This is a genomic window from Luteimonas panaciterrae (assembly GCF_020511115.1).
Classification (GTDB): Bacteria; Pseudomonadota; Gammaproteobacteria; order Xanthomonadales; family Xanthomonadaceae; genus Luteimonas; species Luteimonas panaciterrae.
On sequence record NZ_JAJAVH010000007.1, the window covers coordinates 403,156 to 460,826 of the forward strand.

General features: G+C 64.6%; 49 protein-coding genes and 1 pseudogene (2 of these 50 only partly in view). 22 read left to right on the top strand and 28 right to left on the bottom strand.

The features are described 5' to 3' along the window. A protein-coding gene (locus tag LG367_RS09905; protein WP_425490950.1) for a multidrug efflux RND transporter permease subunit crosses the window boundary here: on the top strand, positions 1-2,197 show its 3' portion. It extends 983 nt beyond the left edge of the window; only the last 2,197 of its 3,180 coding nucleotides appear in the window; its start codon lies off the left edge, out of view; its stop codon occupies positions 2,195-2,197. 121 nt (positions 2,198-2,318) lie between these two features. On the opposite strand, the gene LG367_RS09910 is transcribed toward LG367_RS09905, so the two are convergent. Continuing rightward, complete coding sequence (locus LG367_RS09910; protein ID WP_226469072.1) at positions 2,319-3,782, bottom strand: heavy metal sensor histidine kinase; 1,464 nt, start codon at positions 3,780-3,782, stop codon at positions 2,319-2,321. Beyond that, positions 3,779-4,462: a heavy metal response regulator transcription factor gene (locus LG367_RS09915; protein WP_226469073.1), complete on the bottom strand. Its 684-nt coding sequence runs from the start codon at positions 4,460-4,462 to the stop codon at positions 3,779-3,781. Before LG367_RS09915 ends, LG367_RS09910 begins: the two co-directional genes overlap by 4 nt. 317 nt (positions 4,463-4,779) lie before the next feature. Between LG367_RS09915 and cysK the strand changes: the two genes are divergently transcribed. Then, positions 4,780-5,739 (top strand): cysteine synthase A, encoded by a 960-nt coding sequence (cysK, locus tag LG367_RS09920; RefSeq protein ID WP_319004019.1) that lies wholly within the window; start codon positions 4,780-4,782, stop codon positions 5,737-5,739. 101 nt (positions 5,740-5,840) lie between these two features. Here the strand turns inward: cysK and LG367_RS09925 are convergent, their stop codons facing one another. From LG367_RS09925 to gap, 11 genes are all read right to left on the bottom strand, one after another. Further along, positions 5,841-6,851: a class I fructose-bisphosphate aldolase gene (locus tag LG367_RS09925; RefSeq protein ID WP_226469075.1), complete on the bottom strand. Its 1,011-nt coding sequence runs from the start codon at positions 6,849-6,851 to the stop codon at positions 5,841-5,843. A gap of 106 nt (positions 6,852-6,957) precedes the next feature. Further along, positions 6,958-7,350 (bottom strand): hypothetical protein, encoded by a 393-nt coding sequence (locus LG367_RS09930; protein ID WP_226469076.1) that lies wholly within the window; start codon positions 7,348-7,350, stop codon positions 6,958-6,960. A 193-nt stretch (positions 7,351-7,543) separates the two neighbouring features. Next, entirely contained in the window at positions 7,544-9,010 is a 1,467-nt protein-coding gene (gene pyk, locus LG367_RS09935; protein WP_226469077.1) for a pyruvate kinase, read from the bottom strand. Positions 9,011-9,185: 175 nt separating this feature from the next. Further along, on the bottom strand, positions 9,186-9,401 hold the full coding sequence (locus LG367_RS09940) for a DUF6289 family protein (protein WP_226469078.1): 216 nt from the start codon (positions 9,399-9,401) through the stop codon (positions 9,186-9,188). An 80-nt stretch (positions 9,402-9,481) separates the two neighbouring features. After that, a complete protein-coding gene (locus LG367_RS09945) occupies positions 9,482-9,709 on the bottom strand; it encodes a DUF6289 family protein (protein ID WP_226469079.1) in 228 nt (75 codons plus the stop codon). A 31-nt stretch (positions 9,710-9,740) separates the two neighbouring features. After that, positions 9,741-9,962, bottom strand: a complete 222-nt coding sequence (locus LG367_RS09950) for a DUF6289 family protein (protein ID WP_226469080.1) — start codon at positions 9,960-9,962, stop codon at positions 9,741-9,743. 103 nt (positions 9,963-10,065) lie between these two features. After that, complete coding sequence (locus tag LG367_RS09955) at positions 10,066-10,191, bottom strand: DUF6289 family protein (protein ID WP_226469081.1); 126 nt, start codon at positions 10,189-10,191, stop codon at positions 10,066-10,068. A gap of 322 nt (positions 10,192-10,513) precedes the next feature. Beyond that, entirely contained in the window at positions 10,514-11,698 is a 1,185-nt protein-coding gene (locus LG367_RS09960; protein ID WP_226469082.1) for a phosphoglycerate kinase, read from the bottom strand. Positions 11,699-11,830: 132 nt separating this feature from the next. After that, complete coding sequence (locus tag LG367_RS09965) at positions 11,831-13,189, bottom strand: DUF3999 domain-containing protein (RefSeq protein WP_226469083.1); 1,359 nt, start codon at positions 13,187-13,189, stop codon at positions 11,831-11,833. Next, positions 13,186-15,879 (bottom strand): DUF2339 domain-containing protein, encoded by a 2,694-nt coding sequence (locus tag LG367_RS09970; RefSeq protein ID WP_226469084.1) that lies wholly within the window; start codon positions 15,877-15,879, stop codon positions 13,186-13,188. The genes LG367_RS09965 and LG367_RS09970 overlap by 4 nt, the downstream gene beginning before the upstream one ends. 211 nt (positions 15,880-16,090) lie before the next feature. Further along, positions 16,091-17,089, bottom strand: a complete 999-nt coding sequence (gene gap, locus LG367_RS09975; RefSeq protein ID WP_226469085.1) for a type I glyceraldehyde-3-phosphate dehydrogenase — start codon at positions 17,087-17,089, stop codon at positions 16,091-16,093. Positions 17,090-17,300: 211 nt separating this feature from the next. Between gap and LG367_RS09980 the strand changes: the two genes are divergently transcribed. From LG367_RS09980 to LG367_RS10000, 5 genes are all read left to right on the top strand, one after another. Then, complete coding sequence (locus tag LG367_RS09980; protein WP_226469086.1) at positions 17,301-18,149, top strand: S1/P1 nuclease; 849 nt, start codon at positions 17,301-17,303, stop codon at positions 18,147-18,149. A gap of 115 nt (positions 18,150-18,264) precedes the next feature. Further along, positions 18,265-18,831 carry a molybdopterin-binding protein gene (locus tag LG367_RS09985; protein WP_226469087.1) on the top strand — a complete coding sequence of 189 codons (567 nt, stop codon included), beginning with the start codon at positions 18,265-18,267 and terminating at the stop codon, positions 18,829-18,831. Between the two features lie 40 nt (positions 18,832-18,871). Next, positions 18,872-19,657: a molybdate ABC transporter substrate-binding protein gene (gene modA / locus LG367_RS09990; protein WP_319004015.1), complete on the top strand. Its 786-nt coding sequence runs from the start codon at positions 18,872-18,874 to the stop codon at positions 19,655-19,657. Positions 19,658-19,697: 40 nt separating this feature from the next. Next, positions 19,698-20,390 carry a molybdate ABC transporter permease subunit gene (gene modB / locus LG367_RS09995; protein WP_226469088.1) on the top strand — a complete coding sequence of 231 codons (693 nt, stop codon included), beginning with the start codon at positions 19,698-19,700 and terminating at the stop codon, positions 20,388-20,390. Positions 20,391-20,392: 2 nt separating this feature from the next. Then, positions 20,393-21,049 (top strand): molybdenum ABC transporter ATP-binding protein, encoded by a 657-nt coding sequence (locus LG367_RS10000; protein WP_226469089.1) that lies wholly within the window; start codon positions 20,393-20,395, stop codon positions 21,047-21,049. Between the two features lie 12 nt (positions 21,050-21,061). Here LG367_RS10000 and LG367_RS10005 read toward each other — a convergent pair whose 3' ends face one another. Continuing rightward, positions 21,062-22,759, bottom strand: a complete 1,698-nt coding sequence (locus tag LG367_RS10005) for a TonB family protein (RefSeq protein WP_226469090.1) — start codon at positions 22,757-22,759, stop codon at positions 21,062-21,064. Continuing rightward, positions 22,746-23,114: a BlaI/MecI/CopY family transcriptional regulator gene (locus LG367_RS10010; protein ID WP_226469091.1), complete on the bottom strand. Its 369-nt coding sequence runs from the start codon at positions 23,112-23,114 to the stop codon at positions 22,746-22,748. The genes LG367_RS10005 and LG367_RS10010 overlap by 14 nt, the downstream gene beginning before the upstream one ends. A 110-nt stretch (positions 23,115-23,224) precedes the next feature. Between LG367_RS10010 and LG367_RS10015 the strand changes: the two genes are divergently transcribed. After that, positions 23,225-25,162 carry an acetyl-CoA hydrolase/transferase C-terminal domain-containing protein gene (locus LG367_RS10015; protein ID WP_226469092.1) on the top strand — a complete coding sequence of 646 codons (1,938 nt, stop codon included), beginning with the start codon at positions 23,225-23,227 and terminating at the stop codon, positions 25,160-25,162. Positions 25,163-25,212: 50 nt separating this feature from the next. Here the strand turns inward: LG367_RS10015 and LG367_RS10020 are convergent. The 3 genes and pseudogenes from LG367_RS10020 to LG367_RS10030 form a co-directional block, all read right to left on the bottom strand. After that, positions 25,213-26,799, bottom strand: a pseudogene (locus tag LG367_RS10020) (hypothetical protein). Between the two features lie 139 nt (positions 26,800-26,938). Continuing rightward, on the bottom strand, positions 26,939-29,284 hold the full coding sequence (locus LG367_RS10025; protein ID WP_425490941.1) for a TonB-dependent receptor: 2,346 nt from the start codon (positions 29,282-29,284) through the stop codon (positions 26,939-26,941). Between the two features lie 102 nt (positions 29,285-29,386). After that, complete coding sequence (locus LG367_RS10030) at positions 29,387-29,854, bottom strand: DUF3574 domain-containing protein (RefSeq protein ID WP_226469093.1); 468 nt, start codon at positions 29,852-29,854, stop codon at positions 29,387-29,389. A 251-nt stretch (positions 29,855-30,105) separates the two neighbouring features. Here LG367_RS10030 and LG367_RS10035 point away from each other — a divergent pair, with 251 nt between their 5' ends. Beyond that, the gene (locus LG367_RS10035; protein ID WP_226469094.1) at positions 30,106-32,556 is read left to right on the top strand and encodes a TonB-dependent receptor plug domain-containing protein; all 2,451 of its coding nucleotides are present in this window, start codon (positions 30,106-30,108) and stop codon (positions 32,554-32,556) included. A gap of 47 nt (positions 32,557-32,603) precedes the next feature. On the opposite strand, the gene gloA is transcribed toward LG367_RS10035, so the two are convergent. The 3 genes from gloA to LG367_RS10050 form a co-directional block, all read right to left on the bottom strand. Continuing rightward, entirely contained in the window at positions 32,604-33,137 is a 534-nt protein-coding gene (gloA, locus tag LG367_RS10040) for a lactoylglutathione lyase (RefSeq protein WP_226469095.1), read from the bottom strand. A 108-nt stretch (positions 33,138-33,245) separates the two neighbouring features. Beyond that, complete coding sequence (locus LG367_RS10045) at positions 33,246-33,662, bottom strand: thiol-disulfide oxidoreductase DCC family protein (protein ID WP_226469096.1); 417 nt, start codon at positions 33,660-33,662, stop codon at positions 33,246-33,248. Between the two features lie 6 nt (positions 33,663-33,668). Continuing rightward, positions 33,669-34,292, bottom strand: coding sequence for a DUF4166 domain-containing protein (locus LG367_RS10050; RefSeq protein ID WP_226469097.1), 624 nt, complete (start codon positions 34,290-34,292; stop codon positions 33,669-33,671). Between the two features lie 91 nt (positions 34,293-34,383). Here LG367_RS10050 and otsB point away from each other — a divergent pair, with 91 nt between their 5' ends. Genes otsB through otsA form a run of 3 tightly spaced genes read left to right on the top strand, consistent with a single transcriptional unit; the run spans position 34,384 to position 38,346 of the window. Next, positions 34,384-35,175: a trehalose-phosphatase gene (gene otsB, locus LG367_RS10055; RefSeq protein WP_226469098.1), complete on the top strand. Its 792-nt coding sequence runs from the start codon at positions 34,384-34,386 to the stop codon at positions 35,173-35,175. A gap of 8 nt (positions 35,176-35,183) precedes the next feature. Beyond that, positions 35,184-36,965, top strand: a complete 1,782-nt coding sequence (locus LG367_RS10060; protein ID WP_226469274.1) for a glycoside hydrolase family 15 protein — start codon at positions 35,184-35,186, stop codon at positions 36,963-36,965. Between the two features lie 10 nt (positions 36,966-36,975). Then, entirely contained in the window at positions 36,976-38,346 is a 1,371-nt protein-coding gene (otsA, locus tag LG367_RS10065; RefSeq protein WP_226469099.1) for an alpha,alpha-trehalose-phosphate synthase (UDP-forming), read from the top strand. A gap of 72 nt (positions 38,347-38,418) precedes the next feature. On the opposite strand, the gene pgeF is transcribed toward otsA, so the two are convergent. Together pgeF and rluD are read right to left on the bottom strand one after the other, a co-directional pair. Further along, on the bottom strand, positions 38,419-39,183 hold the full coding sequence (gene pgeF / locus LG367_RS10070; protein WP_226469100.1) for a peptidoglycan editing factor PgeF: 765 nt from the start codon (positions 39,181-39,183) through the stop codon (positions 38,419-38,421). Beyond that, positions 39,180-40,166: a 23S rRNA pseudouridine(1911/1915/1917) synthase RluD gene (gene rluD / locus LG367_RS10075; RefSeq protein ID WP_226469101.1), complete on the bottom strand. Its 987-nt coding sequence runs from the start codon at positions 40,164-40,166 to the stop codon at positions 39,180-39,182. The genes pgeF and rluD overlap by 4 nt, the downstream gene beginning before the upstream one ends. A gap of 96 nt (positions 40,167-40,262) precedes the next feature. Between rluD and LG367_RS10080 the strand changes: the two genes are divergently transcribed. Beyond that, complete coding sequence (locus LG367_RS10080) at positions 40,263-41,150, top strand: outer membrane protein assembly factor BamD (protein ID WP_226469102.1); 888 nt, start codon at positions 40,263-40,265, stop codon at positions 41,148-41,150. Positions 41,151-41,186: 36 nt separating this feature from the next. Here the strand turns inward: LG367_RS10080 and LG367_RS10085 are convergent, their stop codons facing one another. Further along, on the bottom strand, positions 41,187-41,879 hold the full coding sequence (locus tag LG367_RS10085; protein WP_226469103.1) for a TetR/AcrR family transcriptional regulator: 693 nt from the start codon (positions 41,877-41,879) through the stop codon (positions 41,187-41,189). 124 nt (positions 41,880-42,003) lie between these two features. Here LG367_RS10085 and LG367_RS10090 point away from each other — a divergent pair, with 124 nt between their 5' ends. Continuing rightward, positions 42,004-43,302 carry an acetyl-CoA C-acetyltransferase gene (locus tag LG367_RS10090; protein ID WP_226469104.1) on the top strand — a complete coding sequence of 433 codons (1,299 nt, stop codon included), beginning with the start codon at positions 42,004-42,006 and terminating at the stop codon, positions 43,300-43,302. Positions 43,303-43,333: 31 nt separating this feature from the next. Here the strand turns inward: LG367_RS10090 and LG367_RS10095 are convergent, their stop codons facing one another. The 4 genes from LG367_RS10095 to sucC all read right to left on the bottom strand — a co-directional run bounded on the left by LG367_RS10095 (position 43,334) and on the right by sucC (position 48,028). Further along, on the bottom strand, positions 43,334-44,986 hold the full coding sequence (locus tag LG367_RS10095; protein ID WP_226469105.1) for an NAD+ synthase: 1,653 nt from the start codon (positions 44,984-44,986) through the stop codon (positions 43,334-43,336). A gap of 13 nt (positions 44,987-44,999) precedes the next feature. Then, positions 45,000-45,683 carry a hypothetical protein gene (locus LG367_RS10100; protein ID WP_226469106.1) on the bottom strand — a complete coding sequence of 228 codons (684 nt, stop codon included), beginning with the start codon at positions 45,681-45,683 and terminating at the stop codon, positions 45,000-45,002. Between the two features lie 121 nt (positions 45,684-45,804). Continuing rightward, positions 45,805-46,680 carry a succinate--CoA ligase subunit alpha gene (gene sucD / locus LG367_RS10105; RefSeq protein ID WP_226469107.1) on the bottom strand — a complete coding sequence of 292 codons (876 nt, stop codon included), beginning with the start codon at positions 46,678-46,680 and terminating at the stop codon, positions 45,805-45,807. Between the two features lie 178 nt (positions 46,681-46,858). Continuing rightward, positions 46,859-48,028 carry an ADP-forming succinate--CoA ligase subunit beta gene (gene sucC, locus LG367_RS10110; protein ID WP_226469108.1) on the bottom strand — a complete coding sequence of 390 codons (1,170 nt, stop codon included), beginning with the start codon at positions 48,026-48,028 and terminating at the stop codon, positions 46,859-46,861. 268 nt (positions 48,029-48,296) lie between these two features. On the opposite strand from sucC, the gene LG367_RS10115 reads away from it, so the two are divergent. From LG367_RS10115 to LG367_RS10150, 8 genes are all read left to right on the top strand, one after another. After that, complete coding sequence (locus LG367_RS10115) at positions 48,297-49,925, top strand: sensor histidine kinase (RefSeq protein ID WP_226469109.1); 1,629 nt, start codon at positions 48,297-48,299, stop codon at positions 49,923-49,925. 108 nt (positions 49,926-50,033) lie between these two features. Further along, positions 50,034-51,425, top strand: a complete 1,392-nt coding sequence (locus LG367_RS10120; protein ID WP_226469110.1) for a sigma-54-dependent transcriptional regulator — start codon at positions 50,034-50,036, stop codon at positions 51,423-51,425. 350 nt (positions 51,426-51,775) lie between these two features. Further along, positions 51,776-52,267 (top strand): pilin, encoded by a 492-nt coding sequence (locus LG367_RS10125; protein WP_226469111.1) that lies wholly within the window; start codon positions 51,776-51,778, stop codon positions 52,265-52,267. Between the two features lie 178 nt (positions 52,268-52,445). Then, positions 52,446-54,170: a type IV-A pilus assembly ATPase PilB gene (gene pilB / locus LG367_RS10130; RefSeq protein ID WP_226469112.1), complete on the top strand. Its 1,725-nt coding sequence runs from the start codon at positions 52,446-52,448 to the stop codon at positions 54,168-54,170. A 142-nt stretch (positions 54,171-54,312) separates the two neighbouring features. Then, positions 54,313-55,572: a type II secretion system F family protein gene (locus LG367_RS10135; RefSeq protein ID WP_226469113.1), complete on the top strand. Its 1,260-nt coding sequence runs from the start codon at positions 54,313-54,315 to the stop codon at positions 55,570-55,572. A gap of 220 nt (positions 55,573-55,792) precedes the next feature. Continuing rightward, a complete protein-coding gene (locus LG367_RS10140) occupies positions 55,793-56,653 on the top strand; it encodes a prepilin peptidase (protein WP_226469114.1) in 861 nt (286 codons plus the stop codon). Between the two features lie 37 nt (positions 56,654-56,690). Then, complete coding sequence (gene coaE, locus LG367_RS10145) at positions 56,691-57,299, top strand: dephospho-CoA kinase (RefSeq protein WP_226469115.1); 609 nt, start codon at positions 56,691-56,693, stop codon at positions 57,297-57,299. A gap of 130 nt (positions 57,300-57,429) precedes the next feature. Beyond that, on the top strand, positions 57,430-57,671 hold the 5' portion of the coding sequence (locus LG367_RS10150) for an RHS repeat-associated core domain-containing protein (protein ID WP_226469116.1). It continues 4,636 nt past the right edge of the window; only the first 242 of its 4,878 coding nucleotides appear in the window; the start codon lies at positions 57,430-57,432; its stop codon lies off the right edge, out of view.

Sequence of the window (57,671 nt, forward strand, 5' to 3'; positions counted from 1 at the left end):
CGCGACGACCTTCATCGAATTGTCGATCGAGGAAGTGACGAAAACACTGCTGGAAGCGGTCATCCTGGTCGTGATCGTCATGTTCGTCTTCCTGCAAAGCTGGCGGGCGACGCTGGTTCCGGCAATTGCGGTTCCCGTCGTGCTGCTGGGCACGTTCGGCATTCTTTACATCGCCGGCTTCTCCATCAACACGATGACGTTGTTCGGCCTCGTGCTCGCGATCGGCCTGCTGGTCGACGACGCCATCGTCGTCGTCGAGAACGTCGAGCGCCTGATGCACGAAAACCCGGGCATGACGGCCCGCGAGGCGACCATCGAGTCGATGCGGGAGATCAACGTCGCGCTGATCGCGATCGCGCTGGTGTTGTCGGCAGTGTTCCTGCCCATGGCATTGTTCGGCGGTTCCACCGGCGTGATCTATCGCCAGTTCTCGCTCACGATCGTGTCCTCGATGGTGCTGTCGGTGCTGGTCGCGCTGATCCTCAGCCCGGCGTTGACGGCGACGCTGCTGAAATCCAAGCATTCCCAATCCGGGCCTGGCTGGGTCGCGCGTCATTTCCCGCGATTCGCGGCCGCGCCCCACAATGCCGGGCAATGGTTCAACCGCACCTTCGAGAATGCGACCGACCGCTATCTGCGGGCGGTGCAAAGCATTCTCCGGCATAAACTGCTTTATCTGCTGATCTATGCCGGCATCGCGGCACTGCTGATGTTCCTGTTCCAGCGTCTGCCGACCGGCTTCCTGCCTTCCGAGGACCAGGGGCGGGCGAGCATCCAGTTCCGTCTTCCCGGCGGCGCCACCCTGGGACGCACGATGCAGGTGCGCGATCAGGTCGCCGACTATCTCAACGAGAACGAGAAGTCGCGCATCAACGCCGCCTTCCTGGTTGCCGGCGGCGGCGGACCGACGGCATCGCAAAACTCGGGACAAGGCTTCGCCAGCTTCATCGACTGGTCACAACGCACCGCGCCGGAGGACAGTGTCGACGCCTTCATCGCGCGCGTCGGCAAGGCGTTCTCGGGTTTTCGCGATGCGCAAGTCTTCGTGCTGGCGCCGCCACCGATCCGGGGCTTCGGCCAGACCGCGGGTTTCACCATGGAGCTGCAGAACACCAGCGGCATGTCGCGCGAGGAGTTCGCCGCCGCGGGGAATCGCCTGCTCGCCGCCGCGAGTCAGGATCCGCTGCTGAGTTCGGTTCGACCGACGCTACTGGCCGACATGCCGACGCTGAAAGTCACCAGCGATCCGCAGATGCTCTCCACGCTGGGCCTGACGCAGGACAACGTGAACTCGACGCTCTCCACCGCCTGGGGTGGCTCCTACGTCAACGACTTCATCGATCGCGGACGCGTGAAGCGGGTCTACGTGCAGGGCGACTCCCAGTTCCGCGCCAAGCCTGATGACATCTATCAATGGCACGTGCGCGGCGAGAACGGGCAGATGACGCCCTTCTCGGCCTTCGCCAGCACCTCTTGGGCGCAATCGCCAACCGCATTGTTGCGCTTCAATGGCATCTCCGCCGCCGAATTCCAGGGCGTTCCTGCGCCTGGCGTGAGCACCGGCACGGCGATGGCACGGATGGAAGAACTCGCGCGCGAAATCCCCGGTGTAAGCGTGGCCTGGTCGGGTCTGTCGTTCCAGGAACGATTGTCGTCCGGGCAAGCGCCGTTGTTGTACGCACTCTCGCTGCTGCTCGTCTTTCTCTGCCTCGCGGCGTTGTACGAAAGCTGGTCGATCCCGATCGCGGTGCTGCTCGTCGTGCCGCTCGGCCTGATCGGTGCCGTGCTGGCGGTGACGCTGCGTGGCCTGGAGAACGACGTCTACTTCCAGATCGGACTCATCACCACGATGGGCCTGGCGGCCAAGAACGCGATCCTGATCGTGGAGTTCGCCGAACAGGCCGAACGCCGTGGCAAGGAAGTCGTGGAAGCAGCGCTCGAAGCCGCGCGCCTGCGCCTGCGTCCGATCCTGATGACGAGCTTCGCCTTCATCTTCGGCTCGCTACCGCTGGCGCTCTCCACCGGCGGCGGCGCCAACAGCCGCATCGCCATCGGCACGGCGGTGGTCGGCGGCACCTTGACGGCAACGGTCCTCGCGATCTTCTACATTCCGCTCTTCTACATCCTGGTGCGGACGGCCGTGCTGCGGCTGTCCCGCATGCGGCGGCATGGCGACATGGAAGAGCAGGCGGTCTGATCTGATCATCCGATCTGGTCGCCTGCTCCGATGATGTCCTAGCCCGTCATTCCCGCGAAGGCGGGAATGACGAGACCTGCGTTCTCCGAGAACTGCCTGGATACTCCACGATGATGCCGCCCTACCCTTCGACGGTCGGCTTCGTCGTCAACCCACTCGCGGCAACCGCGAAAGCCCGTGAAGCAGCAATCGGCTTGGTCTCTGAATCACAAGCAGCCGTATCGGAAACAGCCGGCAGTGACAGATCGATGGCGATCTCACCTTCCTGATAGCGCGCGCTCACTTTTCCGCCATGCATGGTCACGACCGCCTTGGCGATCGCGAGACCGAGGCCATGACTGCCGCCATCATGCCGGCGGGCCGAATCCAGTCGAAAAAACCGATCGAACCAGCGATCGATCTGCGAAGCGATAGCCGCATTCGCGGGGTTGCGCACGCTGACAGTGGCCACCTCGTCATCCTGGTGGATCAACACGCGAATCGAACCATTGCTGTCGCCATGACGGATCGCGTTGTCGATCAGATTGGCGATCGCACGCCCCAGCAAAGAAGGTTCGACCGCCGCGACGGCGTCACCGTCGACTTCAAGCGTCCGTCCGGTTTCATCGAGGATGCTTTCGAACAGCTCGGCCGCGCGGCGCGCGATCTCGGCGATGGAGGTCACGACAAGGTTGTCGACCATCGCGCCTTGATCGGCCCGCGCCAGGAACAACATGTCGTTGACAATCGAGCGCATGCGTTCCAACTCCTCAAGATTGGAATGCAATACCTCCTGCAGCTCGTCACCCGTGCGCGGGCGCGACAGGACGACCTGGGTCTGGCCGATCATGTTCCCCAGCGGTGTGCGCAATTCGTGCGCCACGTCGGCGTTGAACGAGGACAGGCGCGCATTCGCCACGTGCAGGCGTTCGAGCGCGCCGTTGAAGGCACGCGTCATCTCGCGTAGCTCTTCCGGCAGATCATCGAGCGGCAACAGCGCTTCGGGATCGTTCGGATTGAGGCCAGCCGCGTGATGCGACAGCTTGTCGAGCGGACGCAGGCCGCGCCGCGCGATGGTGCGGCTCAGGACACCGACGATCACGACCGCCAGGAGCGAGATGCCGCCGATTCCCAGACCCAGCATCAGGCTGGTCTGCTCGACCGAGCGATGGTCCAGCGCCACCGTCAATCGCAATGCCGGCCGTTCCTCGCGCGCCGGCACATCCGTTTGCACGGCATGGAACGTGCGATCACCCAATTGCACGTAGAACGAGCCGTCGGCGACACGACGCACGGGCGCGTCCGCGGGGAAGGGCGTGCCGAAGTTGAACTGGGGATCCCCGCTGTCGATGATGAAACGCAGGCTGTCGCCGCGCGGCGTGAAGGATTCCAGCCTCTCTTTCAGAAGCGCCCACTTATGCGACTGATGCGTGCGATCGACCATCGGCAGGATGATCTGCAATCGCGTGAAGAGTTCTTTCGTCTGCTGCCGATTGAGCTCGCTCTTCTGGAACGCGAAGATCGCCGTGCCGGTCGCGAGGAACATCAACGCCGTGGCGAGCGTCTGCGCCCGCATGATCCTCACCACGAGCGATGGCAGTTTCATGTCGGCTGTCCGTTCTGATCTTCGAGCACATACCCCATGCCGCGCAGGGTATGCAGGAGCCGCGACTGGCCGACCTGATCGAGCTTGGCGCGCAAGCGCTTGACGGTGACCTCCACGATATTCGTATCCGTATCGAAATTGATCCCCCAGACCGATTCCATCAGGATGGTCTTGGAGACGATCTGACCGCGTCGACGCGCGAGAACGGCCAGCACGCCGTATTCCTTGGCTGTCAGATTCAATGGCCGGCCGCCGCGCATAGCCCTGCGGCCGATCAAATCGACGTGCAGGTCCGCGATCGTGACGCCGACGGATTGCTCGGCATGATTGCGCCGCGTGACGTTGTGCAAGCGCGCTAGAAGTTCGAGGAACGAAAAAGGTTTGACCAGATAGTCATCGGCACCGGCGCCGAGTCCGCGCAGGCGATCCTCGACGGCATCACGCGCCGTGAGCATGATCACCGGCGTCGCGTGATTCCGCCTGAGCCGCTCGAGCACGACCACGCCATCCAGTCGTGGCAGCATGCCGTCGAGGATGATGGCTTCGTAGCCGCCCGTCTCGGCCAGATGCAGGCCGTCCTCGCCGTTGTGCGCGACTTCGACGCTGTATCCCTGCTCGGACAACCCTTTGCGCAGGTATTCGGCGGTCTTGTGCTCGTCTTCGATTACGAGGATGCGCATGTTCGATCTTCCGCTGCCGAGTCAGGCTCGCGTATTCGTCTCCGTCGATCCGGTTCCAGCATAGCGAACCCCTTGCCACGGCCCTTCAAACCGGCGCACAGTCGCCTCATCAGCGCCGTCCGAGTACCAAACCCTTTCGACAAACGCTTGGTTAACATCAAGCCGTGCATCCGGTCAAAAAATCCGTTCGATTCTAACGGCAGCCGGCGACACGCAGCCGTGTCTTAAGCCATGCCCGGAAACGCGCTAGTGTGGTCAACCCATCAGGCCCGCATGCGTTACGCGGGCTTCCCGACCCTTCTGCTCGGAGCACCGCGATCATGATCCACGACAGCATTCTCGACACCATCGGCCGCACGCCGGTCGTGCGCCTGCACCGCATCGCGCCGGAGCACGTCACGCTGTACGTCAAGGTGGAGGCGTTCAATCCCGGCGGCTCGGTCAAGGACCGCCTGGCGATCGCCATCATTCTCGACGCGGAAGCCAAGGGCTTGCTCAAGCCCGGCGATACCGTGGTCGAGGCCACTTCCGGCAACACGGGCGTCGCCCTGGCGATGGTGTGCGCCGCGCGCGGTTACAAATTCGTCGCGACGATGTCGGAGACGTTCTCCATCGAGCGCCGCAAACTGATGCGCGCCTACGGCGCCAAGGTAATTCTCACACCCGCCGCCGAACGCGGCAGCGGCATGGTGCGCAGGGCCGAGGAATTGGCGAAGAAGCACGGCTGGTTCCTGGCGCGGCAATTCGAGAATCCGGCCAATCCTGCGTATCACCGTCAGACCACGGCGGCGGAGATCCTGCGCGACTTCGCCGGCCGCCGGCTCGATCATTTCGTCACCGGCTGGGGCACTGGCGGCACGCTCACCGGCGTCGGTCAGGTGTTGAAGGTCGCGCGCCCGGAAGTGAAGGTAACCACCTGCGAACCGGCTGCTGCTTCGTTGCTCACCGGCAAGGAATGGCAGCCGCACAAGATCCAGGGCTGGACGCCGGACTTCGTGCCCGCCGTGCTCGATCGCGAGGCCGCGTCGCAAATTCTCCCGATCGACGATGTCCTCGCGCGCGACACCGCGCGTCGATTGGCCGCGGAGGAAGGCATTTTCGTCGGCATCTCCGCGGGCGCCACCACCGCCGCCGCGCTGGAAGTGGCGAAGACAGCGAAGGATGGCGACGTGATCCTGGCGATGCTGCCGGATACCGGCGAACGTTATCTGTCGACGTTCCTGTTCGAAGGCGTCAACGAAGGGTCCGACGATGAGTGGTTGGCGTCGCTAGGCTGAAATCCGCAGCGGCTCATCGCGATACGGCGACATCACCCGACGGTGAAAACAGAAACGCCGGCACAAGGCCGGCGTTTCCGTGACTCGATTTCAGAACACGCTTACGCGGCCTTGCCCCACTTGCCGAGCGCGGCCAGACCGTTGTCCTTGGCGCGGGCGTACACGGTTTGCTGCGCCTTCGCCACGTTGCCCGTCAGGTCCTTCGACCACAGCTGCAACGCGGCCGACTGCATGGCGCGGCCGTAGGAGAACGACAGCGGCCACGGGTTCGGGCCCAGGCGGTTCATGGCATCGAGATGCGCGGTGGCATCCTCGTCGCTCTGGCCGCCGGAGAGGAACACGATGCCCGGCAGAATCGCCGGCACGGTCGACTTCAGGCACATCAGCGTGGCTTCGGCCACTTCCTCGATGCTGGCCTTCTCGTCGCTCTCGCTGCCCGGCAGCACCATCGATGCCTTCAGGATCGTGCCTTCCAGCGCGACGTTGTGCTGGTAGAGCGCGTCGAACAACGAGCGCAGCGTCACTTCGGTGACTTCATAGCAGGTCTCGATGTCGTGGGCGCCGTCCATCAGCACTTCCGGCTCCACCATCGGCACCAGGCCTTGTTCCTGGCACAGCGCGGCGTAGCGCGCGAGCGCGTGCGCGTTGGCCTCGATGCAGGTGCCGGAGGGGATGTCCTCGCCGATGTTGATCACCGCGCGCCACTTGGCGAAGCGCGCGCCGAGCTTGTAGTACTCCTCCAGGCGGGCGCGCAGGCCGTCGAGGCCCTCGGTTACCACCTCGCCCGGGAAACCGGCGAGCGGGAACGGCCCCTTGTCGACCTTGATGCCTGGGATGATGCCGTTCTCGGTCATCACCTTGGTGAACGGCACGCCGGACTTGGTGGCCTGGCGGATGGTTTCGTCATACAGGATCGCGCCGCTGATGTAGTCGCCGAGCTTGGGCGTGGTCAGCAGCAGTTCGCGATAGGCGCGGCGATTCTCTTCGGAATTCTCGATGCCGACGCCGTCGAAGCGCTTCTTGATGGTGTTGTTTGACTCGTCGATCGCGATAATGCCCTTGCCCGGCGCGACCATGGCCAGGGCGGTTTCGGCAAGCTGTTCGATGCTCATGTCTGGGATTCGATGGCGGCGGGAGGAACTGGAAATTATAACGAGGGCGCGTTAAGCCGTCCGCACGGGCCAGTGAATGCAACCGTTTTCAGGTTGGCCGGCATATTCAATCCGGGACTTGCCCCTCGTCCGCACCCTGCCCACGCCGCAGCCCGGCATAGCGCAGTTTGTGCAAAAGCGCGACGAGCCCGCGTCCGCGCAGGGCCAGAATCGCACCCAGCACTAGTTGTAGCACCGCCCTGGCGATCGCGACCTTGAAATCCGGCGGCAGATCCATGCGTCCGTATTCCTGACTGTACCTGTCGTACAGGAAGGCCTGCATTCCCAGGCTTGCGCCATCGAGCAGGCCCGCGAAGAAATACCAGGCACCGATACCGGCAACGACCAGACCGAACCAGGTCGAAGCATCGAGATCGCTTTCGAAAACATGATCCTGAGGACGCGTCAGCGCCAGACGCGCGAATTTATCCGCGAAGAGCCATAGCAACGCCGCCAGCAATGTCCCAGCCACAAGCGGAATATGGATTCATGCCCGCGAGCGTCGCCTGATCCACACCGACGATCAAACTCGGCAGTTGGAACACTAGCTTGATGACGATCCAGAGCGCGAAAAAGCGTTGGTCCTGGTCATGACGACTCCCTGATGGATGCACAGTCGCCTTGCGGTTTCCGGCAAGCAGGGTACACCAGGGTTACAGCTCGCCTAAGCCTTCCGCGCGCCCGTCTTCGCCGATCTGCAGGAGACGCAGCGTGTTGGTCGCGCCATGAGTTTCCATGTGCTCGCCGCTGGTGAACACCACGCGCTCGCCGGAGGAAAGCAGGCCCGCCTCGACCAGCAGGCGAACGCTGCCGCGCGCCGCCTCGCGCGGCGTCTGCCCGCGGCTGTCGTAGTCGAAGGGGAACACATCGCGCATCAGGCTCATGCGCCGGCGCGCGCCCGTGTGGCGCGAGAACGCATAGATCGGCGCGCTGGAGCGGAACCGCGACAGATAACGCACGGTGCCGCCGGATTCGGTCATCGCCACGATCGCGCGCACGCCGATGTGCTCGGTGAGGAACATCGCCGCCATCGCGATGGCCTGGTCGGCGCGCTCGAGATCGCGCGGCGCCTTCTCGAAATCGGTATCGGATTCGAACTGCTTCTCGGCACCGACACAGATGCGCGCCATCGCTTCCACCGCGCGCACCGGGAAATGGCCGGCGGCGGATTCCTGCGACAGCATCACCGCATCGGTGCCGTCGATGACGGCGTTGGCCACGTCCAGCACTTCAGCGCGCGTCGGGACCGGGCTGTCGACCATCGACTGCAACATCTGCGTGGCGGTGATCACCACGCGATTGCGGGCCAGCGATTCGCGGATGATCTTCTTCTGCAGACCCGGCAGCTCCGCATCGCCGATCTCCACGCCAAGATCGCCGCGCGCCACCATCACCACGTCGCTGGCTTCGATGATTTCGGCCAGATTCTCGATTGCTTCGGCGCGTTCGATTTTCGACACCAGGGCGGCATCGCTGCCATGCTCGCGGGCGATGCGACGCGCCTCGTTCATGTCCTCGGCGTTGCGGCAGAAGGAAACGGCGATGAAATCGGCGTCCATCTCCGCGGCGATCGCGATCAGTTCGCGATCACGCTCGGTCAACGCGCCGAGCGAGAGCCCGCCGCCCTGCTTGTTCAGACCCTTGCGATCGGACAGCACGCTATCGTTGATCACGGTCGTGACGATGCGCTCGCCTTCGATGCGTTCCACGCTGAGCTGCACCACGCCATCGTCGAGAAGCAAGGTGTCGCCCGGCTTCACGTCCTGCGGCAATCCGAGATAGCTCACACCGACCTGATGCTCGTCGCCCGGCGGCGCTTCGGTGCTCGCCAACAGATCGAAGCGCTCGCCCGCGCGCAGCGAGACGCGTCCATTGGCGAAGCGCTCCACGCGAATCTTCGGCCCCGGCAGATCGGCGAGCACGCCCACCTCCACTCCTAGCCGTACAGCCGCCTCGCGCACGCGCTGCGCGCGCGCCACCTGCGCCGATGGATCACCATGCGAGAAATTGAGCCGGACCGCGTTCACGCCCGCGCGCAGGATGGCATCGAGGACGCCAGGAGCGTCGGTGGCGGGACCAAGCGTGGCGAGGATGCGGGTGCGGCGGCGGTGATCGGTCATGGCGGGCTCTTCTGTAGACATCGCTACTATAAGGCGGCGCCCTTCCCATTGTCGTCATGCAGTGAAGAAATCCGCATCGATCACGACCATGGCGTATTGATGAAACAGGCATGAAACGTCACAAAAAAACGGCCCGGACATGCCGGGCCGTTTTTTTGTGTCGGATTGACCGAACTTACGCGACGCAGCCGGGAACCCACTTGAAGTTGCCTGTCGCTTCTCCATGGAGAGCATCGTCGCCACAGCCGATCATCTGGTACCCCACCTGGGCACCCGTCTCATCGTAGTAGATCTTCGACCCGGGATAGCAGCAATTGGCATTGGTGGCCGCTCCGGTACTGGCCGAGGCGACCAACAAGACGCCGAACAGAACCATTCTGATGCGTTGCATTGAAGCTCTCTCCCTTTTTCGCGGCGATATGCCGCGTGTTGAAAATATGACAGCCGATGTTAACGACAGCTCCGCACGACTTAATCGCAATAGCCGAAGACTCGTGTGTAGTAAGGCGTCGAGCTTCCCCAGGACTGGTAGAACCCGCCGCAATCGGCGTGATTGCCGCCGACCGGCTCGCCCGTCTTCGACGCATCGGCGTAGTAGGTGGTCGTATACCACTGGCCAGGCGGACCGGCGAGGACGATGCCGGATACCGCGCTGATGCCCAGCACAAGCGCGAACAGCAAGGATTTTCTGTAACGCATACGAATGCCCTCTCGTTTGAATACGGTGCGCTTACAGCAGACAGCCGTAATAAGCCTTGAAGCGACTCGTCTCCTGCCCTGTGAGCTCTTCCTTGTTGGGATCGCTCGGATCACATCCCTTGGTCTTGTAGCCGACGATGTTGCCCGCCTCGTCGTAGTACTCCCAGGTCACCGGGAAAAACGCGCTCGCGGTGCCGATACCGGCCGCGGCCACCAACAAGGCACAGAACAGCGCAGCTTTCGTTCGCTTCATGTAGCTCTCCCTCTTTGTGCGCGGCGGCTCGCCGCGGATTGTCGACATGGATACGCACTTCGCGATGCACGCGGGCTGTCATGGCCACACGCCACGGTATGGATCAAGGCTCACAAGGCAGGTATTCGATCGTGTAGTGATCGGTGCGCTCTCCCCAGACGTAGTAGGAACCCGAGCACGTCCCCACCTGCATTCCCACGACTTCGCCGGCATCGTTGTAAAACGTCATCCGGTAAGGCGCCTTGCCCGCTGAAGCCACGCCCGCCGCACCAGCTATCGCAAGCATGGCGACGAACAACACAAGTGTCCTGATGCGACGCACGATGACTCCCCTTCAAGGCGCGGCGAATCGCCGCCGCCGGACCGTAGCGTCGGAAGGTTTCGGGCGAAGTGAAGCTTGGGTTAAGCGTTCGCGGACGGCGGCAGCCGCCGCAGTCCAATCGCGAACCCCATCACTCTGTGATCGCCATACGGGTGCGTCCGGTTGTCAGCCGGCGTGTCGTCGATCGGTATGCCGTCGACCGATGCCGCGCTTCGCTGCGCCAACGGAATCAGCGAGCGGCGAGCGCCGTCACCGCCGGCAATTCCTTGCCTTCCAGGAATTCCAGGAACGCGCCGCCGCCGGTGGAGATGTAGCTCAGATCATCGGCGATGCCGTACTTGTCGACCGCCGCGAGGGTGTCGCCGCCGCCTGCGATCGAGAACGCCTTCGATGCCGCGATCGCTCGCGCGAGCACCTCGGTACCCTTGCCGAAGGCGTCGAATTCGAACACGCCCACCGGGCCGTTCCACACCACGGTGCCGGCCTTGCCGATGAGCTCGGCGTAGCGGCGCGCGGTGTCGGGGCCGATGTCCAGGATCATATCCTCGGCCGTCACCGCATCGACGGCTTTCACCGTGGCAGGCGCATCGGCGCTGAACGCGGGCGCGACCACGACGTCGCTCGGAATCGGAATATCGGCGCCGCGTGCCTTGGCGTCGGCCATGATCTTCTTGGCGGTGTCGATGAGGTCGGTTTCGACCAGCGACTTGCCGACGCCATATCCTTGCGCCGCGATGAAAGTGTTGGCGATACCGCCGCCGACGATCAGCTGATCCACCTTGCCGACCAGCGAGGACAGCAGTTCCAGCTTGGTCGACACCTTGGAGCCGGCGACGATCGCCAGCAGTGGACGCGCTGGATTGTCGAGCGCCTTCGCCAGCGCATCGAGTTCGGCCATCAGCAGCGGACCGCCGGCGGCCTGCTTGGCCTGCTTGATCACGCCATGCGTGGACGCCTGCGCGCGATGCGCGGTGCCGAACGCATCCATGACGAACACGTCACACAGCGCGGCATAACGCTTGGACAGCGCCTCGTCATCCTTGCCCTCGCCGACGTTCATGCGGCAGTTTTCCAGCAGCACGATCTGCCCCGGCGCGACGTCGACGCCGTCGAGATAATCGCGGATCAGCGGCACTTCGCGGCCGAGCAGCTCGGACAGGCGCGCGGCCACCGGCGCCAGGGAATCCTCTTCGCTCCACACGCCTTCCTTCGGCCGTCCGAGGTGCGACATCACCATGACCGCGGCGCCCTTCTCCAGCGCGAAGCGCAGCGTCGGCAGCGATGCGGTGATGCGCTGGTCGGAAGTCACCTTTCCCGGCTGTCCATCAACATGTTCCACCGGGACGTTCAGATCCTGCCGGATCAGCACGCGCTTGCCTTGGATGTCGAGATCGGTCATGCGGAGGATGGGCATCGCGAGTCCTGGGGGCGGGAATGGAGGGCGCCCATTGTCCGCAGCTCCCCGGCCCGAGGCAAACCCGATTCCGATCGTCGCGCCGCTGAATACCGGAGATGAAGCGCGACCCGCGCCCTCTCCGGCGGATTTTCAGGGCTTTGGATTCCGCAGCAGGCTCAACGCGAAAGCGATCACCGTCGCCGCGGCGGCGATCAGGACGCCCCAGAGCAGCCATGCCTTCCAGTCGCGCTTGGCGGGCGCCGGTTGCAGCGCCTGTATGCCCGCGAGGGCGCTTGCGGGTCCCGGCGTCGCGGCCGCGGGTTCCCAATCCTTGCCGCGCTGCGAGCGCAGTGCGTCCAACAATTGTGGCAGCGGCGCATCGTCACGCTGCGCGCGCGCACTGCCCGCGACGAGCGCGTATGGCGCCGCGCCGCGTGCTAGGAACACGAGACGTTCCGGCCGATATCCGAGCCTGAGTCGCGGCGAAGTTCCTGCGGCGAGCGCGTTGGCGCTGCGCAGCCGCCAGTATCTGTCGCGCGTGATGTCCTGCAGCGGCTGCGGAAGCGAGCGCGAGGAAACGCCACCGGCATCGACGCGATAGCCGACCCACGGCGCCGCGGCGGGCAACCAGGCCGCTTCCGCGGTATCGCGGGATTCCAGCGTCCACTCGTTGCTGTCGTTTCCGGGCAGGATCAGATCGGCGCGCTCGATCGGGAAACGACCGTGAAGCTCGAATTCGAATACGTCCTTGCCGTCGGCCGTCTGCGCGCGCTTTCCATCGAGTTCGCGCCATTGCCATGCCTGCTCGACCACCGATGCGAGCCGTGCGCGCACCGAGACGAGTCGTGGCGCGGCCGTTTTCTGCAAGGGAACGAGCCGCAGGTAACGAAACGCGCCATTCACCTCGACGCTGTCCTGACGCAGTCGATGGCCGGCATTGTTCAGATCGATCAGCGGCACGCGATCGTCCAGTGTTTGCCATTCGCGCAGATCGCCGCTGGCTTCCAGGCGATAACTCAGGTTGACCGGCGTGTCGGAGCGCTCCCATTCCAGCTGCAGGTTCCGGATCGGTTCGCGCAAGCGGCTCGCATCGAGCAACCAGATCGGATTGGACGCTCCGGCATCGCCGGCGGAGGTGCGGGCGCGGATGCTGCGAATGCTGCCGTCGGGATTGCGTTCGGCGATGACACTCAGATCGTCCGATGTGGCGATATCGACGGCACCGGTCTGCAGCGGAAACCACGGCAGTTCGACTTCGTGCGATGCCGGCGTCACCGAAGGCTCCGCATTGAATACCGCCGCCGGCACTGTCGTCCCTTCCGCGTTGACGACATCCAGATCACGCAGCGACGGCAATTGCACGCTTTCGTAGATCTCGGGCGTGAGCGTGACGCGGTACGCGCCGGCATCGGCCTTCGTCAGCACCAGCGGCCATTGCCGCGCGTAATCGTCACGCGCGGCGGCACCTGCCAGCGAGGGAATCAACAGCAGCCAGAGCCAACGTTTCATGCAGCACGCTCCTGTTCCATCTGAGGCGCACGCGGCGGCGCCGGCGCGAAGAAGCCGACCACCGTGCACAACAAGCCGTATGCGATGAACGAACCGATGCCGAGCAAGTTACCCAAGTGCGTGCGGTCGATCAGGATCAGCTTGGCCAGCACCACCGCCATCAGCACCGCGCTGGCCAGCCACAGGCTGCGTCGGCCGCGACGCGATCCGAGAATCCAGCCCAGCACGCCCAGCACGCTCCAGGTCACGGTCAGACAGGTCTGCGCGAGGCTCGTCGAGAGCATGTCCGCATCCCAGGCGATGCCGCCCCAGTGATGCGCGGCGCGCAACACGACCGCCGTGATCCAGACGAAGCCGGCACCGAACAGGAACTGCGTGCGCCATGGCGCCGCCTCTTCGCGCAGCCAGCGCGCGGACAACAACAGGACCGCCAACTGCATCAGCTCGGACGGGTTCAGCAGCGGCACCCAAGGCAGCGGCGCGGCGCTTGCGGGCTGGAACAGCATGAACAACCAACCCAACGCCAGGATGATGAAGTAGACGTACTGCAACGGCGTGCGCTGCGCCGCGAAGCCATCCCCGAGCGGCCATGCCAGCCACTCCCAACGGAACACCGAGACGGCGGCGACCGCCAGCCACGGCAGCACGACGAGCGCCAGCTGCCAGCCTTGGCTGAGAGCGAACCAGGTGGCGAGCCACGAGCACAGCAGCGAGAGCGCCAACGGCCACACCAGCCACCATAGGAACTGCGCCCATCCCGCGAACCCGTCCCGCGCCTCACGCAGGCACAACAGACTGCGGATGCCGAACACCGCGAATGCCAGCCATGCCCAAACGCCGTAACCCTCGAACGGATGGCCGAGCGCGCCGGACATGTCGGCGTGCGCCATCGACTGCATCACGGCCAGCGGCAAGGCCGCGAGGAATCCCGCAAGTGTCGTCAGCAACAACAGCGGCGCCGGACGTCGGCGATGCACCTCGGCCGCGAGCCAACCGGTCACGGCGGCCAGGACGAGGATGGCGTCGAACTGATCCCGCGCATCGACGAAGCGAACGATTTCGACGAGCACATCGCCAAGCCACCACAGCAATCCCCACAGGTAGTACACCGCCGACATCGAAGTTTTGTCCTGCGACCGGTCGGCATTCGACTGACGGCAGGCCCAGGCGCTGGCGAAACCGGCCAGCGCGATCAACAACGCGCTCATGAAACCGGAGTTGATGACGGCGCGATCGATCTCCGAGGCTTGATCCACACCCACCACGAACGCCAGCGCCGCCGCCAACTGCAGGCCCGCGCCCATCAATTGCGGCAGCAGGCGCTTCTGCTTCAGGCCCAACCACAACACGCCAGCGCCTTCCAGCGCGAAGACACTGGCGGTCGCGCGTGCGGACAACGCCAACGGCACCGCCAACGTCGCGAATCCCGCCGCGAGCAAAGCATACGACTGACCCAGCAGCGTGTAGCTTTCGCGCCGGATCAGCAGCCACGCCAGCATTGCGTACAGCGCGGCCAGCCCGAGCGCGCAGAACGCCAGCGGCATGCGTGCGCCTTCCAGCAATCCGGCCTGCAGCAGGAAGGCGATCAGCGGCGTGCCGAACAGCAGGCAGCCGTCGATCAGATCGCGCTTGCCGGCCGGGCGCCGGCGCGCGTAGAGGATCGGGATCAGCAGGTAGAAGGCGAAGAACAGCAGCAGGAAGGGTTCCGTGCTGGCGAACTTCTCAGGGTCGTACTGCAACACGCCCCAGACCGTGCCGATGCCCCAGGTGAACACGAAGCCGAGCAGATTGAGCACGCGCCACGGCCGCCACCAGGCGATCGCCAGAATCGCTGCGTTCAAGATCGCGTAGTAGGAAAACAGCGCAACGTGGTTGCCGCTGCCGGTCGACAGCCAGATGGGCGCCAGGAAACCGGACAGGATGCCGAGCACGGCCAGCACGCGCGCGTTCTGTGCGACCGCGAGCACGCCCAGCCCTCCCACCATCAACACGCTCAATCCGAAGGCGACACCCGCATCCATCAGCGAGTACAGCTTGAAAGCCGCGAAGATCGTCAGCAGCAAGATGCCGATCGCACCGCCTTGCAGCGTCAGCGCGAACGCGCGCCGCCGTTGCCGCTGGCGCCAGCCGAAGACCAGTCCGGCAAGCGCGAAGACAGCGACGCCGGCCAGACGCAGTTCGATCGGCATCTGCAGCCAGCCCTGATCGTTGGCGTATTTGAGCAGGGCCGCCACGCCGGCCAGCAGCACCAGCATGCCGATCTTGACCGGCACGTTGCCGGTCGTGAACCACTGCTGCGCCGCGCGGATCGCCACCTCGAACACATTGGGCGGTGCCGGTTCGCTCCGTGGAGCCGGCCTGGGCAGCGGCGGCGGTACCGGGGGCGGAGGTGCCGCCGGTCCCGGAGCAGGCGCCGGCGTGGCGACTTGCGGTTCGGGGACGGGCGGTACCGGCACTGTCGGCGGACTTTGCGGCGCGACTGGCGCCACTTCCCGAACCGCCGCGGGTTCCGGCTCCTTGCGCGTGGAAGCCGCCTCCGCGGCTACGGCCTGCGCCACTCGCAGCCGGCTCACGTCGTTCTCGAGGCTGGCCACCCGGTGCTTGAGTCCACTGATGGACACCAGCGCGACGATCAGCAATACCGGCACGGCCAGGGCCGCCAGCACCAACAATACGAACAGCGACTCCATCGTTGCCCCTTCGCACCGTCCGGGTGCGTAGCGCACGTTAACCGGCTGCCGTGGCGGCGCCAAGCGCCACGGGACAAGTAGCGGAAAAAGCTACCAAGGGGCTAGAGGCGTCTCGACGCCCCCCCCGAAAACGACGAAGCCCCACGGCGTGGGGCTTCGATCGCGGCGCCTAACAGGCCCGCCCTAGCAGGCCGCTGCTGGCGGGTCGGGGTTACTTCGCGACCACCCGCACCATTTCCAGACACTTGTTGGAATAGCCCCACTCGTTGTCGTACCAGCTCACCAGCTTGACGAAGGTGGGATCCAGGGCGATGCCGGCCTCGGCGTCGAAGATCGATGTGCGCGCGTCGCCGCGGAAATCGGTGGCGACGACCTTGTCCTCGGTGTAGCCGAGGATGCCCTTCAACGCGCCTTCGCTCTGCGCCTTCATTTCCGCGCAGATCTCGGCGTAGGTGGCCGGCTTTTCCAGTTCGGCGGTGAGATCGACCACCGACACATCGGAGGTCGGCACGCGGAACGACATGCCGGTGAGCTTCTTGTTGAGCTCCGGGATCACCACGCCGACCGCCTTGGCCGCACCGGTGCTGGAAGGAATGATGTTCTCGAGGATGCCGCGGCCGCCGCGCCAGTCCTTGTTGGACGGGCCGTCGACGGTCTTCTGCGTGGCGGTGGTCGCATGCACCGTGGTCATCAGGCCGCGCTTGATGCCCCACTTGTCGTTCAACACCTTGGCCAGCGGCGCCAGGCAGTTGGTGGTGCACGAAGCGTTGGAGATGATCGCTTCGCCCTTGTAATTCTTGTCGTTGACGCCGAAGACGAACATCGGCGTGTCGTCCTTCGACGGTGCCGAGAGGATCACCTTCTTGGCGCCGGCATCCAGATGCTTCTGTGCGGTGTCCTTGCTCAGGAACAGACCGGTGGACTCGATCACCACGTCGGCGCCGGCGGCATCCCACTTCAGATTGGCCGGATCGCGCTCCTGGGTGAGACGGATCTTCTTGCCGTTGACGATCAGATCGTTGCCGGACACCGACACCTCGCCCTTGAAGCGGCCGTGCACGGAGTCGTACTGCAGCATGTAGGCGAGATAATCCGGCTCCAGCAGATCGTTGATCGCGACGATCTCGATGTCGGGGAAATTCTGCACCGCCGCGCGCAACACGTTGCGACCGATGCGGCCGAAGCCATTGATGCCTACCTTGATCGTCATCTTGGAACGCTCCTGCAAGGACGTAGTAAGGGGGAAGGACCGCGTGCCAGCGGATGTCTTCAAGGCATCCGCCGCGGCCCCGAACGCCTAGCCATGAAGGCCGGGCCGGGATTTCCGAAGCCAGACATGCAACCCACGAAAGGCACTGCATTCCCGACAACATGAAAGGGTATTTTAGCGGCTTCTCCCCGCGACCCCCAACCACCACGTCATGAAAACGTTCACACGCCTGCTCGTCGCAGCCTGTTTGCTCCTGATCACCCCGCTCGCACTGGCCTGGAGCAACCTCGGCCATCGCATGGTCGGCGACATCGCCGAACGCCACCTCACCCCGGCCGCGCACGCCCAGGTGGCGGAACTGCTGGCCGGCGAACCCGAGCCTACCCTGGCCGGCGTCGCCTCCTGGGCCGACGAACTGCGCAACGACGATCCCGAATACTTCAAGCGCAGCTCACGCTGGCATTACATCAAGATGACGGCCAGCTGCGCTTACGAGCCCGAGCAGAATTGCCCGAACGGCGAGTGCGTAGTGGCGCAGATCGAACGCCAGACCGCCCTGCTCGGCGATCGCAGCCAGCCATTGGCCGCGCGCCGCGATGCGCTGAAGTTCCTGGTGCATTTCGTCGGCGACGTGCATCAGCCGTTCCATTCCGGCTATCGCGACGACAAGGGCGCCAACGATTTCCAGATCAGCCTGACCACCGACATCAAGCCGGAAGCCTATGCGCGCAGCCGTTACGTCGATGGTGTCATGGGCACGAATCTGCATTCCATCTGGGACTACTACGTGCTCACGTCACGCAAGCTGGATGCCAAGACCTATGCCGATCTGCTCGACAGCAGCAGCCCCTGGCCGACGCCCGCAAAACCCATCCTGGCCACGGACGCACCCGCATGGGCCGGCGAATCCTGCCGCCTGATCGATGCACGGCATCTGTACCCGGATGGGCACAAGATGGATATCGGTTATCTCGATGCGCAGCGTCCGCTCGCCGAACAGCGCATCCGTCAGGCGGCATACCGGCTGGCCGCGCTTCTGAACGAAACATTGACGAATTGAACGACGTGTCGAGCGCACATCGAGCGGCTCGCGGACACCGTCAGCCGCTTGCTGACGTTGTCATCGGCGCCGCGTTGTTGCAGGCTGGCCTGACCTTCTTCACCCGGAACAGGCCGTGATCCGTCTCGTCCCGCCATTGCTGATCCTCGGATTGTCCGCCTGCGCCAGCACGGGGCAGGCGCAGCGCGCGCCGGCACCCGCGCAGGAGACGGCGGCGAGCGAGACCAGTCAGATAGAAGGACACGATCCACGCCTGCACGCGGCACCGCCGCAGCCCTCGCCGATCGCGTCTCCGGTGATCGTTCCGCTCGACGCTGCGACACTCGCACCGCTGCCGCGCGAATCCGTCACCGCCACCGCGCACGAACGCACGCTGCATTGCGAGGGCATTCCACTGCTCGCACTGTTGCGCGCGACCGGCACCATGCCCGCCGAGCCGCTGCGCGGCGCGCAGCTCACGCGCTACGTACAGGCGGATGCGCGCGACGGTTATCGCGCGGTCTACTCACTGGCGGAGCTCGATCCGACACTGGGCAATCGCAAGGTATTCATCGTCGATCGCTGTGAAGGCAAACCGCTGACCGACGACGATGGCCCGTTGCGCCTGATCGCGCCGGAAGAAACGCGGCCGGCGCGCTGGGTGCGGCAACTCAAGGCCATCACGGTCATCGTCGCACCCTGATCGTTATTGCCGGCCGCCTCAATTCCTGATCGGAGTCCCCATGTCCCTGTCATTCCGCCGCTGGTCGCGACGCGCTTTCCTCACCATGGCGCTTTGCTTCACGGTTAGCGCATTGGCCGCGGAGCCTGCTCCGCCGCTCACCGTTTTCGCCGCCGCCAGCCTCAAGGAATCGATGGACGAGGCCGCGACCACCTACGAGAAGTCGAGCGGACAAGCCGTGCGCGTGTCCTACGGCGGCAGTTCGGCGTTGGCACGGCAGATCGAACAGGGTGCGCCGGCTGACGTCTTCATCTCCGCCGATCTGGACTGGATGGATGCCTTGCAGAAGCAGGGGCTCGTCGACACCGCCACCCGGCATGATCTGCTCGGCAACACGCTGGTACTGATCGCACCGAGCACCAGCCAGGCGAAAGCGCCCGTGCTGAAGTCCGGCACCAATCTGCTCCCTTTGCTCGGCGACGGCCGCATCTCCCTGGCGCTGACCGACAGCGTGCCGGCCGGCAAGTACGCCAAGGCCGCGTTCACTTCGCTCGGCATGTGGAAAGCGCTGCAACCGCGCGCCGCCGAGGCCGAAAACGTGCGCGCCGCCCTGCTGCTGGTGGCGCGCGGCGAAGCGCCGCTGGGCGTGGTCTACGGCAGCGACGCCAAGGCCGAACCGCGCGTGCGCGTATTGGCCACCTTCCCCGCCGATTCCCATCCGTCCATCGTGTATCCGGTCGCGAAACTGAAAGCGAGCAAGCACCCGCAGGCCGCGGCATTCGTGCGCTGGCTGCAGACGCCCGATGCCACGGCGATCTTCCGCAAATACGGATTCACGGTGCGCTGATCACCGTCTCGAAAATCCGCGCATCCAGACACAGCAACGCATGTTCGATTTCACACCGGCCGAACTCACCGCCATCCTGCTGAGCCTGAAAGTGGCGGCGGTCGCCTCGCTGGCGAGCTTGCCCTTCGGCGTGGCGATGGGTTGGCTGCTGGCGCGCAAGCGCTTCATCGGCAAATCCTTCGTCGACGCGCTGGTGCATCTGCCTCTGGTGCTGCCGCCGGTCGTGGTCGGCTATGCACTGCTGGTGGCACTGGGCAACAACGGCGTGATCGGCAGTTTCCTGTCGCAGCAGTTGGGTATCAGCTTCGCGTTTCGCTGGACCGGCGCCGCGCTCGCCAGCGCGGTGATGGGCTTTCCACTGATGGTGCGCACCATCCGCGTATCGATGGAAGCCGCCGACCAGCGACTCGAACACGCCGCCGCTACGCTCGGCGCGAATCCGTGGCGCGTGTTCCGCAGCGTCACGCTTCCACTGGCGTGGCCCGGCATCGTCGCCGGCGCTGTGCTCGCCTTCGCCAAGGCGCTGGGCGAGTTCGGCGCCACCATCACCTTCGTCTCCAGCATTCCCGGTGAGACGCAGACGATCTCCTCGACGATCTACGGCCTGATGCAGGTGCCCGGCGGCGAATCCGGCATCTGGCGCCTCGCCCTGGTCGCGATCGCGATCTCGCTGCTGGCGCTGATGGTGTCGGAATGGCTGGTGCGCCGCGCGCATCACGCCCGGAGGCATTGAGGATGCTGGCGATCGACATCCTCATCGAGTATGGCTCGTCGAAATCCGGCCCATCCAAGGTGCCGGGCACGGACGGCACGTTCCGCCGCCGCATCCATATCGAGGACACCGCGCGCGTCATCGCGTTGAGCGGGCATTCCGGCGCCGGCAAGACTTCGGTGCTGAACGCCATCGCGGGATTGGTCACACCCAGCAGCGGTCGCATCGAGATCGACGGCCGCTGCCTGTTCGACAGCACGCAAGGCATCAACGTGCCGCCGCACAAGCGCCATGTCGGCTACGTGTTCCAGGACACGCGGCTGTTCCCGCATCTCGACGTGCGCCGCAACCTCCGCTACGGGCGCCGCAAGGATGGCGCGACCTCGTTCGCCTTCGACGACGTGGTGGCCCTGCTCGGCATCGGCGCCCTGTTGAAGCGGCGCGTCACCACGCTATCCGGCGGCGAAGCGCAGCGCGTGGCCATCGGCCGCGCATTGCTCTCGCAACCGCGCATCCTGCTGCTCGACGAACCGCTGTCGAATCTGGATCAGGCGCGGCGCGAGGAATTGATTCCCTACCTGCAGCGCGTCCGCGACGAAACCACGCTGCCGATCGTCTACGTCAGTCATTCGACCGATGAGATTCGCCGTCTGACCGCGTCCGTGCACGAGTTCGACTGACGCGCATCGCGCTCATTCACTCTTGTCGTCGGTCTTGACGGCTTCGGCCGGAACGAAAACCGTAGTTTCCGACGCGCTCGCGTGGGCGACGCCGCGAATGGTCTGCACCGGCGCAATGGACGTTTGAACCGCTGCAACGGGAACCATCTCCGTTTTCAAGTGAATGGTTCCGACATGGGGAGCGGCCTGCACACCGGACACCGCCACCAGATGCGCCACCGGCTGCGCATATTCGAACCGAGCCACTCGCTCGGCGGGCAGGTACTGCGACAGTTCCACCGACTTGTCACCATCAACCCGAATCGTCTTTTGCCGCTTACCTGCCGCTGGCGTTTTCTTTTGCGATGGCGCGACTTCCTTCATCGGAACGGCTTCAACGCTACCGGAGTGCATGTAGATCGTATACGCCGCTTCACCGGGCCTTGGCGGTGGTGGCGCGGGCGGAGACGGAGGTGGCGGGATTACCGCCGTCGGCGCAAGCGGCGGTGGCGGTGGCGGGGGAAGTGGTGGAGACGGCATCAATGCGGGATCGCCATTGATCTCGAACGTCACCGGCACCTGCACCCAGCCTTCCACCGGCTTGCCCTTCACGGTCTTCGGAGTGAATTTCCATTGTTTCGCAGCAGCAATCGTGTTGACATCGAATACGCCCGGCGGATCCGACTTCTTGACGCGCACATCCTTGACGCTGCCATCGGTCGCGACGAGCACATGCAACAACACCTGCCCGCTGACATGCTTCGCGGCCGCATCCTTGGGATACAGCGGCGGCGTCGATTGCGTGGCGCGCACATCAGTGGATTGCGTCACTGCCGGAGCCGCTTTCGTTTTGTCCGCGGGCTGCGACGCCCATGCGGCGAAAGCACCGCCGGCCGCGAGCATGGAAACGAACGCCATTCCCGAAAGCGAACGACGAACAGTAGGCGTTGGACGTTTGAGCATGGCGATTCTCTCCTTGAGCGGATGGCCGCCGAACCAGTGGCAGGCGACCGGAACGGGTAATGCCGACATCTGTGTCTTCACCATCGCCTCGCCGTAACGGCGGCGCGCATTCGGATGGCGGGAGACGACGGTTTCGTCGCAGGCGAGCTCCTGATCGCGGCGGAAGTGCTCGGCCGCGATCCACAACAGCGGGTTGAACCAATACAGACAGCGGAAAGCGGCGACGAAGGCATTGCTGACCACATCGCGGCGCGCGACGTGGATGCGTTCGTGGGCGAGGATCAATTCCCGTTCGGCCGCGTCGTAGCGCGTGTCGAAATCGACGGGCAGGATGATGAGCGCCTTCAGGCCGATCACCGCCGGCAATCCGGCGCTGCGCTCGGACTGCAGCAGGCCATTGTCGAGCACGCGCAACACGCCCAGATCGCGCAGGAACCGCCGTTGCAAGCGCAGGTTTCGCAAGGCCATGAAAGCAACGCCCGCGATCCACAACGCCAACAACAGCGGTATCGGATCGAACGGCTCGGGCTCCGCGACACGACCTGCGATCGGGGCCGCCGTCGGAAGCGCGGTGAGCACCACTTCCACGCTGGGAGCCGGCAGCAACACCGCCAGCGTCATCAGCGGTACCAGCAGCCATGACGCGTAGGCGATATTTGCACCGAAAGCGGCGCGCAGCGGCCTCCGCAGCAGCAATACCAACAACACCGCGAATCCGCTGGCGCAAGTGGTTTCGAGCAACAGCCGGAAGCCTTCATGCAGGGTCATCGCCGATCTCCTCCAGCAGCTTGCGCAGTTCGGCGATATCGGCCTTGCTCAGGGCGCCCTGATGGCTGAAATGCGCCACCAGCGGCGCGACCCGCCCGCCGAACAGGCGCTGCACCAAGCCCTCGCTCTGCTGCGCGATCCAGGCCTCACGCGCGAGCACCGGGGAATACAGATAACGTCGGCCGTCCTTGGTCGCCTGAATCACGCCCTTGTTCAACAGCCGGTTGAGCAGGGTCTTGATGGTCGGTTCCGCCCAATCGCTGTGGGCGAGCGCGGCCACCACCTCGTCGGCGCCCAGCGGATGGCGTTCCCAGAGCACTTCCATCACCACGGCTTCGGCATCGCTGATCGACATTCGATTACATCCGTAATTTTTATTGATTACAGATGTAATTTTTCATTCTGTCAAGCCCCTTGCAGCCGCTCTTCGCGACAGGCCTTACCCCCTGCACGTATCCTGCCGCGATGACCGAATTCATCGATTCTCTGGACCTCGCCGTCGACCGTCTTCTCGCCCGCCTGCCCGGCCCGCTCCATGTCGGTGCCCCGCTGGGCATCGGCAAGCCGCATCGGCTGTTGAACGCGCTGTATGGCCGCATCGAACGCGATCCGTCGCGGGAACTGCATCTGTACACGGCCTTGTCGCTGGACCCGCCGGATGCCGGAAGCGATCTCGAGAAGCGTTTCCTCGCGCCCTTCGTCTCGCGCCATTTCGGCGATGACTTCCCGCGCCTGGCTTACGTGCAGGCGCAGCGGCGCGACGCGCTGCCGGCGAACATCACTGTGGAAGAGTTCTACATGCAGTCCGGCGCCCTGCTGGGTTCCACACAGGCACAGCGGTATTACGCCAGCCTCAACTACACGCACGTCGCACGCGCCCTGGCCGATCGCGGCGTGAATTGCGTCGTGCAGAAGGTGGCCGTGAATGAAGACGGCACGCGCCTGTCGTTGTCGTCGAATACGGATCTGACTTTCGATGCCGTCGATGCCATCACCGCCGCTGGACTGCCGCGGCCGTATCTGATCGCCGAGATCGATCCGCAATTGCCCTGGCTCGACGGAACGGCCGCCGTGCCTGTGGACTATTTCGATCTGGTGATCGCGCCGCCCGGCCCCTACCCGAAGCTGTTCGGCCTGCCGCGACAGCCGGTGAGCGATGCGGACTACGCGATCGGCTTCTACGCCAGTGCGCTGGTTCGCGATGGCGGCACCTTGCAGATCGGCATCGGCGCGCTCGCGGACGCTCTCTGCCATGCGCTGGTGCTGCGCCACACCGACAACGCCGCCTATCGGCGCGTGCTGCATGCGCTCGATTCGGAGATCGAGCGACATCCCGCAGTCGTCGCCAGCGGCGGGCTCGATCCGCTGCCGCAAGGCCTCTACGGCTGCAGCGAGATGATCAACGAGGGCTTCAAGAAACTCGTGGAAGCCGGCGTGCTCAAGCGCAAGGTCGTCGACAAGGAGACGCTGATGCGTCGCATCGTCGACGGCAGCGCCAGCGATCTCGACCATGAGCTGCTGGCGCGCGACGGCGAATTCCTGCACGGTGCGTTCTACCTCGGTTCGCCGGAATTCTACGACTGGCTGCGCAATCTCGACGATGACGAACGGCGCGGCATCGGCATGCGCCGCGTGAGCGAGGTCAACGAACTCTACGGCGGCAACGAAACCCTGGAGCGCCTGCAACGGCGCGAGGCACGTTTTTTCAACAGCTGCATGATGGCAACCGCGCTGGGCGCCGCCGTGTCCGACGGACTCGAAGACGGACGCGTGGTGTCGGGCGTCGGCGGCCAATACAACTTCGTGGCGATGGCGCATGCCCTGCCCGATGCGCGCTCGGTGCTGATGCTGCGCGCGACCCGTGGCAGCGGGAAGCATATCGAGTCCAATATCCGCTGGAACTACGGGCACACCACGATCCCACGGCATCTGCGCGACATCTACGTCACCGAATACGGCATCGCCGATGTGCGCGGGAAGACCGATGAAGAATGCATCCTGGCCATGACGGGCATCGCTTCCTCCCGTCATGCAAGCGCGGGATTGCTGCTGACCGCGATGCAGAACGGCAAATTGCCACGCTTCACTCCCCGAGTATCGACCGACAATTCACCCGAACGGCTGCGGCAGGCGCTGGCGCCGTTCCGTGCCGATGGCAGCCTGCCCGATTACCCGCTCGGCAGTGATTTCACTGAAGTGGAGCAGCGCCTGGTGAGGGCGTTGTCGTGGCTCAAGACGAAAACGGCCACGCCTGGCGCGAAGCTCCTGACCATCGTCGCATCGTTGCTCTCAGGCGGTCCAAGCGACCACGAGGCGTTGCAGCGGATGGCGCTGGATGCGCCGAATGGAATCACGGAGCGGTTGTATGCAAGGCTGCTGCGCCACGCGCTCGCCCATACGTGAAAATTTTGCCTCGTCATTCCCGTCAAGGCGGGAATGACGAGCAGACCCGGCTAATCTCGCGGTTTCTGCAACGACAGCAACGCGAGCAATCCCGCCAACGCCACGTAGGCGCCGACGAACTGCCAGGCGATCGTCGCCGGCAACCCCTACAACGTCCACGGCAGGTAAATCCCGCCACGCGGATCGACCGAGTGGATCAAGCCGAACAACGTCAGCCCTGCGGCGACCAACAGACAAGCGGACGCCCGCAACAGCTTGCCGTCGATCATCGCCGCCAGCGCGGAGATCCACAGCATCGAGGTGATGATGAAACCATTGCCGAGCACGATGATCACCGCCAGTTCCGGCAAACCGTGTCCATCGAGCGTGCTCGTCAGTTCGGCGAAACGTTCCGGCGCGATCCACGTCGGATTACCGACCTTGATGCTCAGCAGATAAGCCACCGACGGCAGGAATCCGAGCACCATCGCCGGCGAATGCTTCTGCGGCGTGGCCTGGAACGCCTGCACGGTGATGTCGATACCGACATAGACGATGATCGGCGCCAGCACTGCCAGCGGCAGCCATTGCACCAGCCCCGAGATCACGCCGAACATGCCGCCGAGACCGACGAACAGACCGGTAAGCAGCGTGTAACCGCTGCGTGCGCCCATGTGCTTGTACGCGGGCTGGCCGATGTAGGGCGTGGTCTGCGCGACGCCGCCGCAGACGCCGGCAATCAGGGTCGAGAACGCCTCGACCAATAGGATGTCGCGCGTCCGGTAATCGTCGCCTGCGGCGCGTGCGCTTTCGCTGACGTTGATGCCGCCCACCACCATCAGCAGGCCGAACGGCAGCAGCAGCGGCAGATACGGCACGGTGGACGGCAGCCCGTCCACGAATGCCAGTGACGGCCATGGCAGCACGACATCCAGCGGTACGCCTTTCGGCAGCGCGAATCCCGGCGCGCCGAGTCCGGCCAGGCCGAGTCCGTAATAGAGCAGCGTGCCGAACACGAACGCCACCAGCACGCCGGGCAACTTGATCGGCAGCCGTCCCTTGGCGATCAGCACGTACAACAACAACCCCAGCGTGACGAATCCGACCACCGGCGAGCGCATTGTCTCCACCAGCGGCAGGAAGCCCATCAGCATCAGCGCGATGCCGGCGATCGAACCGAGCAGTGCCGCGCGCGGCGCGATCCGTGTCACCGCATCGCCGAAGAACGACAGCACGAACTTCAGCGTCCCCATCACCACCAGTGATGCGGCGCCGAGCTGCCATGTCGCCATCGCCGCGGCATTCGCCTCCATGCCCTGCTGCTTGAACGCCACGAACGCCGGTCCCAGCACCAGCAATGCCATGCCGATGCTGGTCGGCGCGTCGAGGCCGAGCGGCATCGCGGTGACGTCATCGCGGCCGCTGCGCGCGGCCAGTCGCCGCGCCATCCATGTATAGATCAGATTGCCGACCAGCACGCCGAAGGCGGTGCCGGGAAACATGCGCTGGAACACGATCTCCGCCGGCATGCCGAAAATGCCGATCAGCGCCGCGCTGATGAATCCCAGGATCGACAGATTGTCGACGACCAGGCCGAAGAAACCGTTGAAGTCGCCGGGGACGAACCAGCGTGGGCGGGAATGCGGAGGTGTCGTCATGATTGAGATCGCGAAGGAGCTTCAGAACTCCACTTCCGCGAATGGAAGTGGAGTTGAGTGAGGGAATGCGAAAAGCCAGCCTCTCCCTGACTTCACCGCGCGATATTGTCCCTCTCCAGCGCGGGAGAGGGATGAACCGTCAGAACCGTGCCGTGAACTCCACACCGATCGTGCGCGGCTCGTTGATGAAGCCGGTGAGGTTGTTGAAGTCGATCGCACCGACCACACGCGTGGTGTCGGTGATGTTGCGGCCGTACAGCGCTACTTCGTAATCGCCATAGTTCCAGTTGTAGCCGACGCGCAGACCGCCTTCGACGATCGTCTTGCTGCGGAACTCCTTGGACTCGTACAGGAAGAAGTTCACCGCGCTGCGATACGACCAGTCGGTGTAGACGAAGAACTCGCCGCCGTCGCCGACCGGCAGGCCCCAGCGCGCGGTGAGGTTGTGCACCCACTTCGGTGCCTGCGGCAGCGGATTGCCATTGATCAGCACGGTGCCGGGACGAGCCGGGTCGGGATTGGCAGGATCGGTCACCGTGCAGCCACCACCGCATGGCGCCACCGCCAGATCGCGATCCTTGATCTCGGTGTCGTTGTAGCTGCTGCCCAGCGTGACCAGCAGGTTGTCGGTCAGATAGGCCTCCAGATCCAGCTCGAAGCCTTGGCCGATGGTCTTGTCGGCATTGAGCAGCTCAGCCGTATTGGAAGCACCACCCACCGCGATCAACTGCTGACCGTCCACGTCGTAGCGGAACACCGTGAACCCGAGGCGCGCGCGCTTGTCCCACAGATCGGCCTTGACACCGGCCTCGTACGAAATCACTTTTTCCGAATCGGCCTGCGACACGCCGCCATTCGGTGCCAGCGGATTGGCGAACAACAGCCGCCCCTGCACGGACGGCGCGCGGAAGCCGGTGGCCACGCGCGCGAACACGTTGACATTGTCGTTGATCGCGTAGACGCCGCTGGCATCCCAGCTGACGTTGTCCACGTCGGTATGCACGGAATAGGGGCCGCCCGCCGGTGCGCCGAACGGCGCCGGCTGCAGCACGCTGGCGCTGAAATCCTTCTTGTCCTGCGTGTAGCGCACGCCGCCGCGCAGCTTCAGCTTGTCGGTGGCCTGGTATTCGCCGGACACGAACACCGCCCAGGCCTCGTTCTTCTGCTTCTGCACGGCATGGCCGGCCTGCGCGCTGAAGGCCAGCGTGTCGTAGTTGAAGTTGTTGATGGTGACGTCTTCCTTGAAGTAGAACAGGCCGCCCTGCCAGTTGAAGGCGCCGCCGTAGTTCGACTCCACGCGGAATTCCTGCGTGATCTGCTTGTGGTCCGGCAGTCCGTCCGCTGTTTCGGACGGAAACAAGGCTTCGCCCAGTTGCGTCGGCGGGAAGACATAAACCGAACCACCATCGATATCACCCCGATTGAGCGATTCCGCGCTCTCGTAACCGGTGATCGAATACAGGTTGTAGTCGCCAAGCTCCCAGCGCAGGCGCGCGCTGCCACCCCAGGTTTCCAGATCGGAGAAGTTGACGCCGTCGGTCGATACCTTGTCCTTGTCGAAGCCGGGCACGAGATCATTGGTGCCCTTCTCGATGATGTTGGCGCGGAACAGGCGCGCCGTGCCGTTCATGTTGCGCTTGTGCAGATTGAACAGCCCTTCGAAGCCGTCGCCCTCGTAGAGGAATTGCACGCGCGCCGCAGCCTCGTCGAAGCCCTCGAAGCCGTCGTTGGGCGCGCCGGGCAACGTGTTGTCGACCCAATCCTCGCGGCGCTGATACAACGCCGACACGCGCGCCGACCAGCGATCGGTCAGCGCGCCGCCGACCGCGCCTTCGAAGGTGAACAGACCATCCGTGCCGGCACCGACCTTGGTGTAGCCGTTGAATTCCTGCGACGGCTTGGCCGATTCGAACTTGACCACGCCGGCCGGCGTGTTGCGTCCGAACAGCGTGCCCTGCGGACCGCGCAGCACCTCGACACGCTCCAGGTCGAACACCGGGAAGCCCTTCAGCAGCGGGCTTTCCTGCACGACTTCGTCATAGATCAGCGATACCGGCTGCGAAGCATTGAGATCGAAGTCGGTATTGCCCAGGCCGCGGATGTAGAAACGCGGGAAGGCGCGGCCGTAGGAGGATTCGATATTCAGGCTCGGCGCGCGGCCGGCCAGGGCGCGCACGTCGGCAGCGCCGGAGAACGCCACGTCGAGCTTCTCGCTGCTCACCGTGCTGATCGAAATCGGGACATCCTGCACGTTTTCGACCTTGCGCTGCGCGGTGACCTCCACCGTATCGAGCGTGGCGGCCTTGTGCTCGGTGGTGTCCTGTGCGGGCGCAGCCGGCGGCGTCTGCGCCGGGGCGGCGTCTTCTTGCGCCAGGGCGTTCATCGCGGGCAGCAAGGCGGCGATGGCCAGCGCCAGCGGCTGCCAGGTATAGCGGCGGGCGCGGAAAGGACGGACGCAGGAATGCGTGGCGTGCGGTTGCGACATTGCGGTGAATCCCCGTGGACGAAGGTGATGGTTGGCGCAGTCCCCTGCCAGCCGCATGGTGCAACACAACATGGGCCGCGGCAACGATTTGTGCTTACGCTCTCAAAACGAGACTTGTACCGGCTGCTGCGACCAGAGCACCGATTGGTGGTGCGTGGCCTGCTTCCAGGCCAGCCGGATCGCTTCGATGTCGGCGCGGCGCTGCGGCGTGTCCTCGTGCAGGATCACCAGCACCTTCGATTTCAGCCGTTCCGGCTCGGCCTTGCCCTGGCCGCGGAACAGCCATTGCCCGTAGGCATCGAAGACCGTGAGGCCATCGGGAAAACGCGGCGTCACCTCCTTGTCGAGGAAGGCGCGCCAGCGCGTTTCGTTGATCTCCGTGGCGGCATCGCCTTCGGTACCGACGCCGAAATACAGCTCGCTGCGGACCCAGCCCGCTGTCGCATGCCCGGGACGCGCGGTATCTCCCTGCATTTCCGAGGTGACGCCATCGGAACGGCGGGTGTCCTGCTGGGTGGCGCAGCCGGCCGTGACCAGCAGCACGGAAAGCACAAGGGTTCGCCAGATCATGGGGAATTCCGCTTCGGAACAGGAGTCGGGGCATGCGAGTTTGCCAGCGATTGCAGCGCGCGTGACAGGGTCCCGTGCGATATGTGCAGATAACCATCGATCGGTTGACGCGGCCGTACCGGAAAGCGAAGGTTGGCAGGGGATGCCCGGCGTCGAGACGCTGCTTCGCTTCCGCGCAGCGGACGGGACCCGGTGGTCCGGCCTCGCGACGCCCCATCCCGCCCCCACGCCCCACCTCAGGAACAATCTGCATGCCCCACCCCGCCGTGACGCCGCTGTGCGCCGCCATCGCCCTCGCGTCCGCCGGTGCCGCGTTCGCGCAATCCACCACGCAGTCCGCGACCGACGACCCCGCCGCCACGCTCGATGCCGTCATCGTCACCGGCACGCGCGCGCACGACCGCACCGTCCTGGAATCCACCGCGCCGATCGACGTGCTCAGTGCCGAGGACATCCGCAAGGCCGCCGCCTTGAACGGTGAACTCGGCAGCGCGCTGCAGGCCCTGCTGCCCTCGTTCAACTTCCCGCGCCAGTCCAACTCTGGCGGCGCCGACCATGTCCGCGCCGCACAGCTGCGCGGCCTGAGCCCCGATCAGGTGCTGGTGCTGGTCAACGGCAAGCGCCGCCACGTCAGTGCGCTGGTCAACACCGACAGCAAGATCGGCAAGGGCACCACGCCGGTCGACTTCAACGCGATCCCGGTCAGCGCCGTCAAACGCATCGAGGTGCTGCGCGATGGCGCCGGCGCGCAATATGGTTCGGACGCCGTCGCGGGCGTGATCAACATCATCCTCGACGACGCGCCCGAGGGCGGCGCCCTGGAAGCCAGCTTCGGCGCACATCACACCGACGTGAAACCGATCGACCGCACGCTCACCGACGGCCAGACCACCTTCCTCAGCGGCAAGGTCGGCACGCGACTGGGCGATGACGGCGGCTTCCTTCGCGTCGGCATCGAGTTCAAGAATCGCGAGGCGACCAATCGCGCCGGCTTCGACCAGATTCCGTTCTTCGAGGAACAGACGCCGGACAACCTCGCCCTCGCCGGCCGGCGCAACTACGTGCTCGGCGATGGCGCGTCGAAGGACATCAACGCCTGGTTCAATAGCGAACTGCCGCTGGGCGCGACCAGTGAGTTGTATCTCTTCGGCACCTGGCACCAGAGCGACACCGAGGGCGCCAACTATTTCCGTTATCCCGATGGCGTCGCCAACTTCAAGTCCGTGTATCCCAATGGCTATCGTCCGATATCGCTGGGCGAAAACCGCGATGCCGCGCTGGTGGGCGGCGTGCGCGGGCAATGGGGATCATGGGATTACGACGCCAGCGTCGATTACGGACGCAACGATTTCACCTATCGCTTGCGCAATTCGCTCAATGCCTCGCTCGGACCGGGCAGCCCGACGCGCTTCCGCACCGGTGACTACGCCTTCCAGCAGACGGTGGCGAATCTCGATCTCAGCCGCGGTTTCGGCAGCGGCGACAACACCCATACCTTCGCCGCCGGCGTGGAATTTCGTCGCGAGGACTACCGCACCCATGCCGGCGATCCGGCGTCGTATGCCGCCGGACCGTTCACCGATCGCCCGACCGGCTCGCAGGCCGGTGGCGGCCTCACACCGCAGGACGAGGCCGATCTCGCGCGCGATGTCGCCAGTGCCTACGCCAGCCTGTCGAGCCAGTTCGGCGAAAAATTCTCCACCGACATCGCCGCGCGTTACGAGCACTATGAGGATTTCGGCAGCCAGTTCACCGGCAAGCTCGCCGCGCGTTACGAGTTCACACCCGCCTTCGCGCTGCGTGGCGCGGTGTCGAACAACTTCCGTGCGCCGTCGCTGAGCCAGATCGGCTTCGAATCCACTTCCACCGGTTACGACGCCTCGGGCCGGCTGACCACGGGCCGGCTGTTGTCGGTCAACAACCCGATCGCGCAGGCGCTTGGCGCGCGCTCGCTCGATCCGGAAACCTCGCGCAACTTCAGCCTCGGCTTCACCAGCCGCATCGGCGAGCACTTCGACCTGTCACTGGACGTGTTCCGCATCGACATCGACGACCGCGTCGCGCTGTCGGAAAGCATCACCGGCGATGCGCTGGAGCAGTTCGTGCAGGACCGTTTCGGCGTGACCGGCGTGCAGAGCGCAAGTTTCTTCGTCAACGCCGCCGACACCCGCACCGAAGGCGCGGAACTGGTCACCAACTGGCGCCACGCGCTGGCCGGCGGCGAACTGCAGCTCACCGGCACCTACAGCTATGCCAAGACCGAACTGAAGCGCATCGTCGCCACGCCGTCGCAGCTGAGCGCGATCGACCCCGACTACATCCTGTTCGGCATCGAGGAAAGCAACACGCTCACCGACGCCACGCCGCGCACGCGCGGGCAACTCAGCGCCAACTGGAACAACGAACGCTGGTCGCTGCTCGCGCGCGTGAGCCGCCATGGCAGCGCCACGCGCATCTTCGATTTCGGTGGCGGTTTCACGCCCAAACAGACCTACGGCGCGGAATGGCAGCTCGATGCCGAGGCCGAATTCCGCATCACGCCGCAATGGCAGGTCGCGATCGGCGGACAGAATCTCACCGACAACTATCCCGACCGCTCAATCGACGACATCGCCTACTTCGGCAACCTGCCCTATGACGTGCTCTCGCCGATCGGCAGCAACGGCGCGTATTACTACGCTCGCGTGCGATACACCTTCTGATCGGCCATCTCTTGCTCGTCATCCCGACATAAGCCGGGATGACGAGCTTATAGCGGCGTGGGCTGGATCAACTCGATCCAGTAACCGTCCGGATCCTTGATGAAAGCGATGTCGCGCATCTGACCATCACTGAGTCGCTTCTGGAACGTCACGCCCAGCGATTCCAGTCGCTCGCAGACGCCACGCAGATCGGGAACGCTCACGCAGATGTGTCCGAACCCGCGCGGCTCACTGTTGCCGTCGTGATAGACACGCCCGTCCTCGCGCTCGGTGCCGTGGTTGTGGGTGAGTTCGAGCACGCCGCGTTGCCGCGCCAGCCATTGCCTGCGATCGGCGTCGCTGTCGGGGATCTCGCTGTCGTCGTCCACCAGCACGAGGAAATAGAGCGAGAACTTCGCCTGCTCGAAATCGATCTTGCGCACCAGCGTGAAACCGAGCACGCGGGTATAGAAATCGAGCGAGGCCCGCGCATCCTTGACGCGCAGCATGGTGTGGTTGAAGACGAACTCGCGGGTCGCGGCATCGCGCTCGCGGGCGACGCCGGGGACCTCCGCCAGTTCGGCGCGGCTGTGTGCGGTCATGATCGGAATCTCCGAACGGGCGTGACAGTATCGCCGATGCGGCGTTGCCGATTCGTCATCCCGCGCGCAACGCCCCGTTCCGGGTATCGCGCGGACGAGACGGCCTGTCTAGAGGAAGCGATGGCGCGTCTGCGCATCCGGCAGATAGCACGCCGCTTTCTTGCCGAACCAGCGGTAGCGATTGCGCGCCAGCCAGCGATAACCGCGATCGCGCAATGCGCGCGGCAGCAGGCGAAACACGCCCGCCACGCGCCAGGGCCAGCCCACGCGCGTCAGAATCGCGAGCACGGCATCGCTGTCGGTATGCGCGCCTTTCGCATCGATGAGCAGGAATGACAACGGATCATCGGGATCGAGGCCGTTTCCCGCCAGCAATGCACGCCCCGCCTCGGTCTGCATCGCGGCGAAACGGAATTGCCCACGACGATCGTGGCGTAGCAGGAAATCCACCCAACCGCTGCAGAGGACGCAGACGCCGTCGAAGACCACGATCGCCTCGCCGTCCGCGACGGAAAACCGTTCCATTGCGGTCTAGACTTGCCCGGAAAGCGCGGCGTCGGTTCGAACCACACCACCGGCGGCGGGATTGGACAAGATCGCGGCGGCATCCGCTTCGCGCTCGAGCCAGCCTTCGTAGCGCACCAGCGATCCGATCAACGGCATCGCGGCATCGACGAAGAAGGTATAGCGCCCCGCCTCCTCCCCTTCCCGGCACGTCACCTTGGAAAACCAGGACGCCGGCAACGGCAGCAGACCGAACAGGCGCGCCCCTTCCACATGCCAGTGGATCGCCTCTTCATGGACGCACACCGAGAACCGGAACTGCATCGGCCCAAGCCGCTCGACCAGCAGACGATTGCGCAGACGCAGGCGTGAGCGCATACGATGCACACGACCCGCGGGATCGCCGAAGTGGCGCGTCCAGGTCTCGCTCGCGGCTTTCGTCTCGAAGTCGACCGTCGCCGGCACATCCTGCATGGCGGGCGGCAGCCTCGCGAGCGCCGCGCATAGCCGCGCCAGTGGATTGCGGCCACGCGTGATGCTCGCGCGGCCGACATAACGGCCTCTTCCGCGAATCTCGTGCAACGCGCGAACGGAAGGCGGAAGCGCATAGAACGAAACGCCGAGTAGGCTCTGGAACAACGTTGGCGTCATGTGACGGACTTCAAAGACGTGACTGCGGGAAGAATGCGGTTTAGGGCGGTTTACGTAAGTTTACGGATGAACAGGCCAACATGTGGAATCAATGTCACGCACCGACCACGAGACTGCCGCCCCCCGCACGGCGTCCTCGGCCTCGCATGCGCGGCCGGCGCCACCGGCACCGGCCGACGATTGGGCCTTGTTCCTGGACGTCGACGGATGCTTGCTCGAACTCGCCGAAACACCCGATGCGGTGATCGTTCCGGCGGGATTGCGCAAACGTCTGGAAACTCTGCGCGCGCGCCTCGGCGGCGCGCTGGCGCTGGTCAGCGGCCGCACCATCGCCACGCTCGACGACCTGTTCGCACCGTCCCGATTCGATGCCGCCGGCCTGCATGGCATCGAACGCAGGCAGCACGCCCGTGACGACGTCACCGCCATCGCGCCTCCGGAACTCAATGCCTTGCTCAAGGAAGCCAATCGCCTGGCGCGCGATCACGATGGTGTCGTCGTTGAGGACAAGGGTGCGTCGCTCGCGCTGCATTGGCGGCAGGCGCCGGCGGCGGAACATCTTCTGCAGGCCTTCGCGCTGCATGCGCTGTCGCGGCTGCCGGGATATCGGCTGCAGCACGGCAAGCAGGTCGTCGAATTGCGCCCGGGGCATTCCGACAAGGGCGATGCCATCGTCGCCTTCCTCGAGGCGCCGCCGTTCGCGGGCCGTATGCCGGTGTTCGCCGGCGATGACCTCACCGACGAAAGCGGTTTCGTCCAGGTCAACGCACGCGGCGGCATCAGCATCCTCATCAGCGATCCCGCATTGGAACGCGACAGCGCGGCACGTTGCGGATTGCGCGATCCGGCTGCCGTGCGCGCCTGGCTTGGAGTCATCTCATGAACACATCGATACCACCGCAGAACCTCGATCTCGGCGTGATCGGCAACGGCAGCTTCGGCGCCCTAGTCGACAAGCGCGGACGTGTGGTATGGAGTTGCCTGCCGGCGTTCGACGGCGATCCCGCGTTCTGCGCGCTGCTGTCGCCGCGCGATCACGAAGGTGGCGACTTCAGCATCGAGCTGGAGGATTTCGCCAGCAGCGAGCAGTACTACCTCTCCAACACCGCGATCCTGCGCACGGTATTGCGTGACGTGCATGGCGGCTCCGTGGAAATCACCGATTTCGCGCCGCGCTGGCGCGAGAACGATCGCTTCTATCGCCCCGTGAGCATCATCCGCCAGGTGCGGCCGCTCTCCGGCCGTCCGCGCATCCGCGTGCGCGTGCGCCCGCTGACCGACTGGGGCGCGAACGTGCCCGAGCAGACCTGGGGCAGCAATCATGTGCGCTGGCGCCTGCCCGACTTCACCCTGCGCCTGACCACGGACGTGCCGGTGCGTTACGTGCGCGACGCGGCGACCTTCGTGCTGACGCACCCGGTGCATCTCGTGCTGGGCGTCGACGAGCCGCTCATCCGCTCCATCGCCGGCTACGTGCACGAAGCGCACGAACGCACCCGCAACTATTGGCGCGAATGGGTGCGCTATCTGTCGGTGCCGCTCGACTGGCAGGAGGCGGTGATCCGCAGCGCGATCACACTGAAGCTGTGCCAGTACGAGGACAGCGGCGCGATCATCGCGGCGATGACCACCTCGATTCCGGAAGCGCCGGACACGCCGCGCAACTGGGATTATCGCTACTGCTGGCTGCGCGACGCCGCCTTCGTGGTGCGCGCCCTCAACCGCCTCGGCGCGACGCGCACGATGGAGCAGTTCCTCGGCTACATCTTCAACATCGCCACCCACGACGGTTCGCTGCAACCGCTGTATGGCATCGATTTCTCGTCGGAACTCGACGAATACGAGGTCGAATCCCTGCTCGGCTACCGCGGCATGGGACCGGTGCGGCGCGGCAACCTGGCCTGGACGCAGAACCAGCACGACATCTACGGCAGCGTGGTGCTGGCCTCCACGCAGCTGTTCTTCGATCTGCGTCTGGCCGATCCCGGCGATCGTTCCGCCTTCGAGCGTCTGGAACCGCTGGGCGAGCGCGCGGCTGTGCTGTTCGATGTACCGGATTCCGGTCTGTGGGAATTCCGTGGCCGCGCCGAGGTGCACACCTACACGGCGGCGATGTGCTGGGCCGCCTGCGATCGGCTGGCGAAGATCGCCAGCGCGCTCGGCCTGGACGAGCGCGCCGTCTACTGGCGTTCGCGCGCCGACACCATCCGCGCGCGCATCCTGGAGGAAGCCTGGAACGAGGAGCTGGGCCACATCACCGACACCTTCGGCGGCCATCGCCTCGACGCTTCGCTGCTGCTGCTCGCCGACATCGGGTTCGTCACCGCCGATGACCCACGGTTCATCGCCACCGTCGAGGCCATCGGCCGCGATCTGCGACGCGGCGACGCGCTGTTCCGCTACATCGCCGCGGACGATTTCGGCGAGCCGCAGACCAGCTTCACCATCTGCACGTTCTGGTACATCGATGCGCTCGCCGCGATCGGCCGCAAGGACGAGGCGCGGGCGATGTTCGAGCGCATCCTCGCGCGCCGCAACCATCTCGGCCTGATGTCCGAAGACCTTGCCTTCGACGACGGCGAAGCCTGGGGCAATTTCCCGCAGACCTATTCGCACGTCGGCCTCATCATCGCCGCGATGCGGTTGTCGCGCTCCTGGCAGGAAGCTTCATGAGCACGTTGTTATGAGCCGCCTGGTCGTCGTCTCCAATCGCGTCGCCATCCCGGGTGAAAACCGTGCCGGTGGTCTCGCCGTCGGCTTGCAGGCAGCACTGCAGGAACGCGGCGGATTGTGGTTCGGCTGGAGCGGAAAGACCGTGCGCGAGGCCAGCGGCACGCTGCATGAACTCCACGAAGGCAACATCCGCTACGTCACCATCGATCTCAACAAGCCCGACCTCGACGCCTATTACAACGGCTTCGCCAACCGCACGCTGTGGCCACTGCTGCACTTCCGCCTCGATCTCGTCGACTACACCCGCGAAACACGAGAAGGCTATCGCCGCGTCAATGCGCTGTTCGCCGAGAAGCTGGCACCGCTACTGCGTGACGACGATACGATCTGGATTCACGACTATCATCTGATCCCACTCGCGTCGCTGTTGCGCGAACGCGGGATCGGCGCACGGATAGGTTTTTTCCTGCACGTGCCGATGCCCTCCGCCGATCTGGTCGCGGCGATGCCGGAACATGCGCGGTTGTTCTCCACGCTGTACGCCTACGATCTGGTCGGCTTCCAGACTTTCCGCGACGTGGAACGCTTCCAGGATTACGTCCGTTTGTTCGGCGGCGGCCGCGTGCTCACCGGAGGCGTGCTGGAGGCGCCGGGCGGGCGCCGCTTCCGCGCGGCGGCGTTTCCGATCGGCATCGATACCGAGCTCATCGCCCAGCAGGCGCGCGCAGCCATGAGCAAGGGCGCGGTGCGCGATTTGCGCCGCAGTCTGCATGAGCGTCAGCTCGCCATCGGTGTCGACCGCCTCGATTATTCGAAGGGACTGCCGGAACGCTTCCGCGGCTTCGAGCGGTACCTGGAACGTCATCCCGACCAACGCGGCAGCCTGACCTACCTGCAGATCGCGCCGGTCTCGCGCGGCGAGGTTTCCGAATATCGCCTGCTGCGCAACGAGCTGGAACAGATCGCCGGCCATATCAACGGCACGCATGCCGCGCCGGAATGGACGCCGCTACGCTACGTCAACCGCAACTTCGCCCATGCCACGCTGACCGGCTTCTATCGCATGGCACGCGTGGGACTGGTGACGCCGCTGCGCGACGGCATGAACCTGGTGGCCAAGGAATACGTGGCGGCGCAGAACCCGGAAGACCCCGGCGTGCTGGTGCTCTCGCTGCTGGCCGGCGCCGCGTACGAACTGAAGGAGGCGCTGCTGGTGAACCCGCACGATCTCGATGGCGTCGCCGATGCCATCGCGACCGCCGCCAACATGTCCAAGGACAAGCGCATCGAGCGCTGGCAGACGATGATGGAGCATCTGCGCAAGCATGATATCGGCGCCTGGCTGCGTGATTATCTGAAAGCGCTGGGCGAGGATCAGTAGCCGAAAGGGTTTTGCTCTTCATCCAATGACGGTGGGAATAGCGAGCAAAAGCAATACGGGCTGGCTGTCAGCTCACGATTCGCCGTTGAACCAGACAATCGTCGCCATCCGCCCCGTGCGCTGGTCGCGACGATGCGAATAGAAACGCCGCGAATCCGAAATCGTGCACAGCCCACCACCCTGCACGCGCACCACGCCGGCATCTTCCAGGCGCTGCCGGGCCAAGGCATAGAGATCGACACGCCAATGCCCCGGCCGTGTCGCGACGAAAGCGCCTTGCGCGCGCGCGTCGCGCGAGACGAACGCATCGAAGACTTCCTCGCCGATCTCGTAGGCCTGCGGCCCCGCCGCGGGACCGAGCCACGCCACGAGACGTTCGGGCGCACAATGCATTGCAGCAACGGTGGCTTCCAGCACACCCGCCGCCAATCCGCGCCAGCCCGCATGCGCGGCACCGACGCCCATTACCTCGCCACCGTTCATGGCGGCGAACACCACCGGCAGACAATCCGCGGTGAGAATCGCGAGCACCGCGCCCGGCGCCGACGTCACCGCCGCATCCGCCTCGGGCTCCTCGAAACCCGGCTCCATTGCGACATGCGTGCCATGCACTTGCCGCAGCCAGCGCGGCTGCGACGGCAGGCCGTAAGCCTCGATCAGCGCCTGGCGATTGCGCTCGACCGTCGCCGGATCGTCACCGGCGGCCGCCGTGCGATTGCCAAGATTGAAGCGGTCGAACGGCGCCTGCGAAAACCCGGGGCCGTCGCGCAGCGTGGTGAACGCATACACGTTCGCCGGAACATTCCACTCCGCGGGCAATATGCCTTCCCGCTTCATCGCCGCGTCACTTGCGCATGCTCGGCCGCATCCTCGCGCAACAATCGCATCAACGTCTGCATGTCCTCCGGCACCGGCGCACTGCAGCGCACCGGCTCGCCGCTCAGGGGATGCTTGAATTCCAGGGTCTGCGCATGCAGGGCCTGGCGCTTGAATTCACGCAGCGCCGTTGCCAACGCCTCCGACGCGCCCTTGGGCAGGCGCAGCGGCCCACCGTAGAGCGGATCGCCGACGATCGGATGCTTCAGATGCGCCATGTGCACGCGAATCTGATGCGTGCGGCCAGTCTCCAACCGGCATTCGAGCGCGGTATGGGCGCGATAGCGTTCGTGCAGGCGGTAATGGGTGATCGCTTCGCGGCCGTCGTCGCGCACGGCCATGCGCAGGCGATCGCGCGGGTGACGATCGATCGCCGCGTTCGCGGTGCCGCCGCTGACCAGGGCGCCGACCACGATGGCGAGATACTGGCGATGCACTTCCCGCGCCGACAGCTGCGCGACCAGCGCGGTGTGCGCCGGCAGCGTGCGTGCGACCACCATCACGCCGGAGGTGTCCTTGTCGAGCCGGTGCACGATGCCGGCGCGCGGCAGCGCGGCCAGTGCCGGATCGCGATGCAGCAGGGCGTTGACCAGGGTGCCTGCGCGATTGCCCGCGCCAGGGTGCACCACCAGGCCCGCCGGCTTGTTCAGGACGAACACGTCGGGATCTTCGTGCAGCAGATCGAGCGCGATGTCCTCGGGCGCGTCCTCGGTGCGGGTGTCGAGGACCGCCGTCAACGTAACCGTCTCGCCGCCGCGCACCGGATCGCGGGGGCGCGCCAGGTCGCCGTCCAGGCGGGCGTCGCCGGATTTGATCCAGGCCGCCAGCCGTGAGCGCGAGAATTCAGGGAACAGCTCCGCCAGCACCGCGTCGAAGCGGCGGCCGGCCGCGCTGTCGGGGACCTGCGCGGTACGAGAGTCGATGGAGTCGGGGGACGAGGGCATGGATGGACGGGTTCGGTTCAGGCACCGGCCGCGGGCGGCCGGTGCGGGCTGCTATTATCCGGCCTTCGTGCCGCCCCTGCCCAATCCTGCTCCTATATGACCTCACGCCTGCCTGCCCCGCGCCACATTCTGGTCCTGTTGATGCTGGCCGTTTTCGCCATCTCCGGCTGCTCGCGGGTCAAGGGCATGTTCAAGAAGGACAAGGACGAACTGGAAGGCCAGCCGGTCGAGCAGATCTTCGAGAAGGGTCATTCCTCCATGGAGCGCGGCAACTGGGACGGCGCGGTGAACACCTATCGCCGCCTGATCGCGCAGTATCCCTACGGCCCGTACACCGAGCAGGCGCTGATAGAAACCGCCTACGCGCAGTTCAAGCAGGGCAACAACGAAGAAGCGATCTCCTCCATCGACCGCTTCCTGCGCACCTACCCCACGCACCGCAACGCCGCCTACATGTACTACCTGCGCGGCCTGGTGAACTCCAATCGCGACACCGTGTTCCTGCAGAAGGTCTGGCAGCTGGACGCCAGCCGCCGCGACCTGGCCACGCCGTTCCAGGCCTACAACGACTTCACCATCGTCACCGACCGCTACCCGAACAGCCGCTACGCCGCCGACGCGCGCCAACGCATGGTGGCGCTGCGCAACCTGTTCGCGCGGCACGACATGGACGTGGCGCTGTACTACCTGCGCCGCGGCGCCTACGTCGGCGCGGCCGACCGTGCCAAGTTCCTGCTGGAAACCTATCCGCAGAGCGAATACCAGAACGACGCGGTGGCCGTGCTGGCCGCGTCCTACGACAAGCTCGGCAACAAAACGCTCGCCGACGACGCCAAGCGCGTGCTGGAAATGAACGACCCGCAGCACCCGTACTTGAAGGGCGACTGGCCCGACTATCCGTGGACCATCCGCAAGCTCAATCCTTTCGCCAGCGAGAAGTCGGCGCTGGACAACGAGAAAAAGAAGAAGCTCGACAACCGCTGAACCGGCGCGCCACTCGCCCGCCGAACAGCGATTCCCTCACGCGGCACCGTCCGCCGCGCTGCGCGATCGGCCAGCCCGACCCGCAGCCGTCACCGATTGCGCCACCGCGTGCAGGAACGCCTCCGACAATTGTCGATCGTCCGCCGCGCGCGCCAGCACCAACGCACCAATCATTGCGGCGTAGGCAGCCAGCGCCGCCTCATGCCTGGCCTGTTCGGAATCGCCACTCATCAGTCCGGATAGCACCTCGATCTGCTCGCGCATCCCGACAGTCAGTACCCGGCGCAGTTTGCGGCCTTGACGCCCCGCATCAACCGCCAAAGCCGCGACCGTGCAACCACTGCCAGGGCGGTCTCGGTGTCGCTTGGAAAGATAGCCTGTAACGAGCGCGGCTAGCGGGTCGTCCGCGGCATTGCCCGTCTGTCGCTCCTGGCCGTGCCAAAGCATGCTTGTCTGCGTCAAGGCGTGCTCGCAAGCCTGCACCATCAGCTCTTCCTTCGAGGCGAAATGGCTGTAGAAGCCGCCATGGGTGAGCCCTGCCTGGTGCATCAGGCCGGCGACTCCGACACCGTCGAAGCCGCGCTCGCGAAACAACCGCGCCGCCGCATCGAGAATGCGCTCGCGGCTCTCCGCCGCCTGTGCCCTACTCACACGCATGCCTGACTCTCCCGTAAACACTCCTTGACATGATACATGACGATCATCATATTGATAAATTATGATCGTCATCTAATTTTCGTTTGGCTCCAACCGCTTCTTGTGCTGTGCGGGCGCATGTGTTTTTTGGCTCATCAGCCACTCTTTGACTGGCGCGCTTCCGGCGCCGAACTAAATTGTTTCAGGAGGTTATGCGATGAAAATGATCCAAAAGGTCGCAATTCTCGGCGGCGCCCGCATCCCCTTTGCTCGCCAGAACACCCACTACGCCGAAGCAAGCAACGTCGAGATGCTCGCCGCCGCACTGGACGGCGTCGCTGACCGATTCAGTCTGCAGGGCGAACGCGTCGGTGAAGTCGCCGCCGGCGCCGTGCTCAAGCATTCGCGTGATGCCAACATCAGTCGTGAGGCGACGATCTTGAGCAAGCTGGCGCCGCAGACGCCCGCCTACGACGTCCAGCAAGCCTGTGCCACGTCACTGGAATCGGCAATCGCGGTCGGCAACAAGATCGCACTGGGGCAGATCGAGTCCGGCATCGCGGGCGGCGTCGACTCGGCCTCGGATGCCCCGCTCGCCGTCAACGAGAAGCTACGCCGGCTGATCCTGCGCTACAGGCGCAGCGGCGATACGCGCGCGCGCCTCCGGCTGCTGGCCGAACTGCGTCCGTCGATGCTCAGCCCTTCGATCCCCAACGTCAACGAGCGTCGTACTGGCCTGTCGATGGGCGAACACTGCGAGCAGATGGTCAAGCACTGGCGCATCGACCGAAAAGCGCAAGACACCTTGGCGCTGGCCAGCCACGTCAATGGCGTGAAGGCCTACGAGCGCGGCTTCTACGATGACCTCGTCGTCCCTTACCTCGGCCTGGCGCGGGACAATAATCTTCGCAGCGATACTTCGTTGGAGAAGCTGGCCCGCCTCAAGCCCGCCTTCGATAAAACCTCCGGTCAGGGCACATTGACCGCGGGTAATTCCACCCCGCTCACCGATGGCGCGGCAGCGGTGTTGCTGGCCTCCGAAGCCTGGGCGCAAGCCCGCGGCCACACGCCGCAGGCATGGCTGGTCGATGCCGAAGCCGCGGCCGTGGACTTTTTCGGTCCGCAGCCGGAAGGCCTGTTGATGGCACCCGCCTACGCCGTGCCGCGCCTGCTCGCCCGCAACGGCCTTGGCTTGCAGGACTTCGATTACTACGAAATCCACGAGGCCTTCGCCGGCCAGGTGCTGTGCACGCTGGCGGCTTGGGAAAATGCGGATTATTGCCGGGGTGCGCTCGGGCTTGACGCGCCTCTGGGCGCAATCGATCGCCGCAAGCTCAACGTCAACGGCGGCTCAGTCGGCCTCGGTCATCCCTTCGCCGCCACTGGCGCTCGCATCCTCGCCGGCGCGGCCAAACAACTCGCCGTTCATCGGCGCGAAACCGGCCAACCTGGCCGTACGCTGATCTCGATGTGCGCTGCGGGCGGGCTCGGGGTGACGGCGATCCTGCAAGGGTAAGCAAGATCCGCGCGATGCCGCGCGCAGCGTCTCAAGCCGGATATTTATTGGTGATCGGATAGCGACGCTCGCGCCCGAATGCGCGACGCGAGACCTTCGGCCCCGGCGCGGCCTGGTGCCGCTTCCACTCGCTCGTCCGCACCAGGCGCAGCACGCGGTCGACGGTGGCCGCGTCGAAGCCGGCCGTGACGATCTCGTCGCGCGACTGCTCCTGATCGACGTAGCGCAGCAGGATCGCGTCGAGCACGTCGTAGGGCGGCAGCGAATCCTGATCTTTCTGGTTCTCGCGCAGTTCCGCCGAAGGCGGCCGGCCGATGACCTCCCACGGAATCACCGGCGCACCGGCCACGGCGTTGCGCCATTTCGCCAGCGCGAACACCTCGGTCTTGTACAGATCCTTGATCGGCGCGTAGCCGCCGCACATGTCACCGTAGATGGTGGCGTAGCCGACCGCGTATTCGCTCTTGTTGCCAGTGGTGAGCAGCAGCCCGCCGAACTTGTTCGACAGCGCCATCATCAGCACGCCGCGGGTGCGCGACTGCAGGTTCTCTTCGGTGGTATCGGCCGCGCGCCCCTCAAAGGTGTCCGACAACGTATCGAGGAAACCCTGGAACGGCTTCTCGATCGGCAACGCCAGCAGGCGCACGCCCAATGCATTGCATTGCTCGACGGCGAGATCGTTGGACAGGTCGGCCGTGTAGCGCGAGGGCATGCGCACGGCGGTCACGTTCTCCGCGCCCAGCGCGTCGACCGCGATCGCCAGCACCAGCGACGAGTCGATGCCGCCGGACAACCCCAGCCAGACTTTGTCGAAACCATTCTTGCGGCAGTAGTCGCGGGTGCCGCGCACGACCGCGCGCCAGGCCAGCGCATCGCGGCTCTCCTCGTTCTCGGCCGGCCACGACACGAGCGTGAACTTGCGCGTCGATGGCACGTAATCGGCCACCAGCCAATGTTCCTCGAACGCGCGCGCCGCCGGATGGATGAAGCCGTCGCCGTCCGCCAGCACGGAAGCGCCATCGAACACCAGCGCGTCCTGGCCGCCGATCACGTTGAGATAGGCAACTGCCGTGCCGAGTCCATCCACCTGCGTTTCGCTGACGCGCATCTCCAGCAATGCATCTCGCTGCGCGTGCTTGTCGCGTTCGAACGGCGAGGCGTTGGGCACCAGGACCAGCTGCGCGCCGGCGCGCACGGTGTCGGCCAGTGGTTCGGCGAACCACATGTCCTCGCAGATCACCAAACCAACCGGCACGCCTTTCACCTCGAACACGCATGGCCCGCCGTCGGGATCGACATTGAAGTAGCGACGCTCGTCGAAGACGTTGTAGTTCGGCAGTTCGCGCTTGCGATAGGTCGCTTCCACGCGACCGTCGCGCAATACGCTGGCGGCGTTGTAGACCACGCTGCCGGCCGATTCCGGCCAGCCCACGACCGCGACGATGCCCCGCACACCGGCCGCCACGCGTCGCAGTGCCGCCTCGCAGTCGGCGAGGAACGACGGCCGCATCAGCAGGTCTTCCGGCGGATAGCCACTGATCGCGATTTCCGGGAACAGCACGACATCGGCGCGATGCACGTCGCGCGCCTCGGCGATCATTGCCGCGATGCGCTCGGCATTGCCGGCGACGTCGCCGACGGGGAAATCAAACTGTGCGAGTGCGACGCGGAGCGATTGGCTCATGGCGATTGAACACTTATTGTTCGGTCGGCTGCGGCTGCATCGAGGGCAATCCCGCCAGGATCGGCGTCACCCATTCGTCCACCGCGCCGCTGCTCCAGGGACTGTCCGGACGAGTACGGAACAGATTGTGCGTGCCGGTCACCGTCTGCAACTTCTTCGGCTTCATCACCTCGGCCTTGAAGGTTTCCGTACCTTTCACCAGCCTGGCCGAGTCCTGCGCTGCGACCGCCGCGAGGATTTCCTGCTCGATGCCCGCATCCAAATCCGGAATTTCACAACTGAAACTGACTTCGGCGATCTCCGCGTCCTTGAACGCCTCATCGCCCATCGCGCGCTGCACATCATTCGGCCTGAGCTTGCTGGCCGTCGCCTTGCACTTCGCATTGGCAACGGCGTGATCGGTTCCCTGGAAATAATTCAGGAACGCGGACGCAAGCACGGGGCGCTCGGCTTCGGGCGCTTCCGCGGCAACGTCCCGCGCCCGCGCCTCGTCCTGCTGCGGCTTCTCCTCGGCGAATTTGCGCAACTCGCCCAGATCGTAGGCATCACCGCCAGAAAACTCCGGCTTGAGGTACTCGTTGAGCCGGCGCGCGCTGTCGAGATCCCGATTCACGAAGGTCTGGATGTACAGATCGGCGACTTGCTCCGGCGTCAGCGTCGAGGCCGCGGACGCTGCGCCGGAAGACAAGATGGACATGCCGGATGCGCACGCCAGCAACAACACTCTTGCGACGAGAAATCGGTTCGGCTGGCTTTTCATGAATCTTTCCTTGTGTCGATGATTGTCCAGCCTATCCGCATGTCCGGTCGTGGTCGGATCAGTGCCCGAGCCGCTTGGCGATCGCGGCGCCCAGATCACCCGGCGACTTCACCGTGGTCACGCCGGCCTTTTCCAGAGCGGCGAACTTGCCTTCGGCCGTGCCCGCGCCACCGGAAGCGATCGCACCGGCGTGGCCCATGCGCTTGCCCTTCGGCGCCGAGGCGCCGGCGATGAAGCCGACCACCGGCTTGGTGACGTATTCGCTGATGAACTCAGCCGCTTCCTCTTCGGCGGAACCACCGATCTCGCCGACCATGATGATGCCCTCGGTCTGCGGATCATCCTGGAACAACTTCAGCGCCTGGATGAAGTTGGTGCCGTTGATCGGGTCGCCGCCGATGCCGATGCAGGTGCTCTGGCCGAGACCGGCGTCGGTGGTCTGCTTGACCGCTTCATACGTCAGCGTGCCCGAGCGCGAGACGATGCCCACCTTGCCCGGCTTGTGGATGTGGCCTGGCATGATGCCGATCTTGCATTCGCCCGGCGTGATCACGCCCGGGCAGTTGGGGCCGATCAGCACGACGTCGTCGTAGCCCTTCAGCGTGTTCTTCACGCGCAGCATGTCGAGCACCGGAATGCCCTCGGTGATGCAGACGATGACCTTGATGCCGGCATCGGCCGCTTCGAGGATGGCGTCGGCCGCGAACGGCGGCGGCACGTAGATGACCGATGCGTCGGCGCCGGTTTCGGCGACGGCTTCGGCGACGGTGTTGAACACGGGCAGGCCGAGGTGTTCGGTGCCGCCCTTGCCGGGGGTCACGCCGCCGACGACCTTGGTGCCGTACTCGAGCATCTGTTCGGCGTGGAAGGTGCCCTGCTGGCCGGTGAAGCCCTGCACGATGACTTTTGTGTTTTTGTTGACGAGAACGGACATTCGATTGAGTCCTTTGAATTTCTGTGGGGTAGTCGGCTTCGGAACGGCGCGGTTTTTCGCTATGCGAAAAGCCGCTCAGGCATGCCACCAAATCCCCCGCATCGCCGCTGCGCGTCGATGCCGCCCCCTTGACTCAAGGGGGCTAGAAGGATGGTGGCCTGTTCCGAGTCCACGATGATCAGGCAGCCTTCTTCGCGGCCTCGACCGCTTTCTTGGCGCCATCGTTGATGTCGTCGGCGGGCGTGATCGCCAGGCCGCTGCCGGCCAGGAGCGCCTTGCCTTCCTCGACGTTGGTGCCTTCCAGACGCACCACCACCGGCACCTTGACGTCCACTTCCTTCACCGCGGCGATGATGCCCTCGGCGATCATGTCGCAGCGGACGATGCCGCCGAAGATGTTGACGAAGATCGCCTTCACGCTGTCGGAGGAGAGGATCAGCTTGAACGCCTCGGTGACGCGCTCCTTGGTGGCGCCGCCGCCGACGTCGAGGAAGTTGGCCGGCTCGCCGCCGTTCAACTTGATCACGTCCATCGTCGCCATCGCGAGGCCGGCGCCGTTGACCATGCAGCCGATGTTGCCGTCCATGGTGACGTAGTTGAGGTCGTACTGGCTGGCGCGTACCTCGGTCTCGTCTTCCTGACGGATGTCGCGCATCGCGACGAGTTCGGGATGGCGGAACGAAGCGTTGTCGTCGGAGTTGATCTTGCCGTCGAGCACGGCGAGATCGCCGTTGGTGAGGATCGCCAGCGGGTTGAGTTCGACCAGCGCCAGGTCCTTCTCGTTGAACAGCTTGTACAGGCCCAGCATGATCTTGGTCAGCTGGTTGACCTGCTTGGCGGTCAGGCCGAGCGCGAAGCCGAGGTCGCGAGTCTGGTAGGGCTGCAAACCCTGGACGAAATTGACGTGCAGGGTCTGGATCGCATCCGGATTCTCCTCGGCGGTCTTCTCGATCTCGACGCCGCCTTCGGCGGAGGCGATGAAGGTGACCGACTGCGTGCTGCGGTCGACCAGCACGGAGAGGTAGAGCTCCTTGGCAATGTCGGTGGCCTGGGTGACGAGCACCGTGTCCACCGGCAATGCGACGCCGGCCGACTGGTAGGTGGCCATCTTGGTGCCGAGCATGCCCTTGGCGTATTCGCGCACTTCATCCAGGGTCTTGGCGAGCTTGACGCCGCCGGCCTTGCCGCGGCCGCCTGCGTGGATCTGCGCTTTCACTACCCAGAAGTCGCCGCCGATGGCCTTGGCGGCGTCCACCGCCTCTTCCGGCGTGCGCGCGACGCGCCCTGCCGGGACTGCAATGCCGTAGTCGGCAAACAACTGCTTCGCCTGGTATTCGTGGAAATTCATGTGGGGTCCGGTCGTGGGGAACGAATCGCCCGCAGCGCGATGCTGCCTGGGCAGCCAGGGGGTGCGGACGGGGCGGGTATTCTCGCCGATGGGGGAGCTGTCGGCAAAATTGCATGCTCCGGCAAAAAGGCGTACCGCTCCGGCCGCATACGATGGCCGGCGGAGTCTGCCCAGATTAGGATGCCCTCCATGGCGCAACTCTCCCGACTCCGGAACCCCCGGCCCGGCCCTCCATGGCCGGGCGTTCGGGACGGCAGGCACTGCCAATATGGCATCGCCTAAGCGCCGTCCCGAACCCAGTGCGCTCGGCCGCGAGCTGTATCTATTCGCGCTGTACCGCCTGCTCGAAGCCTCGCTGCTGGCGCTGATGGTGTTCAGCCCGGCCGGTGCCTTCATCGGCGAACCGCGCGATGCCCTGCTCGCGGAGTCCGTGGCCTTCGCCTATGCGCCGATGGCCCTGGTGCTGGTGCTGTACGCGCGCCATTCGGCGGCGTCGCCTCGGTCGCAAGCCCTGATCGGCGCCGTGCTCGACATCACCGTCGCCGCCCTGATCACCCATGCCCTGCCCGGCGCCGGCCCGGGCGTGGCGATGATGCTGATGTTCAACGTCGGCGCCGCAGCGCTGCTGGTGCGGATCGAACTCGGCCTGGCCGTCGCCGCCGCCGCCGTGCTGGCGCTGATCGGCGAATATGTCTGGAACAGCCTGAGCGCCGACGCCTACGACCGCCCGCTGGCGGAAGTGCTGATGTTCTCGGTGAGCTTCTTCGCCATCGCCACCTTCAGCAACCTGCTCGGCCGACAGATTCGCGAAAGCCAGGAACTGGCCGAACAGCGCAGCGCCGAGGCGGCCAATCTCACCGAGGTCAACGGCCTGATCATCCGCCGCATGCGCACCGGCGTGCTGGTGGTGGACGGCGGCGGTTTCGTGCGACTCGCCAACGAGGCCGCGCTGCTGTTGCTCGGCGAATCGCGCGAGGTGCTTGCCATGCAAGGGCCAGCGGCGCAGAAGCCGCGCAACCTGCGCATGATGGCGCCGGAGCTGGCGGATCGTCTGCAAGCCTGGCAGGCCCGCGGCGAAACCGACGACACACCGCTGCAGATCGGTGACGAGCGCATCGAAGTGCTGCCGCGGTTCGCGCGCCTGCTGGCCAAGGGCGAGACCACGCTGGTATTCCTCGACGATGCCTCGATGGTCTCGCGCCGCGCCGAGTCACTGACGCTGGCGGCGATGGGCCGCTTCTCCGCCAGCCTCGCCCACGAGATCCGCAATCCGCTCGCCGCCATCAGCTACGCCACGCAGCTGCTGCAGGAATCGAACGACATCTCCACGCCCGACCGGCGCCTGCTCGACATCGTGCATCAGCAATGCATGCGCACCAATGCCATCGTCGAGAGCGTGCTCGGGCTGGCGCGACGCGAGCGCGCGCATGCCGAGCATCTGGATCTGGTCGACTTCGTGCGCCGCTTCCTCGACGAATTCCGCCAGAGCATGCCACCGGACGTCGACAGCCTGTCGATGAGCAGCGCCGCCGGCTCGCAACCGGCCCTGGTCGATCCGCGCCACCTGCAACAGATTCTCACCGTGCTCGTGCAGAACGCGCTGCGCTATGGCCGCATGCCCGGCGCGCCCGCGCGTGTGATCCTGCGCGTGGAGGCGCGCGGCAACATGCCGGTGCTGGAAGTGCTCGACCGTGGCCCCGGCATTCCCGATGCCGTCGTGGCGCAGTTGTTCCGACCATTCTTCACCACCTCCGAGCACGGCACCGGCCTCGGCCTGTACATCGCTCGCGAGCTTTGCCACGCCAACGGCGCCAGCCTCGACTACGTGGCCGTCCCCGCCGGCGGCGCCTGCTTCCGCATCACCTTGCCGGGTCCGGACTCGGTGTTACCGTTGTAGCGCCGGTCACGAAAACGCGTCCAAATCGTGCGCCGTGCACTGATCGGCTTGCAAAAGCATAAAATCGCCACAATTGGTCACCCGGCCTTGCATATATAAGGTGTGCGAATGAGTGAGACCCGCAGCGTCCTGATCGTCGACGACGAACACGATATCCGCGAGCTGCTGGTCCTGACCCTTGGCCGCATGGGGCTGCGCACCGACACCGCGCCCACGCTCGGCGTCGCACGCGAGATGCTGTCGACCGTCAGCTACGATCTCTGCCTCACCGACATGCGCCTGCCCGACGGCTCGGGCCTGGAACTGGTCAGCGAGATCAGCACCCGCTTCCCCAACACGCCGGTGGCGATGATCACCGCCTACGGCAATGTCGAAGCCGCGGTGGAAGCGCTCAAGGCCGGCGCCTTCGATTTCGTCAGCAAGCCTGTCGACATCAATGTATTGCGCGGCCTGGTGCGGCAGGCGCTCGATCTCAATCAGCGCCGCCGCGCGCAGCCGGAGGAAAGCAGCCGGCTGCTCGGCAACTCCGAAGCGATGGTCGGCCTGCGCGAAACCATCGCCAAGGTGGCGCGCAGCCAGGCGCCCGTACACATCACCGGCGAATCGGGCACCGGCAAGGAACTGGTCGCCCGCACCATCCACGCCCAGGGCGCGCGCGCCGGCGGACCGTTCGTGCCGGTCAACTGCGGCGCGATCCCCGCCGAGCTGATGGAAAGCGAATTCTTCGGCCACAAGAAGGGCAGCTTCACCGGCGCGCATGCCGACAAGCCCGGCCTGTTCCAGGCCGCCGACGGCGGCACCCTGTTCCTGGACGAAGTGGCCGAACTACCGCTGCCGATGCAGGTCAAGCTGCTGCGCGCGATCCAGGAGAAGACGGTGCGGCCGGTCGGTTCCTCCAGCGAAGTGCCTGTGGACGTGCGCCTGCTCTCGGCCACCCACAAGGACCTCGTCGCCCTTGTCGCCGACGGTCGCTTCCGCCACGACCTCTACTACCGCATCAACGTCATCGAACTGCACGTGCCGCCGCTGCGCGAGCGCGGCGGCGATCTTTCGCTGCTGTCGCAGGCCATCCTGCAACGCCTCGCCCAGGCGATGCAGCGGTCGGCGCCGAAACTTTCCGACAGCGCGCTGTCTGCACTGGAAGCCTATGGCTTCCCCGGCAACGTGCGCGAACTGGAAAACATCCTCGAACGCGCCCTCGCCCTGGCCGACAACGACACCATCAATGCGACCGACCTGCGCCTGCCGACCGTGGCCGTCGTCTCTCCGAGAAGTCCCGCGGCTGCAACGTCACCGGCCGTCGCCGCTCCGGATCCTCGCACTCTGAGCCCGCGCGACACCGCCAGCAGCGCCCTGCCCTCCTACATCGAAGAAATCGAGCGCGCGGCCATCCAGCAGGCCCTGCAGGAAAACCGCTACAACAAGACCAAGGCCGCCGCCGCCCTCGGCATCAGCTTCCGCGCATTGCGCTACAAGCTGAAAAAACTCGGCATCGACTGACGCGACCCGTCGCGTGCACCGATAGAAACGAACGGAGGCCGTTCGATTCGCGCATCCGAATTCTCGATGTCAATCACGCTTCGCGTTTTTTTGCACGATTCAATCTGGCAAAACGCGTCACATCCGACTCCAAAAACTGACGCAGCGCGTCAATAGTGACAAAGCCTGTCGGGGTTCTTTCCGTGACTGCCCCGACAGATCGGAACCAAGATGCAAGACGTTGCCGAGTTGGCACGGCTCATGCTTACTCCCCAGCGCACGTGCTATGCGCCCGCTGACTCAACGGACGGGAATGCTGCGCATGCGGCATGTGAAGCATCCAACCACCACCTTCTGAGGGGAATACACGCATGAAGAAGCAACAGGGCTTTACCCTGATCGAACTGATGATCGTCGTTGCGATCATCGCCATCCTGGCCGCGATTGCGATTCCGCAGTACCAGCGCTATGTCGTGCGTTCGCAGGTCACGCGTCTGGTCGGCGAAGTCGGCACGCTCAAGACCGCTTGGGAAGATTGCGTCAACAATGGCAAGCTCACCGTCGGCGATGGCACGGCCAACACCTGTGACTTCGCAGCTACCGGCTCCAGCATCCAGGCCGCTGGCGGCAACACGGTTGCAGGCGCTGCTCCCGCACTTGCGACCACTGGCGCCCCGGTTGCCACGATGAATGCTGACGGCACCGGCACCCTGGTCGGCACCTTCGGCAATGCCGCTTCGGCCACGCTGACTTCGCTCGGCGCCGATGTGACCTGGACCCGTGACGCAACGGGCGGCTGGACTTGCAACTCCTCCGCCAGCACCCCGGACTACGCCATCGCTTCTGGCTGTCCGAAGCCGTAATTCTCCATCCTGGACAAGCCTGAAAGGGCTTTCGGCACGGATGCTGTAGCACAAAAAGCCCCGCCACACGGCGGGGCTTTTTTCGTCTCACGTTCCTAGAATTTCTCCACATGCCATGTGAATGCTCCCTTCCTCAGATTGCGGTAAAGTCACCGCATAGGGGAACGGGTCAAACGATATGAACGCAGTCCCGACAGCCAATCTCGTCGGCATCACCGGCATCGCCAGAAGGCTCGTGCTGGACGGTGTCCTGGACGAAGCCACAGCGCGCAATGCGCTCGACACGGCAACTCGCGAACGCAAGCAGATTGCGGCCTATCTTCGTGAAAACAAACTCGTCACGGCAGCACAGATGGCGGCGGCGAACTCCATCGAGTTCGGGATGCCGGTCTTCGATCCCGCCGCGATGGACGAAAGCCAGCATGCCCTCAAGCTGGTCCGGGAAGATCTTCTGCAAAAGCATGGCGTGCTGCCGTTGTTCAAGCGCGGCAACAAGCTCTTCGTCGGCACATCCGACCCCAGCGATCACCACGCACTGGACGAGATCAAGTTCCACACCAATCTCACGGTGGAACCCATCCTGGTCGATGAGGAAATCCTTCGTCGCACCACCGAGCGCTGGATGGAAAGCGGCGACATGCTCGGGGATGCGCTCAACGACAACAGTGGGCTCGATCCGCTCGACATCGGCACCGGCGATGATCTCGATACCGATGCCAACATCGACGTCAAGGGCGACGACGCACCTGTCGTGAAGTTCGTCAACAAAGTGCTGGTGGATGCGATCCGCCGCGGTGCTTCCGACATCCACTTCGAGCCTTACGAGAACGACTATCGCGTCCGTCTTCGTATCGACGGCCTGCTCAAGCAGGTGGTGAAGATTCCGGTCAAGCTCAATCCGCGCATCACCGCGCGCCTGAAGGTCATGGCGCAACTGGACATCGCCGAGAAGCGCGTCCCGCAAGATGGTCGTATCAAGCTGCGAATCAGCAAGACGCGACAGATCGACTTCCGTGTCAGCACACTCCCCACGTTGTTCGGTGAGAAAGTGGTGCTGCGTATTCTCGACGGTGGCGCGGCCAAGCTCGGCATCGACAAACTCGGCTATGAGCCGGAGCAGAAACAGTTGTTCGTCGAAGCGGTAACCAAGCCCTATGGCATGGTGCTGGTCACGGGCCCGACCGGTTCGGGCAAGACAGTGTCGCTGTACACCGCACTGAACCTTCTCAATGACGATCAACGCAATATCTCCACGGTCGAGGACCCGGTCGAAATCCGCGTCCCTGGCATCAACCAGGTGCAGATGAACATCAAGCGCGGCATGACGTTCGCCGCCGCCCTGCGTAGCTTTCTGCGTCAGGACCCCGACGTGATCATGGTCGGCGAGATCCGTGATCTGGAAACCGCCGAGATCGCTGTCAAGGCCGCGCAAACCGGTCACATGGTGCTGTCGACCCTGCACACCAACGACGCACCGCAAACCATTGCGCGCCTGATGAACATGGGTGTGGCCCCCTACAACATCACAAGCTCTGTCACGCTGGTGATTGCCCAACGCCTAGCGCGCCGTCTGTGCAACAACTGCAAGCGCCCAATCGAGTTGCCAGGCCATGCCCTACTGGCCGAAGGCTTCACCGATGAAGAAATCCAAGAGGGCATCGAACTCTTCGAAGCCGCGGGCTGCAATGAATGCACCGAAGGCTACAAGGGTCGCGTCGGCATCTATCAGGTGATGCCGATGAGCGAACAGATCCAGACGATCGTGCTGCAAGGGGGCAGCGTGCTGCAGATCGCCGAGGCCGCCGCTGCCGCGGGCGTGCGCGACCTGCGCCGATCCGCGCTGGACAAGATCAAGGCAGGCGTCACCAGCCTCGCGGAGATCAACCGCGTCACCAAGGACTGACCGAATGCGTCACATGGGGACGACGCTTCGTATCAATCCATGCCAGCCGTCACATTCGCATCCATCAATCGCAACCGTAACCCGCTACTATTGAGGAATATCGAAATCCAGCGCACGGACGCCGGACCAGGGGAATCCAAGCATGGCTGTAACTCGTAGCGTCGCCAAGACCGCCGCGCCTGCACGTCAGGGCGTCAACCTCAACACGTTCGTCTGGCAAGGCACCGACAAGCGCGGCGTCAAGATGAAGGGCGAACAGGCGTCGAAGAGCGCCAACCTGCTGCGCGCCGAACTGCGCCGACAGGGCATCACGCCGACGGTGGTCAAACCCAAGAGCAAGCCGCTCTTCGGTGGCACGGGCAAAAAGATCAAGTCGAGAGACATCGCGATCTTCAGTCGCCAGATCGCCACGATGATGAAATCGGGCGTACCGATCGTGCAGGCTTTGGAGATTATTGCCAACGGCAATAAGAACCCGAAGATGCAGACGATGGTGAACACTCTTCGCACGGACATCGAGAACGGATCCTCGATCAGCGAAGCGATGGCCAAGCATCCGGTGCAGTTCGACGAGCTATATCGCAACCTCGTGCGCGCGGGCGAATCTTCGGGCGTGCTGGAAACGGTGCTCGACACCATCGCCACCTACAAGGAAAACATCGAAACACTGAAGGGCAAAATCAAGAAGGCCCTGTTCTATCCCGCGATGGTGATCGCAGTGGCGCTGCTTGTAACCGCGATCCTGCTGATCTACGTCGTGCCAACCTTCGAGGAAGTGTTCCAGAGCTTCGGTGCGGAATTGCCAGCCTTCACCCAGATGATCGTCGGAATCTCGCGATTCATGGTGAGCTGGTGGTGGCTGCTCCTCCTCATCATCGCTGGCGGTATCGTTACAGGTATCTACTTTTTCAAACGATCGCCTGCATTCCAGCACGCCGTTGACCGCGCAATCCTCAAGGTGCCTGTGATTGGCGCGATCATGCACAACAGTGCCATCGCCCGCTTCGCACGCACGCTGGCAGTGACATTCAAAGCTGGCGTTCCGCTGGTCGAGGCACTGGAATCTGTGGCCGGCGCCACCGGCAACACCGTTTACGAACAAGCCGTGCTACGGATGCGCGATGACGTCGCCGTCGGTTATCAAGTCAACATGGCGATGAAACAGACCAACCTCTTCCCGCATATGGTCGTGCAGATGGCTGCCATCGGCGAAGAGGCCGGCGCCCTCGACACCATGCTGTTCAAGGTGGCCGAGTTCTACGAACAGGAAGTCAACAATGCGGTGGATGCGCTGGCCAGCCTGATCGAACCACTGATCATGGTCTTCATCGGCGTGATCGTCGGTGGGTTGGTGATCGGCATGTATCTGCCCATCTTCAAGCTCGCGTCGGTTGTCGGATAAAAGACGCGCCCGACTCCATCTTTCTTGCCATCTGCCGCAGCCGCAAGCGCGCGGCTGCGGTTGGCAACTGAATCCCCTCTCACTCACGCCTCGACGCGGCGGGTTTTCAACGGCCCAACGGCTGGTCATCCAGTGACTTTTACTGCCCAGGCACTTAAAGTCGCCGGATTCCTTTCCCGCACCCGCGATCGCTGCCAGCGGAAGCACCCGAACTCCCAGAATGGCATTCCTCGACCAAAACCCCGCTCTCGGCTATCCCGCCGCGGCCTGTCTGGGACTGGCGCTGGGCAGCTTCCTCAACGTCGTGATCCTGCGCCTGCCCAAGCGGCTGGAATGGCAGTGGAAGAACGATAGCCGCGAGATCCTCGGCGAACCCGAACTCTACGACCCGCCGCCACCCGGCATCGTCGTGGAGCGTTCGCATTGCCCGCATTGCGGTCATCAGCTGTCGTGGTACGAGAACATCCCCGTCGTCAGCTATCTGGTGCTGCGCGGCCGTTGCCGCAACTGCAAGACCCCCATCTCGCTGCAGTACCCGCTGGTGGAACTGCTGACGATGCTGCTGGTGCTGGCCTGCGTCTGGCAGTGGGGTTTCGGCTGGCAGGGCTTCGGCGCGATCGTGCTGACCTGCTTCCTGATCGCCCTGACCGGCATCGACCTGCGCACCCAGCTCTTGCCCGACCAGCTCACCCTGCCGCTGATGTGGCTGGGCCTGATCGGCAACATCGACAACCTCTACATACCCGCGAAGCCGGCGCTGGTCGGCGCGATCATCGGCTATCTCAGCCTGTGGACCGTCTGGTGGCTGTTCAAACAGATCACCGGCAAGGAAGGCATGGGCCATGGCGACTTCAAACTGCTCGCCGCCATTGGCGCCTGGGTCGGCCTGAAGGGCATCCTGCCGACCATCCTGATCTCCTCCCTGGTCGGCGCCATCATCGGCTCCATCTGGCTGGCCGCCAAAGGCCGCGATCGCGCCACACCGATCCCGTTCGGTCCCTACCTCGCCATCGCCGGCTGGATCGTGTTCATGTGGGGCGAACCGATCATCGCCGCGTACATGAGCTACGTGAAACCATAGTCGCGCTCTTCATGGCATTTCGGGCGAGAATGCGCCCATGGCCGATTTCGTGGTGGGACTGACCGGCGGCATCGCCTCCGGGAAAAGCGAAGTGTCGCGGCGTTTCGAGGCGCTGGGCATCGTTGTTGCTGACGCCGACATCGCAGCTCGTGAGGCGGTGGCGCCTGGCAGCAAAGGCTTGGCCGAAGTTACAGCCGCTTTCGGCACGGAAGTGTTGGACTCCAGTGGAGCGCTTGACCGTGCAGCAATGCGTCGCCGTGTCTTTGCCGATGTAACGGCTCGTCGTCGACTGGAAGCCATTATCCACCCGCGCGTGCGCGCCACCCTGCAAGCCGTTTGCGTCGCCGCCACCAGCCCTTATGCGATCGTTGCGATCCCACTGCTCACTGAGGGCGGAGGCCGCGATTCCTATCCCTGGCTGCAGCGGATACTTGTCGTTGACACTTCCACTGCCATGCAACACGAACGCCTGCTGCAGCGTGACGGCATCGACAGCGCCCTCGCCACTGAGATGATCGCCGCGCAGGCGACGCGCGAACAACGCTTGGCGATAGCCGATGACGTCATCATCAACGACGGGGATTTATCGGCACTGGATGTTCGTATCGCTGCACTTGACGCCAGATACCGTCGGCTGGCCCACTGATCCATTCATGTTTGTCAAAGCAATGCCTATATCTTGATGCGCACATTGCATTGACTCCATTCTTAGAAGGACTTCCAATGAAGATATCCGCCGGCGCGGAGTGAGCAGCCGGTATTTCCAGGGGATAGGAATGTCTACGTTATCTGCTTCCGAAGATGCAGAAAAGCAGCTTTTAAGCCTTTCTTACAACGAGACTACGCCCTCTCGCAACAAACAGAAACATCCACGCCATCGGCCTTGGTGGTTATTCGTATTGGCATGGGCCGTGCTGGGCTCTTTTTTGCCCTCGGCGTCCGCTGAGTACGTTGAGGAAAAAGTTTTCTGCTATGGCTCGCAATGCTTCGAATCGCTACCGCAAGCTGAAGCAGTTAT

Coding starts and splice junctions, on each gene's coding strand:
- LG367_RS09910 (WP_226469072.1), bottom strand. CDS start 3,782: ATGAAACTGCCATCGCTCGTGGTGAGGATCATGCGGGCGCAGACGCTC.
- LG367_RS09915 (WP_226469073.1), bottom strand. CDS start 4,462: ATGCGCATCCTCGTAATCGAAGACGAGCACAAGACCGCCGAATACCTG.
- LG367_RS09925 (WP_226469075.1), bottom strand. CDS start 6,851: ATGAGCATCGAACAGCTTGCCGAAACCGCCCTGGCCATGGTCGCGCCG.
- pyk (WP_226469077.1), bottom strand. CDS start 9,010: ATGACCGATCACCGCCGCCGCACCCGCATCCTCGCCACGCTTGGTCCC.
- LG367_RS09940 (WP_226469078.1), bottom strand. CDS start 9,401: ATGCAACGCATCAGAATGGTTCTGTTCGGCGTCTTGTTGGTCGCCTCG.
- LG367_RS09945 (WP_226469079.1), bottom strand. CDS start 9,709: ATGCGTTACAGAAAATCCTTGCTGTTCGCGCTTGTGCTGGGCATCAGC.
- LG367_RS09950 (WP_226469080.1), bottom strand. CDS start 9,962: ATGAAGCGAACGAAAGCTGCGCTGTTCTGTGCCTTGTTGGTGGCCGCG.
- LG367_RS09955 (WP_226469081.1), bottom strand. CDS start 10,191: ATGACGTTTTACAACGATGCCGGCGAAGTCGTGGGAATGCAGGTGGGG.
- LG367_RS09960 (WP_226469082.1), bottom strand. CDS start 11,698: ATGCCCATCCTCCGCATGACCGATCTCGACATCCAAGGCAAGCGCGTG.
- LG367_RS09965 (WP_226469083.1), bottom strand. CDS start 13,189: ATGAAACGTTGGCTCTGGCTGCTGTTGATTCCCTCGCTGGCAGGTGCC.
- LG367_RS09970 (WP_226469084.1), bottom strand. CDS start 15,879: ATGGAGTCGCTGTTCGTATTGTTGGTGCTGGCGGCCCTGGCCGTGCCG.
- gap (WP_226469085.1), bottom strand. CDS start 17,089: ATGACGATCAAGGTAGGCATCAATGGCTTCGGCCGCATCGGTCGCAAC.
- LG367_RS09980 (WP_226469086.1), top strand. CDS start 17,301: ATGAAAACGTTCACACGCCTGCTCGTCGCAGCCTGTTTGCTCCTGATC.
- modA (WP_319004015.1), top strand. CDS start 18,872: ATGTCCCTGTCATTCCGCCGCTGGTCGCGACGCGCTTTCCTCACCATG.
- modB (WP_226469088.1), top strand. CDS start 19,698: ATGTTCGATTTCACACCGGCCGAACTCACCGCCATCCTGCTGAGCCTG.
- LG367_RS10000 (WP_226469089.1), top strand. CDS start 20,393: ATGCTGGCGATCGACATCCTCATCGAGTATGGCTCGTCGAAATCCGGC.
- LG367_RS10005 (WP_226469090.1), bottom strand. CDS start 22,759: ATGACCCTGCATGAAGGCTTCCGGCTGTTGCTCGAAACCACTTGCGCC.
- LG367_RS10010 (WP_226469091.1), bottom strand. CDS start 23,114: ATGTCGATCAGCGATGCCGAAGCCGTGGTGATGGAAGTGCTCTGGGAA.
- LG367_RS10015 (WP_226469092.1), top strand. CDS start 23,225: ATGACCGAATTCATCGATTCTCTGGACCTCGCCGTCGACCGTCTTCTC.
- LG367_RS10025 (WP_425490941.1), bottom strand. CDS start 29,284: ATGTCGCAACCGCACGCCACGCATTCCTGCGTCCGTCCTTTCCGCGCC.
- LG367_RS10030 (WP_226469093.1), bottom strand. CDS start 29,854: ATGATCTGGCGAACCCTTGTGCTTTCCGTGCTGCTGGTCACGGCCGGC.
- LG367_RS10035 (WP_226469094.1), top strand. CDS start 30,106: ATGCCCCACCCCGCCGTGACGCCGCTGTGCGCCGCCATCGCCCTCGCG.
- gloA (WP_226469095.1), bottom strand. CDS start 33,137: ATGACCGCACACAGCCGCGCCGAACTGGCGGAGGTCCCCGGCGTCGCC.
- LG367_RS10045 (WP_226469096.1), bottom strand. CDS start 33,662: ATGGAACGGTTTTCCGTCGCGGACGGCGAGGCGATCGTGGTCTTCGAC.
- LG367_RS10050 (WP_226469097.1), bottom strand. CDS start 34,292: ATGACGCCAACGTTGTTCCAGAGCCTACTCGGCGTTTCGTTCTATGCG.
- otsB (WP_226469098.1), top strand. CDS start 34,384: ATGTCACGCACCGACCACGAGACTGCCGCCCCCCGCACGGCGTCCTCG.
- otsA (WP_226469099.1), top strand. CDS start 36,976: ATGAGCCGCCTGGTCGTCGTCTCCAATCGCGTCGCCATCCCGGGTGAA.
- pgeF (WP_226469100.1), bottom strand. CDS start 39,183: ATGAAGCGGGAAGGCATATTGCCCGCGGAGTGGAATGTTCCGGCGAAC.
- rluD (WP_226469101.1), bottom strand. CDS start 40,166: ATGCCCTCGTCCCCCGACTCCATCGACTCTCGTACCGCGCAGGTCCCC.
- LG367_RS10080 (WP_226469102.1), top strand. CDS start 40,263: ATGACCTCACGCCTGCCTGCCCCGCGCCACATTCTGGTCCTGTTGATG.
- LG367_RS10085 (WP_226469103.1), bottom strand. CDS start 41,879: ATGACGATCATAATTTATCAATATGATGATCGTCATGTATCATGTCAA.
- LG367_RS10090 (WP_226469104.1), top strand. CDS start 42,004: ATGAAAATGATCCAAAAGGTCGCAATTCTCGGCGGCGCCCGCATCCCC.
- LG367_RS10095 (WP_226469105.1), bottom strand. CDS start 44,986: ATGAGCCAATCGCTCCGCGTCGCACTCGCACAGTTTGATTTCCCCGTC.
- LG367_RS10100 (WP_226469106.1), bottom strand. CDS start 45,683: ATGTCCATCTTGTCTTCCGGCGCAGCGTCCGCGGCCTCGACGCTGACG.
- sucD (WP_226469107.1), bottom strand. CDS start 46,680: ATGTCCGTTCTCGTCAACAAAAACACAAAAGTCATCGTGCAGGGCTTC.
- sucC (WP_226469108.1), bottom strand. CDS start 48,028: ATGAATTTCCACGAATACCAGGCGAAGCAGTTGTTTGCCGACTACGGC.
- LG367_RS10115 (WP_226469109.1), top strand. CDS start 48,297: ATGGCATCGCCTAAGCGCCGTCCCGAACCCAGTGCGCTCGGCCGCGAG.
- LG367_RS10120 (WP_226469110.1), top strand. CDS start 50,034: ATGAGTGAGACCCGCAGCGTCCTGATCGTCGACGACGAACACGATATC.
- LG367_RS10125 (WP_226469111.1), top strand. CDS start 51,776: ATGAAGAAGCAACAGGGCTTTACCCTGATCGAACTGATGATCGTCGTT.
- pilB (WP_226469112.1), top strand. CDS start 52,446: ATGAACGCAGTCCCGACAGCCAATCTCGTCGGCATCACCGGCATCGCC.
- LG367_RS10135 (WP_226469113.1), top strand. CDS start 54,313: ATGGCTGTAACTCGTAGCGTCGCCAAGACCGCCGCGCCTGCACGTCAG.
- LG367_RS10140 (WP_226469114.1), top strand. CDS start 55,793: ATGGCATTCCTCGACCAAAACCCCGCTCTCGGCTATCCCGCCGCGGCC.
- coaE (WP_226469115.1), top strand. CDS start 56,691: ATGGCCGATTTCGTGGTGGGACTGACCGGCGGCATCGCCTCCGGGAAA.